The sequence below is a fragment of the Flavobacterium sp. I-STPP5a genome, from assembly GCF_009764685.1.
Taxonomy (GTDB): domain Bacteria; phylum Bacteroidota; class Bacteroidia; order Flavobacteriales; family Flavobacteriaceae; genus Flavobacterium.
This window is the reverse complement of the sequence record NZ_VHLM01000059.1, coordinates 57,672-101,087: the sequence shown is the minus strand read 5'-3', so window position 1 is coordinate 101,087 and position 43,416 is coordinate 57,672. Positions and strand designations below refer to the sequence as shown.

General features: G+C 31.9%; 32 protein-coding genes, 2 tRNA genes, 2 rRNA genes and 1 pseudogene (1 of these 37 cut by a window edge). 11 read left to right on the top strand and 26 right to left on the bottom strand.

All coding sequences use genetic code 11. The features are described from left to right. From FJV36_RS11975 to FJV36_RS11965, 3 genes are all read left to right on the top strand, one after another. Positions 1-124 (top strand): 23S ribosomal RNA (locus FJV36_RS11975); the annotation flags it as partial. A gap of 172 nt (positions 125-296) precedes the next feature. Further along, a 5S ribosomal RNA gene (rrf, locus tag FJV36_RS11970) occupies positions 297-406 on the top strand. 59 nt (positions 407-465) lie between these two features. Then, positions 466-538, top strand: a tRNA-Phe gene (locus FJV36_RS11965). A 93-nt stretch (positions 539-631) separates the two neighbouring features. On the opposite strand, the gene FJV36_RS11960 is transcribed toward FJV36_RS11965, so the two are convergent. Next, complete coding sequence (locus tag FJV36_RS11960) at positions 632-1,123, bottom strand: thermonuclease family protein (protein ID WP_158981154.1); 492 nt, start codon at positions 1,121-1,123, stop codon at positions 632-634. Positions 1,124-1,216: 93 nt separating this feature from the next. Between FJV36_RS11960 and FJV36_RS11955 the strand changes: the two genes are divergently transcribed. Then, a complete protein-coding gene (locus tag FJV36_RS11955) occupies positions 1,217-2,020 on the top strand; it encodes a hypothetical protein (RefSeq protein WP_158981152.1) in 804 nt (267 codons plus the stop codon). 1,180 nt (positions 2,021-3,200) lie between these two features. Here the strand turns inward: FJV36_RS11955 and FJV36_RS11950 are convergent. The 12 genes from FJV36_RS11950 to FJV36_RS11895 form a co-directional block, all read right to left on the bottom strand. Further along, on the bottom strand, positions 3,201-3,611 hold the full coding sequence (locus FJV36_RS11950) for a protein-export chaperone SecB (RefSeq protein WP_158981150.1): 411 nt from the start codon (positions 3,609-3,611) through the stop codon (positions 3,201-3,203). Positions 3,612-3,614: 3 nt separating this feature from the next. Then, complete coding sequence (locus FJV36_RS11945) at positions 3,615-3,905, bottom strand: hypothetical protein (RefSeq protein ID WP_158981148.1); 291 nt, start codon at positions 3,903-3,905, stop codon at positions 3,615-3,617. 20 nt (positions 3,906-3,925) lie between these two features. Next, positions 3,926-4,447, bottom strand: a complete 522-nt coding sequence (locus FJV36_RS11940; RefSeq protein WP_158981146.1) for a hypothetical protein — start codon at positions 4,445-4,447, stop codon at positions 3,926-3,928. A 1-nt stretch (position 4,448) separates the two neighbouring features. Continuing rightward, positions 4,449-5,642, bottom strand: a complete 1,194-nt coding sequence (locus FJV36_RS11935) for a GIY-YIG nuclease family protein (protein ID WP_158981144.1) — start codon at positions 5,640-5,642, stop codon at positions 4,449-4,451. Beyond that, positions 5,635-7,566 carry a DEAD/DEAH box helicase gene (locus tag FJV36_RS11930; protein WP_158981142.1) on the bottom strand — a complete coding sequence of 644 codons (1,932 nt, stop codon included), beginning with the start codon at positions 7,564-7,566 and terminating at the stop codon, positions 5,635-5,637. The genes FJV36_RS11935 and FJV36_RS11930 overlap by 8 nt, the downstream gene beginning before the upstream one ends. A 72-nt stretch (positions 7,567-7,638) precedes the next feature. Then, positions 7,639-9,291 (bottom strand): RNA-binding domain-containing protein, encoded by a 1,653-nt coding sequence (locus FJV36_RS11925; RefSeq protein WP_158981140.1) that lies wholly within the window; start codon positions 9,289-9,291, stop codon positions 7,639-7,641. A 6-nt stretch (positions 9,292-9,297) separates the two neighbouring features. Next, a complete protein-coding gene (locus FJV36_RS11920) occupies positions 9,298-12,066 on the bottom strand; it encodes a DNA methyltransferase (protein ID WP_158981138.1) in 2,769 nt (922 codons plus the stop codon). A gap of 69 nt (positions 12,067-12,135) precedes the next feature. Then, a complete protein-coding gene (locus tag FJV36_RS11915) occupies positions 12,136-14,397 on the bottom strand; it encodes a DUF3987 domain-containing protein (protein WP_158981136.1) in 2,262 nt (753 codons plus the stop codon). Positions 14,398-14,399: 2 nt separating this feature from the next. Then, the gene (locus FJV36_RS11910; protein WP_233264946.1) at positions 14,400-14,675 is read right to left on the bottom strand and encodes a helix-turn-helix domain-containing protein; all 276 of its coding nucleotides are present in this window, start codon (positions 14,673-14,675) and stop codon (positions 14,400-14,402) included. Positions 14,676-14,678: 3 nt separating this feature from the next. Further along, positions 14,679-14,966, bottom strand: a complete 288-nt coding sequence (locus tag FJV36_RS11905; RefSeq protein WP_158981134.1) for a helix-turn-helix domain-containing protein — start codon at positions 14,964-14,966, stop codon at positions 14,679-14,681. A gap of 104 nt (positions 14,967-15,070) precedes the next feature. Then, the gene (locus FJV36_RS11900) at positions 15,071-16,429 is read right to left on the bottom strand and encodes a hypothetical protein (protein ID WP_158981132.1); all 1,359 of its coding nucleotides are present in this window, start codon (positions 16,427-16,429) and stop codon (positions 15,071-15,073) included. A 36-nt stretch (positions 16,430-16,465) separates the two neighbouring features. Next, positions 16,466-17,719, bottom strand: coding sequence for a phage integrase SAM-like domain-containing protein (locus tag FJV36_RS11895; protein WP_158981130.1), 1,254 nt, complete (start codon positions 17,717-17,719; stop codon positions 16,466-16,468). A gap of 216 nt (positions 17,720-17,935) precedes the next feature. On the opposite strand from FJV36_RS11895, the gene FJV36_RS11890 reads away from it, so the two are divergent. Next, positions 17,936-18,021, top strand: a tRNA-Leu gene (locus FJV36_RS11890). Between the two features lie 111 nt (positions 18,022-18,132). Here the strand turns inward: FJV36_RS11890 and FJV36_RS11885 are convergent. The 4 genes and pseudogenes from FJV36_RS11885 to FJV36_RS11870 all read right to left on the bottom strand — a co-directional run bounded on the left by FJV36_RS11885 (position 18,133) and on the right by FJV36_RS11870 (position 24,197). Continuing rightward, positions 18,133-18,905 (bottom strand): annotated as a pseudogene (locus tag FJV36_RS11885) (transposase). Positions 18,906-19,552: 647 nt separating this feature from the next. Beyond that, positions 19,553-21,586 carry a protein-disulfide reductase DsbD gene (locus tag FJV36_RS11880; RefSeq protein WP_158727968.1) on the bottom strand — a complete coding sequence of 678 codons (2,034 nt, stop codon included), beginning with the start codon at positions 21,584-21,586 and terminating at the stop codon, positions 19,553-19,555. Beyond that, positions 21,586-22,896 (bottom strand): tRNA lysidine(34) synthetase TilS, encoded by a 1,311-nt coding sequence (tilS, locus tag FJV36_RS11875; RefSeq protein WP_158727969.1) that lies wholly within the window; start codon positions 22,894-22,896, stop codon positions 21,586-21,588. Before tilS ends, FJV36_RS11880 begins: the two co-directional genes overlap by 1 nt. 14 nt (positions 22,897-22,910) lie before the next feature. After that, a complete protein-coding gene (locus tag FJV36_RS11870; protein ID WP_158727970.1) occupies positions 22,911-24,197 on the bottom strand; it encodes an anthranilate synthase component I family protein in 1,287 nt (428 codons plus the stop codon). 240 nt (positions 24,198-24,437) lie between these two features. Between FJV36_RS11870 and FJV36_RS11865 the strand changes: the two genes are divergently transcribed. Beyond that, the gene (locus tag FJV36_RS11865; protein ID WP_158727971.1) at positions 24,438-25,331 is read left to right on the top strand and encodes a DUF4349 domain-containing protein; all 894 of its coding nucleotides are present in this window, start codon (positions 24,438-24,440) and stop codon (positions 25,329-25,331) included. A 57-nt stretch (positions 25,332-25,388) separates the two neighbouring features. On the opposite strand, the gene lpdA is transcribed toward FJV36_RS11865, so the two are convergent. Both lpdA and FJV36_RS11855 read right to left on the bottom strand, forming a co-directional pair. Next, positions 25,389-26,792, bottom strand: a complete 1,404-nt coding sequence (lpdA, locus tag FJV36_RS11860; RefSeq protein WP_158727972.1) for a dihydrolipoyl dehydrogenase — start codon at positions 26,790-26,792, stop codon at positions 25,389-25,391. Between the two features lie 133 nt (positions 26,793-26,925). Continuing rightward, positions 26,926-27,387: an Lrp/AsnC family transcriptional regulator gene (locus FJV36_RS11855; RefSeq protein WP_158727973.1), complete on the bottom strand. Its 462-nt coding sequence runs from the start codon at positions 27,385-27,387 to the stop codon at positions 26,926-26,928. Between the two features lie 270 nt (positions 27,388-27,657). Between FJV36_RS11855 and FJV36_RS11850 the strand changes: the two genes are divergently transcribed. The 3 genes from FJV36_RS11850 to FJV36_RS11840 all read left to right on the top strand — a co-directional run bounded on the left by FJV36_RS11850 (position 27,658) and on the right by FJV36_RS11840 (position 32,014). Continuing rightward, positions 27,658-28,884 carry an aminotransferase class V-fold PLP-dependent enzyme gene (locus FJV36_RS11850; RefSeq protein WP_158727974.1) on the top strand — a complete coding sequence of 409 codons (1,227 nt, stop codon included), beginning with the start codon at positions 27,658-27,660 and terminating at the stop codon, positions 28,882-28,884. A 577-nt stretch (positions 28,885-29,461) separates the two neighbouring features. Then, the gene (locus FJV36_RS11845) at positions 29,462-29,725 is read left to right on the top strand and encodes a hypothetical protein (protein WP_158727975.1); all 264 of its coding nucleotides are present in this window, start codon (positions 29,462-29,464) and stop codon (positions 29,723-29,725) included. A 438-nt stretch (positions 29,726-30,163) separates the two neighbouring features. Further along, a complete protein-coding gene (locus tag FJV36_RS11840; protein ID WP_158727976.1) occupies positions 30,164-32,014 on the top strand; it encodes a CocE/NonD family hydrolase in 1,851 nt (616 codons plus the stop codon). 143 nt (positions 32,015-32,157) lie between these two features. Here FJV36_RS11840 and FJV36_RS11835 read toward each other — a convergent pair whose 3' ends face one another. The 4 genes from FJV36_RS11835 to FJV36_RS11820 form a co-directional block, all read right to left on the bottom strand. Then, complete coding sequence (locus FJV36_RS11835) at positions 32,158-33,474, bottom strand: ammonium transporter (RefSeq protein WP_144893609.1); 1,317 nt, start codon at positions 33,472-33,474, stop codon at positions 32,158-32,160. A 279-nt stretch (positions 33,475-33,753) separates the two neighbouring features. Next, positions 33,754-34,131 carry a PH domain-containing protein gene (locus tag FJV36_RS11830; protein ID WP_086455037.1) on the bottom strand — a complete coding sequence of 126 codons (378 nt, stop codon included), beginning with the start codon at positions 34,129-34,131 and terminating at the stop codon, positions 33,754-33,756. A 6-nt stretch (positions 34,132-34,137) separates the two neighbouring features. Further along, complete coding sequence (locus FJV36_RS11825) at positions 34,138-35,445, bottom strand: amidohydrolase family protein (protein ID WP_158727977.1); 1,308 nt, start codon at positions 35,443-35,445, stop codon at positions 34,138-34,140. A 55-nt stretch (positions 35,446-35,500) separates the two neighbouring features. Continuing rightward, positions 35,501-38,488, bottom strand: a complete 2,988-nt coding sequence (locus FJV36_RS11820; protein ID WP_158727978.1) for an amidohydrolase family protein — start codon at positions 38,486-38,488, stop codon at positions 35,501-35,503. Positions 38,489-38,716: 228 nt separating this feature from the next. On the opposite strand from FJV36_RS11820, the gene FJV36_RS11815 reads away from it, so the two are divergent. Continuing rightward, positions 38,717-40,252 (top strand): YifB family Mg chelatase-like AAA ATPase, encoded by a 1,536-nt coding sequence (locus tag FJV36_RS11815; protein ID WP_158727979.1) that lies wholly within the window; start codon positions 38,717-38,719, stop codon positions 40,250-40,252. Between the two features lie 241 nt (positions 40,253-40,493). On the opposite strand, the gene FJV36_RS11810 is transcribed toward FJV36_RS11815, so the two are convergent. Next, positions 40,494-41,138 carry a CatB-related O-acetyltransferase gene (locus FJV36_RS11810; protein ID WP_158727980.1) on the bottom strand — a complete coding sequence of 215 codons (645 nt, stop codon included), beginning with the start codon at positions 41,136-41,138 and terminating at the stop codon, positions 40,494-40,496. Between the two features lie 138 nt (positions 41,139-41,276). Next, complete coding sequence (locus FJV36_RS11805) at positions 41,277-41,534, bottom strand: hypothetical protein (protein ID WP_158727981.1); 258 nt, start codon at positions 41,532-41,534, stop codon at positions 41,277-41,279. A gap of 460 nt (positions 41,535-41,994) precedes the next feature. Here FJV36_RS11805 and FJV36_RS11800 point away from each other — a divergent pair, with 460 nt between their 5' ends. Beyond that, complete coding sequence (locus FJV36_RS11800; protein WP_158727982.1) at positions 41,995-42,693, top strand: pseudouridine synthase; 699 nt, start codon at positions 41,995-41,997, stop codon at positions 42,691-42,693. 319 nt (positions 42,694-43,012) lie between these two features. Here the strand turns inward: FJV36_RS11800 and trpA are convergent, their stop codons facing one another. Further along, positions 43,013-43,416 carry the 3' portion of a tryptophan synthase subunit alpha gene (trpA, locus tag FJV36_RS11795; RefSeq protein WP_158727983.1) on the bottom strand. Its footprint extends 358 nt past the window's final position, so only the last 404 of its 762 coding nucleotides appear in the window; the start codon falls outside the window, past its right edge — the gene reads right to left on this strand; it ends in the stop codon at positions 43,013-43,015.

The window sequence follows — 43,416 nt, the reverse complement described above, 5'->3', positions numbered from 1 at the left end:
CGAAACCCACCACAAGATGAGATTTCTTTTAAGGGTCGTGGGAGATGACCACGTTGATAGGCTATAGATGTAAAGGCAGTAATGTCATAGTCGAGTAGTACTAATAACCCGTAAGCTTATGTACACCCTTTTCCTCCCGAGTAATCGGGAGGGAGAAACTTTCTAATACACTTTTTATATTCTTTATCTCAGTATGTTAAGATATTTGCTCGACGCAAGAGCAGTCAAAAAGCGAAAGTCACAAGTCCAAAAGGTAACTTTAGACTTTAAGACCTTCGACTTTAGACTAACAACCTTAAGGTGGTTATTGCGGCGGGGCTCACCTCTTCCCATCCCGAACAGAGTAGTTAAGCCCGCCTGCGCAGATGGTACTGCAGTTATGTGGGAGAGTATGTCGTCGCCTTTCTTTGAAAGCCCATTCTAATCGGATGGGCTTTTTTTATATCATTTACTTTTTACAAGTAAGGTACCTTAGCTCAGATGGTAGAGCAATGGACTGAAAATCCATGTGTCCCTGGTTCGATCCCTGGAGGTACCACTTTAAAAATCCGTAATACACTTGAAAATCAAGTAATTACGGATTTTTTATTTTGTTTTTGTACGGTTTTTGTACGGTATTTTAAATATAGTTTTAGAAAATATTAATTATTGAATATAAACCTTTTTTGCTTGTCTTAGCTTGTAAATTCCATTCTTGATACAATGGAAGCATTTCGCAGAAAACCTCGTTATATGGCTTCGCATAGCCTTCTTTTATCATAATTTCGTTCAAAACTCTACCATCGTTTAAAATAAGATATCCTAAATGTCTTCCATATTTATCAACTAAATTATTTTGTTCCTGTACTAATGTGCAATAATCACCCAAATTAACTTGATCTTTTAAAAAGTTAAATGATAAATAACCTAATTTGATTAATAGTGCAGCTGGAACTTGCAACTCTTTTTCATCTTTTTTTATCTTGTTACAATAATTTATTTCGGGTGCATCTATACCCAAAAATCTAACTTCAAATTCCTTTTTTGAAATAATATCTTCTAAAATAATTCCATCACCATCAACAAACTTTACAATTTTGAGAAGGTTTTTTTTAATCGTTGTTTCTTTTGCGTTAAAATGCATTATTTTACTTTATTTAATACATTGTAAATCAATACTTTACGTTGTAAATTTAAATGAAATTTTTCACAAAACATAATTATTTTTTTTAAGCTTATGGCTCAACAAAAAGGACATGTTAAATATGTCGGGACGTTAGGAGAAGTTCGTCACTTCAAAATTAAAGGTAACACTGGTTACTATGCAGGATTAAAAGGAGGACCAACAGGAGAGCAAGTAAAAACCGCTCCGGGTTTTGTTCGTACTCGTGAAAACATGTCTGAGTTTGCAGCATGTGCAATGGCAGGAAAATCTGTTAGAATTGCTTTATCAGCTTTAATGAAACAAATGACTGATAGCCAATTTACAGGTAGATTAACTGCTATTATGAAAAAAATAAATATTGAAGATGGTTCAGAAGCCAGAGGACAAAGAGCTGTCTTGGTTTCACAACAACCTCAATATTTAAGAGGATTGGATTTTAATAAGAACATTTCTTTTAATGGTATTCTTAGTGCTCCATTTACATTAACTGCAACAGTTGATAGAAACGAAAGTACTTTATCATTACCAGCTTTTAATCCAATGAGTTTTTTAAATGTTCCATCAGGAGCGACACATTTTAGAATTATCAATGCCTTAGCTGCTGTATCGGATTTTGTTTATAATCCCGCTACAAGTGCTTATGAGCCTGCCGAACCAACATTAAACGAGTTGTCAGATGTTGCCTATTCTGCTTATACTCCTGTTAATGCAGTGACTTCATTAATTGATATTACAGCAACCTTGCCAGGTTCTCCAACCTTAACGACTAATATTGCTGTTTTAGGTTGTGTTGGTATTGAGTTTTATCAAGAAGTTGGAGGAAACTACTACTTATTCAATGCAGGTAATGCAATGAAAGTTCAAGAAGTATTCTAAAAAGACCATCAGTTTGCAAGTTTGCAAAGTCTGCAATGTTGCAAAGTAAACCCTTTCGAAAGAGAGGGTTTTTTATTTTGCACTAATTTATCTATAATCCGCACTCATATAGGAGTTATAGTGCATTTAAGTACGGAATATCTACGAATTAAGAGAAAAAAGAATAAACGTTTTTTTATCCATTCCACAATCGCAAGGAAGCCCGAAACTTTCCATTCAAAAATCAACATGCGGATTGGTTAAAATTTGAGCTGTTTTTTTTGAAATAATGCCTACCGCTTAATTTCAATCGGAGTGAAAAACGTCTGGCATTATTTTAAAAAAAATTGCACCCTAAGGGGTTTGGGGAAATGGGAGATTTCCCCAACTGAACTCTACCTAGTGCGTTGGCAGTAGCGAAACAAGGGTATAGTTTTTTATTTGCTTAACGATATTTTCTGATTGTTTTTATTGACGGCTTGATGCTAGATTGGTCTTTTTAAAATCGGGTTTGTTTATTTATTGAATTGTTCTACGACATTGTATAGCATCAAGACGACTTAAAAACAATTTACTACCAATGTTCTGGCAAATAAAAAACTATACTCTTGTGGGCAAATTTGATTTTTGAGGATGCCTGACTTGTCTTTTGAAATGGGTATTTTTTATTTACTACAAATGTTGTTGTGTTACGTTATGGCATCTTCAAAAAACAATGAAAATACTTTACCGCTTTTGGGTGGGAGCGTTGGCTGAGCGGATATTTTACATAATGAAATTATAGTTCTAAAAAAAAACCATCAAAAATATTAACGCTTTTTTTTGAACTATAATGTTGCCTTCATTATGTAAAATAGCTTGGGAGTGGTTTTTAGCGTTGGGAAGCTCTTGTTTTTCGAGCGTTGGGAAAGTGCAGGGCTTTTTTTGCCTGTTTTATGTGCGATGGGGTTGGGAAAATAAAACAGGCAAAAAATGCTTTGCACAGCTGGGGAAAAAACAAGTGCTTAGAGCGTTGGGAGAAAACCACTAGAGCGTTGGCAGAGCGTTGGGTTGGGTGGGTGAAAATACTTCAGCGATAGCGTTCCTATTTTTTTAATATTTGTTTTTACTTAATTATTAACGAAATGAAGCAAACAAAGAATTGATGCTAGGAATACTTGGACTAGGAGCGATTTTTGTGCAGATGAATGAGGTAATAATTTTAGATATTATCTTTTACTGCTGGTGCTGAAGGCTTGTTAGCAAAATTAAGAGGTGGTATTATTATTGGTTTCATACCCGTTTGTATTACTAAATTAGTAATAAATGCTCTTATGTAAGGATAGACAATAGAAGGAGAACTAATGTTAATGTAATTATCATACACTTTTTGTTCAACATCGCCTATGATTTCAAAATAACCTACTGTTTGAACAATTAGATTAAAATTTTTTTCTTCATTAGAAATTGTTACAATAAACTCAGATTTGAATATGTTTTTATTTTCTTCTTCTACATGAGTTAAATGATTTACGTTAATGTTAAAATTGCCTTCAGAAAAACCTAATGGTTTATCAAAGACAACCTTTATTACATCGTAACCTTTAAAATTTAAAGAAGCTTCAGTTGCCATAATTTATGCAGCTATAGGATATTCAGGTTCTGAACTTGAAACTAAACCTGTGAATAAAGAATTTGATATTGTATTAACAGAAGAACTGTAACCTGTGTGTGATGAAATATTACAGCCAATTCTATTAGATAGCATAATTTTTTCTTCTTGAAGTTTTGCTCTTAATAACATTTCGGAATTACGCATAGCTTTTTTAGCCATTCTTTCAGAAGACCACTTATTCCAATCTTCATTTGACATATTGTCAATAATTTGATTGAATTTAGAGTTTAACTTTTCCCAATTTGCCATCATCATGTATATTTTATCTATTATTAAACACAAACAAATGTATTTAATTGTGCAAAGTTAGTTATTTTTTCTGGTTCATTTACCCTAAATTGTATTCTTTTTTTGTAGTAATAACCATCAACCTTTATTAAATCATTGTTAAATGGCAGGTCTTGAAATCTAATTACACTTATATCTTCCCAAACATTGTGATCATCAATGAAGTCATTAAATTCCTCTAATGTTGGTTTTTTGTGAAATTGTTTAATGTACATTTTAGCAAATTTTTCTACAGTATTTAAAAAATGATAATAGTCCTCTTCATTAAAAACTGTATCAATAAATTCTTCATTGGTAAAAGTAATTGTAGCTTTAAAAATTGTATATCTCCTTGTTTTATTACAATTTTTACACTTCATAATTTCTCCCCACCATTTACTAAATTCATAATCTTGCCAAAAATAATAACCATCACCTAACCACATATCATTGCCAGTACCTTGAATTGGGAATGTTAGTATTGGAAATCTATATTCTTGAGTATGAAATACTTCAAATGATCTCATCCTATCTATTTATTATTATTTTACTTTCAATATCATACCTATAATTCACAATCTCCCCGCTTATAATTAATTGAATTGATTGTTCTATTACTTCTAATGGAGCTATGAACCATTCTCTAGGTGTGTGACGAATTTTATTTTCATCAAATATATCAATGTTTAAACAAGAGCTGCCAAAGAAGTTATGAAGTAGTTGTTCTAATTTTTGTGGGTTCATATTGTAGCATTTCCAAGCACTTTCTATTTTGACTTTTGCCATTAAATAAGTTGGTTCTTTTTCTGCATTTTTTATTCTTTCCAATACATCAACCTTTGAATATCCAATTTTAAATAGGTTTTCTATTGATGCAATTTTTTCATCTTTACTTTTAGAGCTTAACACATAAATAAATCCTGCTTCTTCATCTTCATCAGTAATATTGCTAAATTTCTCTACAAAGCTTTCGTTTACTTTATCAATATTTTCAGATACTACTTGACCATTAGCATATAATATCTTTTCTACTGACCTTTTAAGCATATTTGATACTGTACCATTTTCGAAAATACATCTTGTTCTGCCATCTTCTCTAACTCTTGTGCCATCTTCTCTATAATGCTCCTTTTTTGTGATTTGAATTTCTTCTAATAAGAATAAAACACCGTTGTGAACGTAATAAGCTCCTTCACGTAAGTTACCCATTTTGAAATCAACTAATTTTCTTTTGCCACTAGCTAAATCTTTTTGAATGTCCTTGAATAAATGTTCGTATTTATCAAAGTCTTTCATTGGCTTTCTCCTAGCTACAAAGTCTGTTGAAACTCTTTCATCAGGTTTTGGTGTATGTTTGAAATTAAATAAATCTGTATCATCTTCAAATAAATCAAAGGTATCATCATTTAGAATATCATCAATTGAGTTTATCTCTTTTATTTCGAAATCAAGAAGATTGTTAGTATCTATATCCTTTAATTGTTCTTTCTTCTCTGGATTTTCTCTAATGCCTTTTAATCTAGTGTATAATTGATATTCTGATACGTTTGAAATGTTTGGTTGTGGTTCTCTTTTATTTTTTTCTACAAAATCATTGATTTCTTGAAATGAATTTAATAACCTTTCATCTGTTGTTTTTGCTCCAGAAGATTTTGGTTTGACATTTAGAATATCAAACGGATCATTATTGAAAATATCGTCAAGTATTGAATTTTTATCCATTTGCTAAACGTTTTCTTTTTTCTTCTTTTAAATAAATAATACATTCTGCCATTCTTCTTTCTAATGGGTCATTTGCATTTAGACTTGGCTCTTTATCATGTAATTTTTTAAATTCCACAATTTTGGGCCACAATATTTTGGCTTCTTCAAAATCCATTTTAATACGAGTTGCTTCAATTGTATCTTGGATAACTTTCAACACTTTAGTAGTAACTGATTTTGATAATATTTCATAAGCTTTTTGGAATGGATTAACCGCATCAATTAAGTCAATATGTATATCATCAATATTAATGAATTTATCTGCTAAACGAATAAATCTTTGGTCGCCAACTTCTTTAATTTCTCCACTTTTAACTACACTATCAACAACCACATATTGTCTGATTTCTTCAACTTCATCTTCTGTTAATTCAGGATATTTTATTTTAATGATTTTTGGAATTAAAACTCTGTTGATTACTTCTGCATCAATAGTACCTGACATTGTTTTTAACATGTTATCATCTTGCAGTATTGTAGCTTTTAAGTCATTCAAATCAGCTTCTATAATATCTTTAACCCTCTTTGAACTTGGTTCTTTAAATCCTCTTACTTTGATTGTTCCCGGCTCTGCATCATCATCATTATCAAGCTTTGTTTTAAATTTGAAATTAGGTGCTAACACTTGCTCCATTAATAATGATGCTGTAATTGCCTTTAGCATATCATTAGTGGCTTTCTTAACATCGTCTTGGATTGCTTCGGGTTGTGCAATTAAATTTGTAAATTGAGCATGTGTTTTATTATTACTATCTCTAGTACATCTACCTATAATTTGAATAATTTCGGTTAATGATCCTCTATACCCAACAGTTAAGGCATGTTCACAATAAGGCCAATCAAAACCCTCTTTTGCCATACCTAATGCTATTATCAAATCCATATCGTCAACAGAAGAAATGTTTCGTAAATAGTTAACTATTTTATCTCTTTCTCTTGGTGTATCTTCAACTAAATCAGCAATTTTAATAATCTTTTTATCTGTATGTCTTTCAACATAAATAACTCCTGTTTCACTATCTTGTCTTAAAACACGACCAATAGCATCAATAATAAAATCTACTTCATTATGCTTGTCTTTTGTACTTTCTCCTGAGTTTACATTTGGAATATGAACAATAGTTTTTAAATCAGTATCTAACACATCAAGTATAGCTTCTGTATATTTTCCTGTGTAAAAATGATAGCCAATACCCAATGATTTTAAATAGTTATAACCGTTTAATTGTTCGTAATAGTTATATGTTACTTTAGTAAACTTTGCTTCGTTCTCTGGTGTTAAAATAGGCACACTATCACCTCTGAAATATGAACCTGTCATTGCTATAATATGAGCTGTTGACTTATTCATTATTACTTTTAATAGTTCTCCTAATCTGTTGTTTACATCGGCAGAAACGTGGTGAAATTCATCAATAGCTAATAAAGTATCATTTAATTTTGTTTCATCTAAAGTATCACAAGCAAAACGTAATGTTGCATGTGTGCAAATCAAAATCTTTTCATCGCTATTAATAAAGTTATGAAAGGCTTGTACTTTGCTACTGCTACCATCATCGCCAGGTGTACAAAGATTATAATTGTCGTTTGGCTCCCAATTTGCAAAGAAACCATCTTTCATTAAATCAGTTTGAGAAAATGAACTACCAATTGAACGCTCTGGAACAGCTACTATTACCTTTTTAATGCCTTGATTTATCATTTTATCTAAAGCCAAAAACATTAATGCACGAGATTTACCCGATGCTGGAGGTGCTTTTAATAATAAATATTTTGCATCACGAGCTTCAAAGGCACGAGATTGCATTTCACGCATTCCCATTGTGTTGGTACTTGTGCTTTTTCCTGTTTGGTGGTATGATACGTTTACTAAATTTGGCATATTAGTTATTTTTTGTAAGAGTTTATATTTCGTCTAAAACTATGTCTAAATAGACGTCTAGCAACGTCTAAATTATTCATTGTTTAGACGCCAAAAAGTTTTATCTAAAAAGATTACACCTTCACGTTTCATTGATTGTAATAGATTTTTAACTTTATCTTTCTTTTGTTTAGGAGATAAAAGATTTGGTAATTTATCGTCTAAAAGGTTTTCGAAATCTGAACGTTGCCCGCCTTTAAATTTAACGATATAATCTTTTATCATTTTTTTGCAATAATCATCTTCTATACCTTTTAATTTAATATACTCTGTTTCCATGCCTGTTGCAGACGCAATTGAAGATGATATATGATAATGGGGTTTTCTACCTTCAATTAACCCTTTTTTCTTTAATAACTTAGATGCTTCATCATTAATAGGGATGTCTTTCTGAACTTTATCTAATAGAATTACTTCGGTTAAACTTAAATCATCTTTCTTTTCGATTAATAATTTCGAATAATTTTCGTCGATAGTATGACCGTATATTTCAAGAATTACGCTATCTCTTGTTGATTTTGTATAATCGGGTAATGGGAAATATCTTTTGCGTTGACTTTTGTACATTTTATGAATACCATATCCTAAACTATCTATCATGTTAAGATTAACCATTGCATCAGCTAACCATTTGTTACGATATTTATTAGGTGTTTTTTCACCTGCTGTGTAGTCTTCTGCTGTACCTTCAAAAAAACTACCTTCGTTACTAAATATTAGTTTGTTTATTTTTTCTGTTAAAATTATACGTGAATGTCTGCTGTAATCTTGGTGAGCAATACAATTGTTTAATGCTTCTAAAATAACTTCGGTATCGTATTTAATTACTTCGGCTGCTACTAATTGATTATCAGGGAAGAATTTATAATTTACGTTTCTAATTTTAGCCAAAACATTATTTACTTCTGTGTATAATGGCATATTAAAATGTTGGTATGCTTTTTCTTCAGTATCTAATTTCCATGTTATTTGAGCCACAGCAGGAGAAAGATAGTGTGCTGTTTCGGGTTTACCTAGTAATATTAGTGCTGTATTTGTTATTTTACCATCTACAGTAATTTTTAATTTATCTAAAAATGTTTTTGAGGACCAATTATCAATATCGTTGTAGAAAGGCTCATTTGTATTTTTTTCTTTATATTTTTCTTTTGCTATTTTAATTGCGTTTTCATCTAAATCATCAATACTTGCCTTATCAACAATTTGAGCTGACCAATCTGTTTGTGAGTTATAAATGGCTCTTAAATAATGAGGATATTTTTTTAAATCGGTTAAACTACTATCAAAACGAATGTAAGGATAGAACTTGAAATTAGTAGGTTCGCCAATTGCTGCAGGTATTCTGAATATTTCAACATGCTGTGCATTATAATCACAAGTGAAATGATCAAACTTAATAGATGGACTTAAATAACGTTTTATCCATAATTCTAATTCTTCGTTGCCTTCTTTACGATTTTTAAACTTGTAATTCGTACCTTCTACCTCGTGAGTGTCATCATTTATACCAAAAACTAAATAGGCAAAAGATTTATTTGCAATGCAAGCTGCATTTGATAAACCAGAAATATATTGTCCTAGCTTTTCATTTGTAGTTACATTACCTGTTTTGAACTCTACCCATTCATTCTCTTTGGGTAAGGCTCTTAACTCATCTATTAAAGAAATTAAATCTTGATTTGTCATCTTAAATTACTTTATCTTTTTACTTTTTTTGGCTTTCTTTTCTTCTTGAAATAACGTGTCTTTTGTTTTTTCCTCTGCAATCATTTGTTCGTATAATTTGAAAAGGTATTCTAAGCGTTCTTCGTCTGTTTCGAAAGGTTTACTGCGATAACAACGTTCTACTGCTAAATCATTTAATCTGTGAGCTTCACGCAAACCTTTTGGCATTTTCTCTGGGTCGTATAATTGAGCTAATGTTTTTTCGGAATGATTTTCTCGTTCTTCTAATATTCTAAATGCACATTGTGTTAACTCTTGTTTTTGAGCTTCTGATATTTTTGGAAATGGGAATGTATTATAACAAACTGCTGATGTATATCTAATACGATTTTCTAATTTACCTGCAACAGTTTTAACCCAATTATTATGAATTCTTGAAGTAATAACACTAAAAATGTACATCTCTGGGTCATGAATAATACTTGCAGAATTTGAAATTATTACATCATTATTAAGGTAGCCAATCGGAATGTATTCTCTGCGTTCAGATGAAACAGTTGGAATAATAATTAGGCGTTCTTTGGGTTGATTAATCCAAGCAAACTTATATGGAGTGTTTATACAATTTTGACCTCTTGTTCCACCATTAATCCTTGCATTTCTTACGTTTTCAATTCTCTCATTTATAGGAGGAATTGTTTTTGCAAATTCATAGTCACCATCCTCAATCCATAAACACCATCTATTTACATCATTAATGAATTCTTCTGAACCAAATAATCTTCGAATTAAAAAATTTGCATTTGGATATAAATTTAATAATTCATTTTTTTCATTATCGCTTAAAATAAGATTACCACCATCTAAAGCACCACTACCATCAGAAATTTTAGGTAGTTCGGATAAAGCATGTTTACTTTTATTTACAACAATGTTAGGATAGTCAATTAAGTATGCATTAATATTACTAGCTTTCTTTTTAATGAAATTATCATAAATGAATTTATCAGCTAGGGAAATCTTTCTAATACCAATTATTGTACAAGCAACACCTGCATTTGATTTAGCATTGTTAGACCACTGAAAAGATGCATAACAAAAAAATATTTCAATTTTTAAATTAAATATGCTAGGCCATAAAGTTGAAACTTGTGTTCCTTGACAAATTGAATTTGTTGTTACAAATGCAGCTTTTATATAATTGCCATTTATAAAAGTTGCTGCTTTATAAAACCAACATGAAATATAATCAAGTGATTTAAAATCTGGAACTTTAGAAAGTATCAATTCCATATCCTTTTTTTGCTCTAAATTTTGCATTTTAAAACCAACGTAAGGAGGATTTCCTAAAATATAAATTTCATCATTTTCTTTTTTAGGACATACTTTTTCCCAATCTACTCTAGTTGCATTGCCGTGAACGATATTACCACCTGCTTGTAATGGTAATGTTGGTGTGCTTTCTCCTAATACTTCTTTGAACTTTTGGTTCATTTGGTGCTGTGCTAACCACAAAGATAGAATTGCAATTTCGTGAGCAAAATCGTCTAGCTCTATACCAAAGAATTGTGCTAACTCTATGCGTGAAAATAATGTTGGTTGGTATTGTGCTGCTAATGTTAATTGTGCTTTTGGAATTAGTTCTAATTGATAAGGTTCAAAACCTGTTGCTGCTTTTTGTAATTCTTGTAATTGAAGTAAAATTTTAATTTCAAGAAAACGTAATTCTTTATAAGCAATAATTAGAAAGTTACCACTACCACATGCTGGATCAAATATTTTAATTTTGCTTAAACGTTCTAATAGTTTAATTAGTTTTTTTGGTTCGTATTTTCCGCTTTCAAATTCTTCGTTTAATTCATTTAAAAACAAAGGTTCTATAACTTTCATAATGTTAGGAACGCTGGTATAGTGCATCCCTAAACCACCACGATGCTCAGGCGTAATAACTGCCTGTATCATTGAACCAAAAATATCGGGATTAATAGCTGACCAATCTAAATCACCTGCATCAATAATAGCTTGACGAGAACGACGTGTAAAAGTTGGTGTTTTATGTTTGTGTTGAAATAAACCACCATTTACATAAGGAAATTCACTTAGATATGCCGGAAGTTCTTTTCTGTTTCTATCATGTGTATTAAGAACATCAAAAAGTTTATCAAGATAATCGCTTAAATCACTACCATCTGTTTGCGTATGTGAACTTATTGCATTTGTAAACTGACCTTTCTTAAAAATATTGGTATCTTCTGCAAAAAAGCAAAATAATAATCTTGATAAAAACACATTTAAACCATGAATGAACTCAGGAGAATTATCAGGATTGTCTTTTTTGATTTCGTCAAATAGCTTTGCCATTTTTTCGGCTGCTTTGACATCGGCAGGATTTTCATTTTTATGGGTGGCTTTTTCCATACCTGCCCATGGTAAAAAGAAATCGAAATGATTAGGTAAAACTTCTAATTCAATATCAAGTGTATCGCTTGTTTTTGTATCAACCGCCAACAACGTCTTAAAATCAGTAACGATTATAAAACGCTGTTCTTGTTTAGTTTCTTCTTTGCATTTGGTTATAGCAACGTGTAAATCTTCATTTTCAACTGGCTTGAATAATACCTTTTTTTTCCAAGATACTTCGCCTTGCACTTTAGAAAGATTTAAGTTACCATTTTGAAGCCTTGTTATTGATGCTTTAGGTAAACCATAAGCCAACAACAAATCGAAAACGAACGTGTCTTTACTAAAATTTTTAATCAGGTTTTGAAGATTATTTTCAATTTGTGCTATATTCATCTTATTGAATTTCTTTGTAAAAACTCAAAAATAAGACATTATAATTATTAATAAAACAAATTGTAATAATTAGTTGAATTTTCTGTAAAAACCATACTCGGGCTGTTCTAAATATTTACCCAAACACGATTTAAGAAAGTTACCCACTGAACGCTCTCCAATATCAAATTTTTTACCAATTTCAATTGCTTCTTTTCTCTGGAATTTGTTCGGTAATGCATCAAAGAATTTCTTTTTATTTTCTCCTGATTTGAATGGACCTTGTTCTCCTTGTTTTGGTAGATTAGTAAACATTATTACGCTGTGTTGAATGTAAGTTTTAGTTAACGTTAATGCGGTTTCAAAATCAATATCAGAACAATATATTTCTTTGTGATAATCATTTGTTGCAAACTTTCTTATAGCTGTGAAAATCATACAAAAACGATATAATATCAACCCTAAACGCTTAACTATACTCAAAGCATCTTCGCTAACAAACGTGTTTATTTGTTCTAAAAACGAACTGAAAATAGGGTTAAATCTATCCCATTGTTCATCAGTTAAATGTAAAATTAATTCGTCTCTTTCGTAAAACTCTACCAACTTTAAAACTAGTTTTGATTGTGTTGTGAAATAGTCTGTTAAGTTTACAGGATTTCCTTTTGGTGATGGGTCTAACCAAACAGCATCTGTTTTAAATACATAGAATATAAATCTACTAAACAAACCATCTTCGGCAGAAGAAATAATATTAAATACTTGCTTTGGTGTTCCTGATAAAGCTACTGCTAATTGTGGATTTTCAACTTCTAAATATTCGCCATCTGTTTTGATACTTTTTGATATTCTTTCGTGATGAAATGATTTTCTCAACATATCCGAATACGAACCCCACTCGTTTTTGAATGTTTGTCCTAATGTATCTGCTTCGGTTTCACAAATAATTCCTCTACCATCGTTCCAATCTAAATGCTGCATTATTTTTGCATTACTCGTGTTTGCCGGAATATAAACAACTTTAAATTTTGGAGGCATAGGCATTTCTTGTCCAGGCTCTAGTTTGCCTTTTCCTTTTAGCATTTTATAAGCTGATAATTTTTCATCATAAATTTTTTTATCTTCTGATGATAGTGCTAATGTTTTATCATGGTATTTATCGGCTAATGCTTTTGCAAATTTTAATGCACCTTTACCCGAAGCAGCAGGAGCTAAAATAAATGAAAACAAACTTGGATAAACAATACTTCCACTATATAAACCTGACACATTAGGTAAACAACCTGAAAGAATTGCCAATGCACCTGTAAGATATACATCTCTTTCTCTTTCTTGCGTAAATACTTTGCAGCTTTCAAACAAAATAGGTGGTAAGTTATCGTAAACAGATTGTGGAATTGTTGGAGTTGCTTTTAGACAATCTTCATAATCATCAAAATTATTGTCAGTATTTATAACACTATCTGTTTTGGAACTTTGCATGTTTGCAAACTTTGCAAACTTTGCAAAGTCTGCACTTTGGTTTTTATATGTACTGTTTACCGTTGCTTTTATCTCTCTTTCTTCTAAATCAAAATTATTAATGCAATAGTTCAATGTATCATCTTCATAAATACCAAACTTATTAGCGTTGCAAGAGAATAAGAAAATAAAGTTGTTTCTGTTTCCGTTGTAATATTGTTCTTTTTGTTCCGTAAACTTTAAGCATTTATCTAATAATTCATCCGTTGTGAGGTCGTGTTTGACTTCTCTTATTGGTTCTGATTTCAATGGTTTAACTTCTTCCTTTAGTTCAAAAATTACTGCATTTTCATTTAAAAATAAATCTGTATCACAAGAAACAAAACACAATCGGGTAATGTCTTTACATTTTGCATCAAAATCATAACCTGATAACTCTTTATAAAAATTTGCGATTTGATTGTAAACTGTTGTGTGTTGTGCTGCATTTGAATTGACTTTAATGAATACTTTTAAACCTTCGTTACTTGGACTTATAAATGATGCGAACGTGTATCTACAGCCATTTACAAGCGTTACAAGATTGTTTATTTCAGTTAATGGTATATCATCAAAATCTAAACATACTACTTGTGAATAGGTTACTATATTTGCTTTTGTTCTGCTTTCTCCAAATGTTCCAGAAGTTGTAAAACCTAATAAATTACTTTTGATTTCTTCGGCTGTTTTTTCATCTCCTTTATGCAAAGCATATCGGATAGAATTAATTTCACTTTGATATTTATCGGATTTTATTTCTTGTAATACTTCTAAAAGATTTTTCTCGCCTAAGTTGTATTTGAACTCTTTATAAACACTAACCATCAGTTTACTATTTGCTATCTGTTCCATTGTTACTTAGTATTATAGTTGTCGTTTAGTAATTTTTGGATATCTGAAAGTCTGTAATAAATTTTATTACCTACTTGAGAAAACTCGATAATTTTCTTGTTTCTCCATTCCTGTGCTGTTCTTTTACTGATATTCATTAGTTTCATAAATTCACCGTTATCAAAAAAAACATCTTCGGGATCTAATTTGCCACCCAATTTCATTTGTGCAACTAATAAGGCAACACTATCGTCTAACCTTTTTAATACTTTTTCGGCATCGTCATAAAAATTATTCATGGCTTACTTTTTTAATAGGGTTAAACATTCCATTATTTCACTCTTTTTGTAGTAACGTCTTGCACCTATGCCATAGGCTTTAACTTTACCATTGTTTGTCCATGCCCATAAAGTGCTGCTATCAATTTTTAGAAATTGGCAGGTTTCTTCTCTGGTCATTAATTCTTCTGAATTGTCTTTTGTTTGAATTTCCTTTTGAAGTTCAATAATTCCGTTTCTAACGGATGTACCTATTAGCTGTTGAAGCTGCTCAACAGTTAGGGTTTGAAGTAAAATTGCATTGTTTTGCATATCGAATATTTTTTAAAATTATTCGACAAACATTCAAAGTGGGAAAAGTGGGAAAAAGTGAACACTTAAAAGTGTTTACGGTGTAATAGGTGTATAGTTGAAAATCAGACTTTTGTGGTGAAATATTTATATAAATTACAGTAAAAAAAGTCGTCTTTATTTAATTCTACATCCTTAAAAAGTAGAACATTCTCTTTAAGAAAAGCTAAATATTCATAAGTCAAACCTTCATTTGTTATTGTAGTATAGATTTCTTTTAAAGCCCAACCAACTTTCTTTTTATTAATTCTACCTAGATTAATTTTATTTACTTTAAATGAAACTCTGTCATTTTGGAAATATTTATTAAGCATATCAACTAGTAAACCGTACTGAGTTGTATTTACATTAGACAGTACATCTTCCAATTTTTCTAGAATTATATCATTTATAAAACTATCGTTCAAATTTATAGTTGTTGTAAGTGATTCGGTTTTTTCAATAATGTTTACTTCTTCTTTTTTAAAATTATTATTACCTAAAAGTTTTTCTTCTAAAAAGCTCATCTTTTTATTGTTAGAATAACAATATTGCTCAAAACTTATCATTGAAACAACATAGCTAGCTTTTTTATAAACTTCTACATCAGACTTTGAAAATTCGTAAACATCACCTGTTCCATTCTCAAAATCATACATTAAATTCTGAAGGAAAGTTTTTTCACTTTGTATAAAATCTGTTTCGGAAGTATCATCGTAATTTTCAAGAAATAGATTTAATCTTTTTAAATAATTGTTTTTATAATTTTCGAAAGAGCATCCGAAAAAAAAGATATTGTCTTTATTTAATTGCTTTGTCAATTTTATAAATTCATTCTTTATTTCTGTTTTTTTGGTTTCTTCCCAATGTGTAAATTCTTCATCAACTTCAAAAAACAAAAAATCTTCATCACCTGAAAGGTGTGAAGTTCTTGATTGATACTCTTCTATAAAGTCATTTTTAATTTTAACATAATCATTACCTTCAAAAAATAATGGATCATTAATAAGGTTAGGATAAAATTTGTTCAATGTTTCACTAGGTATAACTTCAATAATTTTAATACTGTTGATTTTCTTACCCAAATTATTTTGTTTATCTCTTAAGAAGCTTATTATTTTTTCAAAAGTCGCCTTATATTTTAAACTTAACTCAATATCCCAGCCGTCATTTTCATCTTTAAATGTTACTAAACTATCATATATTTTTGGTATTAGCACCTCACAATGACCACCATTGACAGAATAGATATACTTGCCATCGTGATATGACTTTATTAGATTAGCATTACTGTAGCAAAGATTATAGAAATCAATTTCTAATTCAATAAATTGCTTTTCTTCAAAGTCTTCATGCTTAGATAAATATTCTAACAATAAAGAATTATAGTCCTCTTTATACTCTTTGAGTGTAAAAGAAATTTTTCTGTTTATATCTGGAACCATATAAAAAATTAAAGCGTGAATTTATAAAAAATAAATTTAAAAATAATTGGTTAATTCCATTGCAATATCTTTATTGCTTTTGCCTATATAAGTTAAAAACATTTGCTCTGTACTGTGACCGGTTACATAAATTAAATATGTAGTTGGAATAGTTCCATAAAAATTAGTTGCAAATGAACGGCGACCAATATGTGAAGATACTAATTTCCATTTCTCGTAATTGCCTGATTCTTTTCTATAGATTTTACTTTCTGGAGTGATTTCAACTTTTAAGCTGCCAGGTACAATATCATTTATTTTTGCTATTCGACATACTTCTTTTATGTATAGGTTGTATTTTTGATCAACAATAGGTTCAGGAAATTTGCCATTTCTTTTCTTTAAAATCTCTAAGACTTTTGGATGAAGCGGAACAGTCATTAATTTACCTGTTTTAACCTGTTTAAATTCTAATAAATGTTTACCTTTTTCAATACGAATATTTTTTTCTGTTAATCTCATAAAGTCGGAAATTCTTTGACCAATGTAACAACTAATGATTAACCAGTCTTTTGCATCTTCGTAATGAATATTGTATGATTTTACTTTTGCTTTTTCAATCTTTTCTAAGTCTTCAAAAGTTAAATAAATATTATCAACAGCTACTTGTTTGCTCTTTATATTACTCAATTGATTACTTGTTTCTAAACCATTTGATTTAGCATGGTTGCATATTGTTTTTATAAACTTGAAAGCTATGCCAATTGTATTAGGAGCATAGTTGTTTTCTAAACAATAGTTTTCAAAACTAACTTTGAAATCTGCATTTATATCTGTTATTGATAGTCTTTTTTTTGTGTGGTCGATATAACGCAAAATAAGCTGTTTTATGACGTTTACTTTTTTAATGGTATTCTTAGTTATGTCATTCTTTTTAAGCTCTAAATACTTGTCTAAATAAGCGATAAAGTCGGTAGGAAGTTGTTCTGGTTCAGCTGATGGATTGTAAAAATTGTGAATTTGGTTTTCTAACCATTTTTTATCAACGAAATTAATATCTGTATTATCAAAAGCTTTTAATATAAATTCTTCGATTTTACCTATTTTTTCATTTACTTCATTACGCTGAGCAATTGCTTCACTATCTTTTAGTCTTTTATTGCTGTGTTGTTTCGACCAGTATTCTTTAGTTACTTTTATTTTAGTTGAAGCACCAAAAACAAAATCTTTGTTGTTGTGTCTAAAAAGTAATCTCAAAGTTAATGGGGCTTCTTCTTTTGTGGAGCGGAATAAAAAGTTAATTGTTGCCATCGTTTTTTATATTTTTAATTATACTCAAATATACAAAATTTGTACGATAGTTGTACGGTAAAGTCAAAATATATTCAAACACATTCAAAGCTATACAATATCAAATAACTTTGTAAAGCCTTGTAATTGTTGGGTTTTGTAAATAAATTGCAAAAAAATAAGGTGTTTTAAAAAATAGGGATTTTGGTAATATTGGTACTGGAGGTACCACAACCAGCTCGGATGGTGAAATTGGTAGACACGCTGGACTTAAAATCCAGTGAACAGCAATGTTCGTGCGGGTTCAAGTCCCGCTCTGAGTACATAGAGAAACCCTTCAACACTGTCGTGTTGGAGGGTTTTGTCGGTAATACAAGTCTTTATGGTTCAAGACCTAAATCGGATCAATCCCAAAACCTGTGGGGAATGAAAAATTAAGCATAAATAGTTGTTAGTCTAAAAAGGAAAAATGTAACATTTTTAACGCCTCTAAATTGAGTTCTAAAAGCTTTTATTTTAGCATTGAACGACTCTGCAGATGCGTTTGTGCTTCTGTTATCAAAATAGTTCAGTATGGTTTGGTAATGATTTATTATAGATCTTGAGATTGTATTGAAAGACTTAAATCCAGATTGGCTTACTTTTTCATGCCATTTAGCTAATCTTGAGAGTCCAATGATTTTATCTGTTGTTTTCTCAAATATATTTCTCAACTCTTGGGCTAAATTATATGCTTTTTCGATATCGGGATATAGTTCAAATAATAGCGTGGCACGTTCTATTTGGTTTTCGGACCATTTAGATCTGTTTTTATAGAGTAAATAGCGGCTGCGAGCTAGTAGTTGTTTAAGTGTGTCGCCATTAGATAATACTTTAGGTTCAAACTTTTTGGTGCCTTTTTTAGCTTTTTCTATAGCCTCATTTTCTTGATCGATTGCTTGCCAACGGTATTTGATTCTGATTTCTTGTAAAGCCTCCAGGTCTATTTTTTGAACATGGAATCTGTCGGTTACTTGTATTGCTTTTTGGAAGTATTTTTTGCTATTAATTTCATGGAATTAATCATATCTAATGTTATTTCTTTAACTGATGACCTCTTGTTATAAGCAATTTGACAGCTATGTTCTTTTACTTCTTCTGCCTTAGTTCCTGCAATCATAGATACGATAGTTCCTTTTCTTCCTTTACCGGCTTTGTTGGTTAAGATGGTATAGAGTTCCCCATTGGAGAATGAAGTTTCGTCAATCGATAAATGTTTGCCTAAGTTTTGTGGAAAAATTAGCCATTGCTTGGCGTGAGGCAGTTGATCCCAGGTTTTAAAATCACTGAGAAAATCTTTGTATTGATGTTGTAGATTTAGGCCACTAACTCCATAGAAAGAAGCAATTGCATTACAATCGTTTGGTCTGGAATCTATTGATTGCTTTTGAAAAAGACGCGAACTCCTGTGTTACCCGAGTTCCGTCTGCTACTAAATTACAATCTATAAAGACTACTTGTCCAGTATCTTCGTTGAGCCATCTTCGGCGTGTGATAGTAATGCTTGGTGTCCACGAATTGGAAAAGCTTGAACGGTTATCTCTTCAACGAACCTTTTAGAACTTAATTTGTTCTGTAGTTACTCTTTAGGGATTGAATTAATTGCTTTTAAAAAAGATATGAAGTCAATTCAAAATAATCCAAGATAATTTTGGGAGTAAAAATTTGATAAGTTCGCGAAAGGAATCTTGGATTTGAATAATATCTAGAAATACAAATGTCTTCCTTGTGATATTTCCCCACAAATTTTAGGCTGTAGTTTCATAATTTTAACATATAAAGAATTCATGAAGTTTATTTGATAAAAAAAAAGGCCTATTCGGCCTTTTTAAATGAATCTATTCCGTCTCTCAACCAATCTTTGTAAGCATTGATATCTGAGTTGTAACTTTCTGGTTTATCTGATAGCATATTCCCATCAGTATCCATGACAATGTAATATGGCTGTGCATTTGCTTTAAACTTGGTAATTTGAAAATCACTCCATTTATTTCCTATGCTTACCACGTCTTTTCCAGTTTCTTTAGATACGTATTGCTCTTCTTTTGGGAGTTCCCTTTTATCATCAACATATAAAGAAATAAGCACAACCTCGTTTTGTAATATTTTTAAAATCATTGGATCAGACCAAACATAATCTTCCATTTTTCTACAATTTACACACGCATAACCTGTAAAATCTAATAAAATAGGCTTGTTAACTAATTTTGCGTAAGCTACCCCCTTGTCATAATCTTCAAAAGCTATTAAATCATGTGGCCCTAAATGAGCTCCATCTGGTAAAACTTGAGCTGTTGTTGCTGAGCCTCCTTTTGAATTTCCTACTCCGTATGGACTTTCGCTGTAGGTCATAGGTGGCGGAAAACCTGAAATTATTTTTAATGGCGCTCCCCAAATCCCTGGAATTAGATACACCGTAAAAGCTAAAACTACTAATCCTAAAGACAATCTTCCTACCGAAATATGATTCAATGGACTATCGTGTGGTAATGTAATTTTTCCAAAAAGATATAAAGCTAATGTTCCAAAAATAGCAATCCAAATGGCTAAAAACACTTCTCTTTCCAAGAAATGGAGCTGTAATACCAAGTCAGCATTAGATAAAAACTTAAAGGCTAATGCCAGTTCTAAGAAACCTAATACTACTTTAACCGTATTCAACCAACCACCTGATTTAGGCAATGAATTCAACCAACCTGGGAACATAGCAAACAACATAAATGGTAATGCAAGTGCTAATGAAAAACCAAACATTCCTACAATAGGTGCAATACCACCTTTTGATGCTGCTTCTACTAATAAAGTTCCTACAATAGGTCCTGTACATGAAAAAGAAACTATGGCTAGAGCCAATGCCATAAATAAAATACCTATAATACCACCTCTATCTGCTTGACTGTCTACTTTATTCGCCCAAGAATTTGGCAACATGATTTCAAATGCGCCCAAAAATGACGAGGCAAAAACAACTAATAAAATAAAGAAAATGATATTGAACCATACATTTGTAGATAAAGCATTTAGGGCATCAGCTCCAAATATTGCCGTTACCAAAAATCCTAAAACAACATAAATAAAAATAATCGCAATACCGTAAATAATAGCATTTCGAATTCCTTTTGCTTTAGTTTTACTTTGTTTGGTAAAAAAACTAACCGTCATAGGGATCATTGGGAAAACACATGGTGTTAATAATGCTGCAAATCCAGATAAGAATGCAATAAAAAAGATAGATAATAATCCTCTTTTTTCCTCTGGTTTGTCAACTTTAGGAGTCTCTACTTTGATAGTTTTTTCTGTATTCAAGTCAGTTTTAACGGTATCAACAACCTCTTTTGACAGGGTTGAATCCCCGGTCGCAACATTTATCAGTGGTGCTACTTCTGTGGTTGCATTTTCTTTTTGAGGAATTTTTATAGTGAAATTCTTTTCAACATTGATGCAGACATCTTTACATACTTGATAATTAAAATCAACTTTAACCTCAGTAAGCTTAGTATTTGTAAGTTCAATTTCTTGTTGAATTTGAGCCTTTTTCTCAAAAAAAGTTTCGTTTACCTCAAATATATCATTGAAGGCAGTTCTTGTTTTGCTTTCTTTGGCTTTGCCAATAAGTTTAAAATTTCCTTTTTGGTTTTTAAAAATAATTTCAAGAGGAAGTGGTCCCCCATCTGGCGTGAATTGGGAATACAAATGCCACTCGTTATCAATTACAGCATTAAAAATCAAGAGGTATCTGGTATCTGACTTTTTTTCAATTTTAGTAGTCCATTTTGCTGGATCTAAAATTTGAGCATTACCATTGGCAAAAGCCAAAAATGCTATAAGTAAAAGGATTATTTTTTTCATTAGCGTAGTTCTATTTTTAAAATATTTTTAGTTGTTTCGGTTACTTTAAACCGTTCGTCTGGTCTTAATCCAACAAGCCAAACTATTGTTTTATCGGAATATAGCAACCAAGTTTGTTCTTTTTCATTTAAAGATAATTTTTCATCTTTAAAAAATTTACTTACTTTTTTTGACTTCCCTTGCATACCAAAAGGATGAAAAACAGCTCCCTCACTCCATTTTTGCAATCGCAATGGGTAGTGCAATAAATCTGCGTCTACAAATATAGAAGTATTTGTGACGATACTAATGTCGGCTACTTTGCAAAAAGTCAGATTTAAGGGAATATTAACTTCTCTTTGATTTTCAGAAATAAAATATTCCTCATTGGTATTTACGAAATTTATCGGACTAAGGATTAAAGAATCTCTATCTTTTAATAATCGGTATTGAGGAGCGAGAACAAACTTGCCTGATTGACTTTCAATAAGTGCATAAATATCATCCCAGGATGTAAACTCAAATTCTTTGAGCCACTGGTACAAATAGGATTTATAATTAGGTAATTGTTTTAATTTTTTAATATCAAGATATATAATTTCATCCTCTTGCTTTGCCACCTGCTGATAAATCATAATAGCGGCATCCTCCATCATAACTTGAGCTTCCTGAAGATAGGTTTGCGTTTTAAGAAATGATGACAAAAAATTAGAATTAATATCTTTTAACAAAGGTACAAACTGATGCCGGATTTTATTACGAAGGTATTTATCTGTAGCATTGCTGCTGTCTTCTCTCCATTTGATATTGTTCTCTTGGGCATAACGTGTAATTTCATCTTGGCTAAATGCCAAAAGTGGTCTTACTACACGCTCATTTTGCTGAGGAATTCCGGTCAAACCCTCAATTCCAGTTCCTCTACTTAAATTGATTATAAAAGTTTCAAGAGCGTCATCAGCATGGTGTGCAGTAAGAATATAATCGTATTGCTCTTGTTCTAAAATTTCGTAAAACCAGCTGTAACGCAATTCTCTAGCGGCAACTTGTGTGGATATTTTATAATCTTCGGCAAATGCCTTGGTGTCAAATTGGGTAAAAAAGAAAGGAATATTATTATTTGATGCATACTCTTGAACAAAATTTTGATCCTCAAAACTTTCTAAACCTCGAAGCTGAAAATTACAATGAACAATAGCCATGTTAAAACCCATTTGCTGAAACAAATGAACCATAACCATGCTGTCTATACCGCCACTGGTTGCTAAAATCACCTTTTTACCTTGTAAAAAAGATAGGTTTTGCTGAATATGTTTCTGTACTTGTTGTATCATTTTATTTAACTTAACTAACGCAAAACCTCAAGCATAGCATGGGCCTTTAACAAACACTCTTCATACTCTTTTTCTGGAACCGATAAAGAAGTAATGGCACTTCCCACAGAAAAAGAAACGTATTTTGAAGCACTGTTGTACAGAATACTTCGGATAACTACATTAAAATCAAAATCACCGTTAGGTGTAAAATACCCGACTGCTCCACTGTAAACGCCTCTTTTGGTTTCTTCAAGTTCGTCAATAATATTCATTACAGAAATTTTTGGTGCCCCTGTCATACTCCCCATGGGGAAAGTTGATTTTAAAACATCGGTTACTGTATACTGAGAATCTAATTTTGAAGTAATGGTAGTAATCATTTGATGCACTTGTAAAAAAGAGTAAATCTTACAGAGTTCCGTTACTTGAACACTGCCTTTTTGAGCTGTTCGTGCCAAATCATTTCGAACCAAATCGGTGATCATTATATTTTCTGCACGTTCCTTTGGGTCTGATGCTAATTTATTTTTAGATTCTTCATCTTCAGTTGTATCCAAAAAACGTTTAGATGTACCTTTTATGGGCTGAGAAACTATTAATTCTCCTTCTTTTTTTAAATACCGTTCCGGTGATGCCGAAAGTATGTAATGTTTATGATTCTTAAAATAAACAGCAAAAGGTGGTTTTGAGATGGAATTTAATTTTAAAAATTTTTGCAATGGATCAATTGCTGTATTTTCTGAAAAAAATTCCATACAAAAATTAGCTTCATATATATCTCCTCGGTGAATGTGATCTTTTACTTTAATCACTTTTTTTAAATAATTTTCTCTTGAAATCCGCTGTTGCATATGAACTGTTTCAACAATTGTATTGATAGGACATTCTGTAGACAAGATAGTTGCATAATCATAGTCTATTTCATCATCACAAAAATTCAAATATTGAATTTTAAGTGTGTTTCCGTTGAGTATAAATACTTTTTTGGGCTGAAAAAAAAACAAATCTGGAAAATCTAAAAAGTCATTGTTTTTTGACGAAACCTTTTCAATATCGTTTTTTAAATCATAAGACAAGTAACCAAACAACCAATCCTTAGTGCTTTCTTGATATTGTTTTAAATCATCGAATGCATTGTAATAATCTGTTTTTAAAGAGGTAAAAGCGTCAACTGCAAGTACGCAATCAAAAGAGGAGTATTCTTGTGGATACGAATTACTATCTAAAAAAATAATTTCACGAAACTGTTGCGCCCATGTTACAAGTTGTTGCTTGATTTGTAATGGATTTTCGACATTTTTTATGATGGATGTTCTCAAGGAATTGAAATGTTTTTTATAGCTCAAAACTACAACATTTTTATGTTAAATAGGTAATCATGACTGATTCTAAAAGCAAGAATATACAAAGCTTTTAAACGTAATTCCTTGCCCATTTACACAAAGTTTATTTTGATGGCATGAAATTTGAATTGTAGCATTTTACTTAAAATCTAAAAAGCCAGCAAACAAGAAAACACCTATTAACAAATAAATTATTAACCTGTAAAACAAAAAATTATGCTTAAAAAACACCATGTCCTATTCCCTTTACTGCTAATCATTTTAGCTATTTCTTGTAAAAAAGCCGATTCTTTAGATGAAACTGATTCTAAAATAACAACTTCTTCAATAGATAGTAGTAATACTGTTTCTTCAGCTGCAGCAGTACAATCAAAAAATAGTGATAGAAAATTTGTACGAACTGCCGATATTAAATTTAAGGTAAAAAATGTTCCCAACTCAACTTACATTATTGAAAATGCCACCAACAAATTTGGAGGTTTTGTAACTTATACCAATTTACAAAGCACAATTTCTGAAAAAAAAGAAGTTAAAATTGGCCAAGACAGTACTTTAGAAATCACGAAATATACTGTTGAGAATAACATAACCATTCGGGTTCCCAATACCAAAATGGATACGATAATCAAAAGCATTGCGAAACAAATTGATTTTCTAGAGTATCGTATAATTAAGGCCGACGATGTTTCATTACAACTGCTTTCGAATCAATTAAAAGAAAAAAGAGACGCTAATCAAGAAAAGCGCCTTGTAAAAGCGATTGATAGCAAAGGCAAAAAACTAAACGAAGTGGTGCAGGCAGAAAACGACCTAAATCAAAAAAGCGAACAAAAAGATAACAGCAAACTCGAAAATATCTCATTAGCTGACCAAGTAAATTTTAGCACTTTAACGTTACAAATTTACCAACGGGAAACCATCAAAAAAGAGATGATTGCTAATGAAAAGGAATTTCGTCAAGGTTTTGGTTCGAAAATAATTGATGGACTCGAAAATGGCTGGTATCTTATTGAAGGAATAATTGCGGTAATCGTTCAATTATGGTCGATCATTTTAATTGGCATAATAGGCTATTTCACATACAAAAAATACTTTCGCAAAGTCAATTAAATAAAAAAACCCGTTCAAAAATTAGATTGAACGGGTTTTTGTTAAAATATAGTCTACTTATACGTGTAATGCTCTATTATCCGTTGCAGCTAAAGCAGCTTCTTTTATCGCTTCTGCAAAAGTTGGATGTGCATGAGACATTCTTGAAATATCTTCAGCAGACGCTCTAAATTCCATGGCAGTAACTGCTTCGGCAATTAAATCGGCACAACGAGCACCTATCATGTGAACTCCAAGTACTTCATCTGTTTTTGCGTCAGCTAGGATTTTTACAAAACCATCTAAATCACCGCCAGCGCGCGCACGACCTAAAGCTTTAAATGGAAAACTACCTGATTTAAAATCAACACCAGCAGCTTTCAATTGCTCTTCTGTTTGACCCACAGCAGCAACTTCTGGCCAAGTGTAAACAACACCTGGAATCAAATTATAATTGATGTGTGGTTTTTGTCCTGCTATAATCTCAGCAACCATGGTACCTTCCTCTTCCGCTTTGTGTGCTAACATCGCTCCGCGAACTACGTCTCCAATTGCATAGATATTAGGAATATTTGTTTGTAAATGATCATTTACTTCAACCATTCCTCTTTCAGAAATTTTAACACCTGCTTTATCTGCGTTCAATCCATCGGTATACGGACGACGCCCTACTGAAACTAATGAATAATCTCCTTCTAATGTTATTGTTTCTCCCTTAGCATTTTCGGCTTGAACAACAACTCCTTCACCATTTCTTTCTACTGATTTCACTTTGTGCGAAACATAGAATTTCATTCCTTGTTTTTTCAATACTTTTGTCAATTCTTTAGACAAAGATGCATCCATTCCTGGGATAATTCGGTCTAAATATTCAACCACAGAAACTTGCGCTCCTAATCTTAAATACACTTGACCTAATTCTATACCTATTACTCCACCACCAATGATTACAAGGTGTTTTGGCACTTCTTTAAGTTTTAATGCCTCAGTAGAAGTTATAATTCTTTCTTTATCAATTTTGATAAAAGGCAAGGAAGATGGTTTAGAACCGGTTGCTATGATAATATTTTTTGCTTCAATAGTTTCAGAAGTTCCATCTGCTTTTGCAACAGCAACATGTGTAGCATCAACAAAAGAACCTAAACCTTCAAAAACTGTGATTTTATTTTTATCCATTAAAAATTTAACTCCTCCCGAAGTTTGATCTACAACCGCTTGTTTGCGTGCAATCATTTTTTCAAGATTTACCTTTACATCACCAGAAAGTTCAATACCGTGATCTGCGAAATGTGCAATTTCACTGTAATGATGAGAAGAAGCTAGCAATGCCTTAGATGGAATACAGCCTACATTTAAGCAAGTTCCACCTAGAGTAGAATATTTTTCAATAATTGCTGTCTTAAATCCCAGTTGTGCACAACGAATAGCAGATACATATCCGCCTGGTCCTGAACCTATAATGACTACGTCAAATGAACTCATAGTATGTTAATTTTTGTGATGTTTATATAAAAGTGTCACAAAATTAAGAAATTAGTTTTGTTTCAGGTTGAATTCAGCAGGTTTTTTGGGATTAATTTATCGACTTTAAAAAAAACACGATATCAAAAAAAACTTATTGGACATCGATAACAGTTGTGTTTTTTACCTCGCTAATCATGAAGGTACTGTGAGTACTGCCAATGTGTTGTAGTGTGGTAAGTTTTGTAACCAAAAATTCTCTGTACGCTTCCATATCTTTTACTAATATTTTTAAAATATAGTCATAATCCCCGCTTACATGATGGCATTCAATGACTTCTTTAAGTTGAATAACCTCACTTTCAAACTTTGCAATGAACTCTTTAGTGTGCTGAATTAATTTAAGATGACAAAAAACCACAAAACCTTTTTCGACTTTCGAACGATTTATTAAGACAACATATTTATCGATAACACCTTCCCTCTCTAATTTTTTAATACGCTCATATACCGCTGTTACAGATAAATTTAACTTTAAGGAAAGTTCCTTGGTTGTTTTTTTACTGTCTGATTGTAATAAATACAAGAGTTTCTTATCTATAACATCTAAAATCATATTCTTGAAATTTATAAATGAAAAAAAATCTATACAAATCCTGTTTTTGATGCTAATTTAGAAAATCTAATCGCAAATTATATTATAGATAGGTTTAAAATCCAAAATTATCGAACAATATTGATTATTAATCTAGAACATTGTTAATTTGAGATAGAATTAATCTTAGAACCGTAATCCCCTAGCCCTGATAGAAGCGGCATCCTTTTATGCGCCTCAGCGAATAAAAGATATAGCGAATAGCAGGAATAGCTTCAAAAAAAAATACTTATGAAAAATTTCAATCCCGCAGATAACATTCAAGATTTACAGTATTTTGGTGAATTTGGAGGTGTGAATCCATCCATTTCTGATTCTTCCACCTATACTTTCCTTTCTGCAAAAACCATGTTCGATACGTTTGAAGGAAATATGGAAGGTTGCTACTTGTATTCTCGTCATTCCTCACCAAGTAATTTATACTTAGACAAAGCATTAGCAGCTATGGAAGGAACTGAGTCGGCAAATGTTTCGGCATCGGGAATGGGAGCTATTACACCTACGTTATTGCAACTTTGCGGAACTGGTGATCACATTGTTTCGAGCAGAACAATCTATGGTGGAACGTATGCTTTCTTGAAGAATTTCACTCCAAGATTAGGCATCAAAACCACCTTTGTTGATATTACAAAACTAGATGTTGTAGAAGCTGCTATAACTCCAGATACTAAAGTTTTATATTGTGAAACAGTGAGTAACCCGTTACTTGAAGTAGCGGATATAAAAGGACTTTCTTTGATTGCTAAAAAATACCACTTGACACTAGTCGTTGATAATACTTTTTCGCCATTATCTGTTTCTCCAGCAAAATTAGGCGCTGATATTGTAATTCATAGTTTAACAAAATACATAAACGGCAGTAGTGATACTGTGGGCGGTGTAACGTGTGCATCGCAAGAATTTATCAATAGCTTAAAAAATGTAAATAGTGGAGCTAGTATGTTATTAGGACCTACAATGGATAGTTTGCGTTCAGCTAGCGTAATGAAAAACTTGAGAACGCTTCACATAAGAATGAAACAACACAGCTACAACGCAATGTATCTAGCCGAACGTTTTGAAAAAGAAGGTTTAAAAACGGTTTATCCTGGTTTAAAAAGTCACCCTAGTCATGCATTATATTCGTCTATGATTAATCATGAGTATGGATTTGGAGGTATGATGACGCTTGACGTAGGTACTTTAGAAAAAGCAAATGCCTTGATGGAATTAATGCAAGAAAAAAACTTAGGTTACCTAGCTGTGAGTCTAGGATTTTATAAAACTTTATTTAGCGCACCGGGAACATCAACTTCAAGCGAAATTCCAATGGAAGAGCAAATAGAAATGGGATTAACTGATGGCTTAATTCGATTTTCAATAGGTTTGGATAATGATATTGAAAGAACGTTTCAAATAATGAAGCAATGCATGATAGAATTGAACGTACTGACATCAGAATCCATTTTAGCAGAATAGTATTTTTAGTGTATAATTTAAAAAAGCAGCAAAATACTTTGCTGCTTTTTTTGTGTTGCAATAATTCTGCAAAGCAAATTAAGTTTTTACATGTGTTGTATTTTAAGACCTTTAATTATTTTTTATAAATATCAATCTCTCGACTATTGCTTTAAATTGAAACACTAGTTGCGAAAAGAATAAGAGTGTCTGGCAAATAAATGTTCAAAAGTTTAAAATTGACCTTGTTAAGGTTACATCATAGTACTTAGGTGGTCTAAGAAATTTTTTTTTTGTTTCTGATTATTTGTTAGTTAGAAACGATATGTAAAAAAATATTGCTCAAAATTATGCTGATCTTTTTTTAATAATTGATAATACTATTTAGAATTAATTATTCGTTATCCAATTTTTTTTGTCTTTGGGATTAAAACCAAATATTACTAAATACAATTTTATTTTAAGGTGGTTTTTATTAGAACTGTATTTTTTGTAGTTTAAATCTATTATATTTACGATGTACTATTAAAATATTTAGCTTTAAAAAACTGCGTTTAGTAAAAATTTGAAACGAAACAAATACAAAATAATTTGACAAATGGAAAAAATACTATTAAAAGAATTGAATGATCAAGAATTGCTTCAAGAGCAAAAGAAGTTGAAAACGAATAAAATGTACAATGCCATACTGATTGGTTCGCTTTTAGGCATTTTTACATATAGTGCTGTAAAAAATGGATTCTCTTTTTTTACTTTTTTTCCTTTATTTTTTGTCCTTATCTTAGGAAATAGCGGAAAAAAAATAAGAGAATTTGAAAAGGAACTTAACAACGAAATTATGTATAGAAATATAAAATTGTAAGAGCAACTCATAGTTGCAGTAGATAAATTCAAAACACATAGAGTTAAGGTTTAATTCTAACTGCATTGAAACAATCACTTTTTACAATGGAAAAGAGTGTGCATGACATACTGATATTGCAAAGATATTCAGTTGAAAGTTTGTTAAACAACATTATATGTTTTGCAAGAAAAAGATACATTAGGAAATAGAATAGATATCATTGACTTTTTTTTTATAAGAAAACAGACTTCAGAAATGTAATTAACTAAAGCGGTAAGTAAATAGAATTATCACTACGTAAAAGCCTAACAGAGAATTCAATTGCCTTAGTCTTATTGAAACTCTTAATAATAAGTTGGTTGCACTCATGCGTTGAAATTGTAATTTAAGTGGGTATAAATTATTTTTATTTCTACATATTTTTTATCTTTAAACCCTATTAAATTTAAAAAATTCATGAAAAAACTACTAAGTATTGCATTATTGATATTTGCTGTCTTATTATCCTCGGCTCAGGATTCTAAACCAAATTATGTAGCAGAAAATTACACTAAAAAAGAAGTGCATATCAAGATGCGAGATGGGGCCGAGCTATTTACCTCAATTTATACTCCAAAGGATACTTCAAAAAAGTATCCAATTATCATGCAAAGAACACCTTATAACTCGGGACCTTATGGGGCTGATAAAATGAAAAGGTCTATTTCACCAAGTGAAACGATGATGAAAGAAGGGTATATTGTAGTTTACCAAGATGTTCGTGGTAGGTTTATGAGTGATGGTTTGTATGATAACATGCGTGGCTTTGTACCTAACAAAAAATCAAAGACTGATATTGATGAAGCATCTGATACGTATGATACAATAGACTGGTTGGTGAAAAATGTAGCGAATAATAACGGAAACGTAGGAACATGGGGAATATCTTATCCAGGTTTTTATGCAACGTATTCTTTGTTAAGCAATCACCCCGCTTTAAAAGCAGTTTCGCCACAAGCGTGTATAGCTGATTTCTTTTTTGATGATTTTCATCACAATGGGGCTTATCTTTTAAGTTACTGGAAAGTGACACCTTTATTTGGACCACAAAAAAAGGCACGTACTACAGAGCCATGGTATACTTTTACCAATGCGGGAACCAATGATGATTATCAATTTTTTCTTGATGCTGGCCCACTTTCAAATTTAGATAAGTATTATGGAGTCGATAATGAATTTTGGCAACAGCTAAAAGATCATTCTAGTTATGATGATTTTTGGCAAAAGCGAGGTATTCTTCAGCACTTGAACAATATTAAACCTGCAGTTATGACTGTTGGTGGTTGGTTTGATGCAGAAGATTTATACGGTCCATTAAATACATACAGTACGATTGAAAAGAGTAGTAAAAATTACAATACCATCGTAATGGGGCCGTGGAGTCACGGAGATTGGGCTCGTAATTCTGCAAAACAAGTTATTGGGAATATTAATTTTGGCGATAGCATTTCAGGTTTTTACCAAAAAAATATTGAAGCTAATTTTTTCCGTCATTTCCTGAAAAATAATGGAAAAGGTGAAAACACACTTCCTGAGGCTTATGTTTTTGATTCGGGTAAAAAAGAATGGAAAACGTATGATGCTTGGCCTCCAAAGAATACGGAAAAGAAAGCTTTTTTCATGCAAGAGAACAAGTTGTCACAAATGGCAAAAAGGAATTTTGCCTTTGAAGAGTTTGTAAGTGACCCAAAGAAGCCAGTTCCTTATTCTGAAGATGTTAAACAACAAGGTCTTACGCCTAGAAAATACATGACAGATGACCAGCGTTTTGCAGCAAGACGTCCTGATGTTCTTGTTTTTGAAACCGAAATTTTAACAGATGACACCACACTTGCTGGCGATATATTAGCGCAATTACAAGTGGCTACAACAGGTACAGATGCGGACTGGGTAGTAAAAGTTATTGATGTTTTTCCTAATGAGGAGCCAGAGACTAAAGAGATAGCTCCTCATTTAAAAATGAGCAATTATCATATGATGGTAAGAAGCGAAGTAATGAGAGGGCGTTTTAGAAATAGTTTTAGTAAACCAGAACCGTTTGTGGCTAATGAAAAAACAGCAGTAAATGTTAAGTTGCAAGATGTGTTTCATACCTTTAAGAAAGGGCATAAAATTCAAGTACAAGTTCAAAGCACTTGGTTTCCATTGATAGATCTAAATCCTCAAACTTTTGTAGAAAATATTTTTTATGCAAAACCAGAAGATTTTCAAAAGCAGACTCATAAAGTGTTTAATGATTCTAAAATAGAATTTACTATTCTTAAATAAAGAGTTGTTAAGATTTATATCTTTTATGAATCAATCCCTTTGAAAAAAAATACCTCAAAAAGTAATAACTTTTTGAGGTATTTTTTTTTGAAAATAAGTTTCAAGATGATTATTTACTACTTATTCTAGTAAATAATGTTTGATTATAAAAATTCCCCATGTTGAGAAATGTCAAGTCCTAATTCTTCTTTTTCCTCGCTTACACGTAAAGGTGTTATTTTGTTAACAATAAAAAATAAAACATACGATGCAGTAAAAGCAAAAATAGAAACCACAACTAAAGCTTTTAATTGGTTTAAAAACAAAGTGGTTTCTCCAAAAATTAAACCTTGATTGTCTCCTACAATTGAATTAATTGATTTTGAAGCAAATACACCAGTAAGAAGCATACCTACCATACCGCCCACACCGTGACAAGCAAAAACATCTAATGCATCATCAATTTTTCCTTTATGAAATGCTCGCACTACAAGATTACTTATGATACTAGCAATTGCACCTATAAACATAGCGTGTGGAATACTCACAAAACCAGCAGCTGGTGTAATAGCCACTAAGCCTACAACTACGCCAATACAAGCTCCCATTGCTGATAATTTGTGTCCTAGAATCTTATCTAGAAATACCCAAGCCATACCTGCAGCAGCTGCCGCAACTGTAGTAGTTCCTAATGCTTGTACTGCAAGGCCATTTGATCCTAGTGCTGAGCCTGCGTTAAAACCAAACCAGCCAAACCACAATAAACCAGTTCCAAGTAAAACATACGTAATTCTTGCTGGATTTACTTTTTGAACTTTTCTTTTACCAAGGAAAATAGCTCCTGCAAGTGCTGCCCATCCTGCACTCATGTGAACTACTGTGCCTCCAGCAAAATCAAGTACTCCCATTTTGAAAAACAAACCATCAGGATGCCAAGTCATGTGCGCAAGCGGAGTGTAAATAAATAATATAAACAAAACCATAAAAAGTAAATAAGCCCAAAAACGGATACGCTCAGCAAATGCTCCAGTTATCAAGGCAGGCGTAATGATGGCAAACTTAGCTTGAAATAAGGCGAATAACATAAACGGAATGGTAGGTGCAAGACTCCATGCGGTATTTGTTCCTACACCTTGAAAAAACAAGTTAGGGATTGGATTTCCAATAATACCACCAATTGTAGGGCCAAATGAAAGTCCGAAAGCAATGATAACCCATAAAACGGTAACAATTATCATGGCCATAAAACTTTGAAGCATTGTACTAATTACATTTTTTTTTCCAACCATACCGCCATAGAAAAAACCTAATCCAGGAGTCATGATAAGCACTAGAGCTGTTGCAACAATAATCCAAGCGGTATCGCCAGTATCAAATTTTACAGCCTCGGTTGGAGCAGGTGCGTCGATTAAGAAATAATTTGAAAAAAGGGTAAATAACAAGATCGCAATTAATAGCACACTCAAAACAATTTTTCTCATAGTTTTTTGATTTAAATTTCAATAAAAGTATAAAAATGTTGTTTATGCCCCATTAAAAATAACAGTCTGAGTCAAACTTTTAAATATATATTAATATGACCCCTATTTTTTTAAGGGTTAATTATAATTTAATCTTAAAATTTATAATTTAACAAGCCCAATTTGAACTTTTTAAAAATTTTGTTATCAATCTTGATTATTTACATGAATTTATGGCATAAAAAAAGACACTAAATTGAAAATATCAATCAGTGCCTTTTAAATGTGTTGTGCAAACTATTATTTCAACGTGTGTCTACTTAAAATTTGATACACTTCATTAATGTTGTTACCGCCTTTTCCAAATTGTTTGCTAATGGGTGCATCATCATTATTAAGCCAAATTTTAAGTTCAGCATCCATATCTAATAATCCTGCACTTTCTTTGGAGAATTTTTTGATGCTAGAGTAGGGAATGGTTAAGTAATCTACTTTAGTTCCTACTAATTGCTTTTCAATCAAGATCAATCTCTTATTGGTGAAAATGAACATATCTCGAATGAGTTTGTATGCTTTTTCAATTACCTCACCTTCAATCAAGATTGGTTCAAATTCTGTAGCAATATTTTGAATATTTACCTCAGATGCATTTCCTAGAATAGCATTAAATAATCCCATAATAATTTATTTTTGATTGTATTTTGTTTTGTAACGATCGTTTAATTTAGTTTGATGTGTTTCTAAGCTAATCATTCTACCTTGTATGAAAGCATTTGTAAGCTTGTTTGTTCTCATATCTAGAGCATCACCATCAGATAAAAATAAGGTTGCATCTTTTCCTTCTTCAAGAGTACCGCATTGTGCATCAATACCTAATATTTTAGCCGTATTTGATGTGATAAGTTGTAAAGCTTGTTCTTTATCTAAGCCATAAGCAGCACAAGTTCCAGCTAAAAACGGAAGGTTTCTTGTGTTCATTCTTTCATGTGACCCACTGTTTTCAAGACCTACAAGAACTCCTTTGTCAGTTAGTAGTTTTGCGTTTTTATATGGTAAATCAATATCATGATCGTCATTTTCTGGCATTTCATGAACTCTTTTTAATAGAATACCAATGTTGTTTTCTCGTAATAAATCGGCAGTTTTATAAGCTTCATATCCACCAACAATAACCATTTTTTTGATTCCGCTTTGTTTAGCAAACTGTACTGCGTCTATAATTTGTTTTTCTTCATTAGCATGGATAAATAAAGTTTGAGTACCATCAAAAAGACCTTTTGTAGATTCTAAAACAATGTTTCTTTCTTTTGAGGATTCGCCTAAATAGGCTTTGGCGTTAGCAAGATAAGATCGTAGTTCTTGAACTTCTTTTGCATATTCTTTGTTAGCTTCAATATTTCCTGGTTCTGCCCACCAGCCGCTTCTTCTAAAAGTGGATGGAAAGTTAACGTGTATTCCATCATTTTCTTTAACCAATGCATCTTTCCAGTGCCAAGCATCCAGCTGAACAATTGAGGATGTACCTGATATTACTCCGCCTCTTGGAGTAATTTGTGCCATTAAAATTCCGTTTGGTCTTACTGTTTCAATAACTTTTGAATCAGCTGTATAGGCAATGATACTTCTTACGTGCGGTTTCATAGCACCTATTTCATCTTCGTCATCAGATGATTTAACGGCGTCAATTTCAACCAAACCTAAAGTAGAATTTGGAGCAATAAATCCAGGATAAACATGTTTTCCAGCAGCATTTATGGTAACATCATAAGCACCAGCTGCAAGACGTATCACGGTAGCATCTGCAATGAGAGTGATTTTTCCGTTTTCAAAACCTAAAGCACTGTTTTCAATCACTTTTCCATTTCCTAAATGCGCAGTTGCATTCATGATCAAAACAGATTTGGATTGTTTATTTGCGGGTGTTTGTTGCGCTTGAGCTAGTATTGGCAAACCGAGTGCCAAAACTAAGAGGTATATTTTTGTATAATTCATTTTATATTTTTTTTAAGTTACTTGACTAAGCTTAAAGTATGAAATTGAGAAAGTGTTACTCCTCAAGAGTATCGCACTCATATTCTTTTCTTTCTTTCTTTTTAGGCTCTTGTGTGATCATTCCTTTGTTTTTTTCTTGTAACAATTGACCAATCAGTTCACTTCTTTCTTTTGTGATTTCTACTCTTTTTTCAAGATCTTTTTTTGCATCAAAGTAAACAACTCCTTCAATTAAAGTTTGCTCTGCTTTTGCATAAATAGATAATGGATTGTCACTCCATAATACAATATCAGCATCTTTACCTGTTTTTATACTACCCACTTTATCATCAATGTGCAATAATTTTGCTGGATTCAATGTTACAAATTTCCACGCATCCTCTTCAGATATATTTCCGTATTTCACTGCCTTAGCTGCTTCTTGATTTAATCTTCTTGACATTTCAGCATCATCAGAGTTGTAGGCAACTACAAGTCCGGCATTGTGCATAATAGGACCATTAAAAGGAATGGCATCATTTACTTCAAATTTGTAAGCCCACCAATCAGAGAAAGTAGAAGCTCCCACACCGTGCTCTTTCATTTTATCAGCAACTTTGTAGCCTTCTAAGATGTGAGTGTATGTATTTACCCTAAAGTTGAATTTTTCGGCAACATTCATTAACATTAATATTTCTGATTGTACATAAGAGTGACAAGAAATAAAACGTTCTTTATTTAAAATTTCAGCAAGAGTTTGAAGTTCAACATCTACTCTAGGAGCTTTTCCTTTTTTATTACTTGCGTTAAATGCTTTCCAGCTCAAATCATATTCTTTGGCTCTTTGAAAATAATCAATAAAAACTTGTTCAACACCCATTCTTGTTTGTGGAAAACGAGTAGGATTTGTATTTCCCCAGTTTGATTGTTTTACGTTTTCTCCTAGTGCAAATTTTATAAATCCTGGTTGGTTTTTGTATAACATTTCATCAGCTGCAGCTCCCCATTTCCATTTTACAATGGCAGATCTACCACCAATAGGGTTTGCTGAACCGTGTAACAATTGTGATGTTGTTACACCACCAGCGAGTTCTCTGTAAATATTTACGTCTTCAGAGTTTACTACGTCTTGAATGGTTACTTCGGCACTAGAGTTGTGTCCGCCTTCATTCACACCATTAGAAATAGCAATGTGAGAGTGCTCATCTATAATTCCGCTTGTAAGGTGTTTTCCTTTGGCATCAATTACTGTAGCAGAGGCATCCGAAATGTTTTTACCTACTGCTGCAATTTTTCCGTTTTTCACCAAAACATCTGTTTCGGTTAGGATTCCTTCTTTTTCGTTTGTCCAAACTGTTGCATTTTTATACAAGATAGTTTGCGCTGCAGGTTTGCTAAGATTTCCAAAAGCTGTATTTGGGAATGTTCTAGGAATTACAAAATTGTTTTTTTCAACTTTAGTAGAATCGATGGTTTTTACAAATGGAGCTGTTTTTACTGCAGACCATTTTACTTCTTTTCCGTCAAATAAAACTGCTTTTCCAGAAAGGGTTTGGGTGTCGTCAATAAACCCAATCAATCTTGTAAAACTAGTTTTGGTTGAATCCAAAGGTTTGATCACGGTAGATAACCAATTGTTGCTCATAGAAAGTTTTGAGTTTACTTTTTTGGCATCTACAGTAGTAATTTCTGATTTTGGTGCGCTAACTTCACCATTAATTTTCCATTTGAATTTTTCATTATTGATGGTAAGGTCGTAATTTCCTCTAATATCTTTGATAGTTAAATCGTTTATTACGAACTTGTTACCTTGAACCCAGTTTTCGTATAAAATTGTTTTTTCATCAAATATTGCTCCAGATGCAATTACGAAATTAGCTAAACTTCCGTTTTTTAACGATCCAACTTCATTGCTTTTTCCTAAAATAGCTGCAGGAATTGTAGTCAGTGCTTCTAGAGCTTTGGTACTGTCAAAACCAAATTTTATGGCTTTTAAAAGATTTGTTCTAAAATCTTCAATTTTCTTTAATTTATCAGTAGTAAGTGCAAATACCACTCCATTGTCTGATAAAACTTTTAAGTTTGTAGGAGCTTGATTCCAAAAACGTAAATCTTTTAACTCCATTTGATTGGCTTGATTCGGATCTGAAACATCATATGCTTCTGGGAAATTTACGGGAATTATAAATTTAGAATTAGTATTTTTTATTTCTTCAATTCTTTCAAATTCGTTTCCGTTTCCTTTTAAAACATAGTTTAAGCCAAATTCTTTAGCAATTTTGGCGGCACGTAAACTGTTTAATTTGTCCTCTGAAGCAAATATTTGAACTAATTTTTCATTATTTGCAAGTGCCTCAAGCGAAAGATCTTTAGTAGCAGAGTTCCCCTTTTTATACCAGTCTAAATCATGATACATTTGTCTTAATAACGCCATCATTCCCATTAAAGACCCAGGATAGGATTGATTTGTGGTAACGCTCCTTGTAAAAGCAAAGTGATTGGTTAACTTGTCTGCCAGCAATTGGTTTTGCTTTTCAAAATTATTCAATGCTATTAGGGTACCTGTACCTCTTGCAATACCATTATGTACGTGAGTTCCTACTACTCCAAAACCAGCTTTTAGCAATTCTTCTGCTTTGGTTTGGTCGTATTTAAAGTTTTCGTAAGCATTTGCTTCGGCTAGGATGCTTTCATTCCAGTAATAGCCTATTCTTTTAGTGTCGTATGTAGGCATACGTGGACCAGCAACACTTTTTGGTTTTTCTATACCAAAATTAGTGTAGATGTCTATAAAGGAAGGATAAATTGTTTTTCCCTCAAGATCTATCGTAGTACAGTTTTTTGGAATGGTAACCGAGGTTCCTGCACTTACTACTTTTCCATTTTGGATAAGTAATGTACCTTTTTCAATAATTTGAGTTGGAGTTACATAAATTTTAGCATTGGTAAATGCAGTAAAATTGTTACTCTTATTTTGTATACTTTCGTTATTAGGAAAGTACTCCTGCGCATACGTTTTAGATAGCACCACGCTAAATAAAAGTAGAAATAGAATTTTTTTCATAGTTTAGTTTCTAATTAGTTCTTAAAAGTAAAAAATTGTGTACAGAGTGCAGGCTGTTTACATGAATTTAACATTTGTTTTTTATTATGTTGATTTACTAAGTATTATAAATTAGAATATGTTTCTATTTTATGAAATTATATAAAATATGCTATTTTTTTATATTGTTTTTGCAGATGTTAAAATATAAGAAAAGTTTTTACTAATTTTATTTTAAAATAATAATATATGTTAGTAAAGGTTTTTGGGAGTGCTGTTTTTGGCGTTGAAGCTACAACAATTACAGTTGAGGTTAATATGGATAAGGGTATAGGCTACCATCTTGTAGGTTTACCAGATAACGCTATAAAAGAGAGTAGTTACCGTATTGCTGCCGCGCTCAAAAACAATACCTATGCTATGCCCGGAAAAAAAATCACCATTAACATGGCGCCTGCAGATTTACGTAAGGAAGGTTCAGCCTATGATTTGACATTGGCTATTGGTATTTTAGTGGCTTCAGGCCAAATCAAAGCAGATGCTCTAGAACAATATATTATAATGGGTGAATTGTCTCTTGATGGAAGTTTGCAACCCATAAGAGGAGCCTTGCCAATAGCAATTAAAGCTAAAGAAGAAGGTTTCAAAGGTTTTTTTCTACCTAAACAAAATGTAAAAGAGGCAGCCATTGTAGCTGGACTTGAAGTCTATGGTGTTGAAAACGTTCAAGAAGTGATTGATTTCCTTGAAGGTAAAGGAAATCTAGAACCTACCACGATTGATACACGAGCCGAATTTTATAAAACCTTAGACTTTCCTGAATTTGATTTTAGTGATGTTAAAGGACAAGAAAGTATTAAACGTTGTATGGAAATTGCTGCTGCAGGTGGACACAACATTATATTAATAGGTCCACCTGGCGCAGGAAAAACAATGCTTGCCAAAAGATTACCAAGTATTTTGCCGCCCATGACGTTGCGCGAAGCACTTGAAACTACGAAAATTCATAGTGTTGCAGGTAAACTTAAAGAAGTGGGTTTAATGAATCAAAGACCATTTAGGAGTCCGCATCACACTATTTCTAATGTGGCGTTAGTAGGTGGGGGAAGTTATCCGCAGCCTGGAGAAATTTCTATGGCGCACAACGGAGTTCTATTTCTAGATGAGCTACCAGAATTTAAAAGAGATGTTCTTGAAGTAATGCGTCAACCACTTGAAGATAGAGAAGTTACTATTTCTAGAGCTAAGTTTACGGTAACGTACCCCTCATCGTTCATGCTTGTTGCCAGTATGAACCCTAGTCCGAGTGGTTTTTTTAATGATCCAGATGCTCCACAAACGTCCTCACCACATGAAATGCATCGGTATTTAAGTAAAATTTCTGGGCCATTGCTAGACAGAATAGACATTCATATTGAAGTAACTCCTGTTCCTTTTGATAAACTTTCAGATGATCAAAAAGCTGAGAGTAGTGTTGCTATTAGAGAGCGCGTGACTGCAGCTCGAGAAATACAATCTGTACGTTTTGATCACATGGACCACATTCATTACAATGCCCAAATGAATACTAAACAAATCAGGGAGTATTGTGCTCTTGATGAGGTGTCAAAACAATTATTAAAAACAGCTATGGAACGATTGAATTTATCTGCAAGAGCTTACGACCGAATTTTAAAGGTAGCGCGAACTATAGCTGATCTTGAAGCAGTCCCAGCAGTACAGTCAAATCATATTGCCGAAGCCATTCAATATCGAAGTCTAGACCGCGATGGTTGGTTGGGATAATTTTTTTGATGTTTTTTTTTAATTATATTCTACTCTAAAAAAAACATAAATAATAGTCTTACTTTTTTCAAGACATTAATTTATGATAAATTAAATTCGTATATTTTTTTTAAATCTAAAATTATATTACGTTACTATATCAACAATAGCTATGAAAAACGGAACTAAGACTATTAAAAAAAGCAATGAAATAGTCTTTTTTATTTTGACCTTTGAGTCATTGTCATGAACATATTAGAGTTTACAGCTCAAGGTTATTTGCCGAATTTATAAACGAGTCAATTTTATCATCAGTAAGATTTTGAATGTTTTTAGTAATTTTTTCAATGTCCCAATTCCACCATTGTATTGCTAACAATTTTTCAATTTGTTCTTTTGTAAATCTTTTTTTTATCTCATTAGCGGGATTCCCTCCAATAATGGAGTAAGGTTCTACATTTCTAGTTACCGTCGAATTCGATGCAATTATCGCCCCGTCACCTATTTTTATTCCGGGCATTATAGTAGAGTTATACCCAATCCAGACATCGTTTCCTATCTCTGTATTTCCTTTATTAGGATACTGTTTTCCTTCCATAGCATTTTTCCAGTCCTCTCCAAATATTGCAAATGGATAAGAACTTATTGATTTTGTTAGGTGATTTGCCCCATTCATTATGAATTTCACATCAGAAGCAATCATACAAAATTTGCCTATAATTAATTGGTCTCCAATAAAATCAAAATGATATTTTACGTTTTTCTCAAAATTAGCAATGTTTTCAAAATCATCATAATAGGTGTAATCTCCAATAATTATGTTGGGGTTTGTGATTGTGTTTTTTAAAAAACAAAGTTTATTATAATTTTCTAATGGAAATTGGGTGTCTTTATTAGGTATTTTCATTTCTGAATTTTTCTAGGTGATGTTTTTATCTTCGGGAGATTCTACTTTTCTAAAACTTCATTGATTTTTATTTGAACTGTAAGGTGTACTCTAATTTATTAATTAGCATTCTGTTAAATGTTCTGGTTTTGCAATGTATTAAAAGTGATCTTTATTTTTACCAATAGCATGTTTCATTTTTTGTCCCATACTGCTCGTTGCATAACCTGAAACATTTTCTTTTTTTCGTTGCCCGTTTGATAAATATTCAATACTAATGGAGCAGTCTCTTGGAATCTCAACCCAAACAGTTTTACTTTCTCCAACTTCTAGTTTGTCAATCTTTCCACCGCCACAACCCACAATGTTTATCTTTGTCAAAGTTGTTTGTGTTGTGTTTGTAAAATTGATTCTCATGGTGTTAAGCAAAATAATTGTAAACCAACAATAAAGGAATAGTATTGGAATATTTATCAACATAAGGCTACAGGATGTGAGTAGTTTTTTTCTGCTGTCTTTGTCCTGTCTAGCTTTAATTAGAATGAAAATAAGAATACCAATGTTAATTAGAACTATAAAAGGGATAAAACTGTAACCAACGATAAGCACTTCATCTGATGAGGTTAGAAAATAAAGACTAAAAATACAGGTCCCGAGCAAAAATGAAATAAAAGTAGTTAGTCGTCCTAGTTTTATGTATCGGTCTGCATTCATGTGTTTTCTATTGTTATTAGTTTGTTTTAAAACACGTTTGTTTGGTTTTTCAATGTAAAAGTAGTAGATTTAAACTACAAAAAAAAATAGCTTCTTTAAAAAAATATAGAAATAAATACGTCAAAAGAGAGATTTCGATAAAGATCTCTTTTACTTTTGCCAGATGTTAGAAATTCTGTACCAAGACAAATATATTATTGCAATTAATAAGCCAAGTGGATTGTTGGTTCACAAATCATTTTATGCTCGGGATGCAAAAGTTTTTGCTATTCAAGAATTGAGAAATCAAATAGGAGGGCAACATGTTTATCCTATTCATCGGTTAGACCGCAAAACATCTGGTGTCTTGTTATTTGCTTTGGATACAGCCGTTTTAAAAATTATGAATGATCGTTTTGCCACACGCGAAGTCGAAAAAAAATATTTATCAATTTTACGTGGTTGGTCACCCGTAGAACTAACGATTGATTATGATTTAACCAATGATGATGGTGTTGTACAAAATGCAATAACCTATTTTCATCGATTGCAATCTACCGAAATTGAGTTGGAATTTAACAAACAGCCAACGTCACGATATTGTTTGGTTGAAGCGATTCCTGAAACTGGGCGTATGCATCAATTACGAAAACATTTCAAACATATTTTTCATCCCATTTTAGGAAGTCGGCCACATGGATGTAACAAACAAAATAAATTATGGTTGGAGCATTTTGAACTGAAAGGAATGATGCTTCATGCGCATCAATTAATTTTTAATCATCCCATAACAAATGAACAATTAATCTTGAATGCAAAGATTAATGAAGAGTTTAGCAGAGTAGGTACTATTCTTAATCTAGATTTGAGTACGTATGAATAACATACTAATTTGTAAAATAATGCTATAAATTACTTATTCATTTGGAAACTAAAATTTTCAACTTGAAGATAATTAGATTTCAGATTTTTGATTAATTCTTGAGACATTTATATCATATGCTATTTTTACCGATTTAAATTACTAGACCAAAGTCTTGAGACATTTTCTCAGCATTTGCGAGAAATTTATTTTTTTATAATGATACTTCGCTCTGGGCGTAGTTCAGGATTTTGTTTTCTGTCTCGTCCCGAAATATGTTTACAAAAAAACGGCGTTTCAAATTACTCTGAAACGCCATTATTTATTTTTTTTAAAGTGCTTATCGAATACTCTTCACGAAGGTTGCTATATTTTGGGTTCCGTTTTTAGTTAAATCTTGAATAAACGCGCTGCCAATAATGGCTCCTTTAGCAAATTGTGTAGCTTGATTAAAAGTTTCGGAATTGTTGATTCCAAAGCCTATAACTTGTGGGTTTTTCAAATTCATGTCGGCAATTCGTTCGAAATATGTTTCTTGTGTGGCTCCAAAACCAGATTGAGATCCTGTAACACTCGCTGAACTTACCATATAAATAAATGCATCAGAGACACTATCAATGAAATGAATGCGATCTACAGAGGTTTGTGGTGTTATTAAAAAAATATTTTTAAGACCGTATTTTTCAAATATTTCTTGGTAGGAGTCTGCATATACATCCACGGGTAAATCAGGTATTATTAATC

Bases quoted from the DNA above. Each gene is read 5' to 3' on its own strand.
- FJV36_RS11960 (WP_158981154.1), bottom strand. From the start codon at position 1,123: ATGCATTTTAACGCAAAAGAAACAACGATTAAAAAAAACCTTCTCAAA.
- FJV36_RS11955 (WP_158981152.1), top strand. From the start codon at position 1,217: ATGGCTCAACAAAAAGGACATGTTAAATATGTCGGGACGTTAGGAGAA.
- FJV36_RS11950 (WP_158981150.1), bottom strand. From the start codon at position 3,611: ATGGCAACTGAAGCTTCTTTAAATTTTAAAGGTTACGATGTAATAAAG.
- FJV36_RS11945 (WP_158981148.1), bottom strand. From the start codon at position 3,905: ATGATGGCAAATTGGGAAAAGTTAAACTCTAAATTCAATCAAATTATT.
- FJV36_RS11940 (WP_158981146.1), bottom strand. From the start codon at position 4,447: ATGAGATCATTTGAAGTATTTCATACTCAAGAATATAGATTTCCAATA.
- FJV36_RS11935 (WP_158981144.1), bottom strand. From the start codon at position 5,642: ATGGATAAAAATTCAATACTTGACGATATTTTCAATAATGATCCGTTT.
- FJV36_RS11930 (WP_158981142.1), bottom strand. From the start codon at position 7,566: ATGCCAAATTTAGTAAACGTATCATACCACCAAACAGGAAAAAGCACA.
- FJV36_RS11925 (WP_158981140.1), bottom strand. From the start codon at position 9,291: ATGACAAATCAAGATTTAATTTCTTTAATAGATGAGTTAAGAGCCTTA.
- FJV36_RS11920 (WP_158981138.1), bottom strand. From the start codon at position 12,066: ATGAATATAGCACAAATTGAAAATAATCTTCAAAACCTGATTAAAAAT.
- FJV36_RS11915 (WP_158981136.1), bottom strand. From the start codon at position 14,397: ATGGAACAGATAGCAAATAGTAAACTGATGGTTAGTGTTTATAAAGAG.
- FJV36_RS11910 (WP_233264946.1), bottom strand. From the start codon at position 14,675: ATGAATAATTTTTATGACGATGCCGAAAAAGTATTAAAAAGGTTAGAC.
- FJV36_RS11905 (WP_158981134.1), bottom strand. From the start codon at position 14,966: ATGCAAAACAATGCAATTTTACTTCAAACCCTAACTGTTGAGCAGCTT.
- FJV36_RS11900 (WP_158981132.1), bottom strand. From the start codon at position 16,429: ATGGTTCCAGATATAAACAGAAAAATTTCTTTTACACTCAAAGAGTAT.
- FJV36_RS11895 (WP_158981130.1), bottom strand. From the start codon at position 17,719: ATGGCAACAATTAACTTTTTATTCCGCTCCACAAAAGAAGAAGCCCCA.
- FJV36_RS11880 (WP_158727968.1), bottom strand. From the start codon at position 21,586: ATGAAAAAAATAATCCTTTTACTTATAGCATTTTTGGCTTTTGCCAAT.
- tilS (WP_158727969.1), bottom strand. From the start codon at position 22,896: ATGATACAACAAGTACAGAAACATATTCAGCAAAACCTATCTTTTTTA.
- FJV36_RS11865 (WP_158727971.1), top strand. From the start codon at position 24,438: ATGCTTAAAAAACACCATGTCCTATTCCCTTTACTGCTAATCATTTTA.
- lpdA (WP_158727972.1), bottom strand. From the start codon at position 26,792: ATGAGTTCATTTGACGTAGTCATTATAGGTTCAGGACCAGGCGGATAT.
- FJV36_RS11855 (WP_158727973.1), bottom strand. From the start codon at position 27,387: ATGATTTTAGATGTTATAGATAAGAAACTCTTGTATTTATTACAATCA.
- FJV36_RS11850 (WP_158727974.1), top strand. From the start codon at position 27,658: ATGAAAAATTTCAATCCCGCAGATAACATTCAAGATTTACAGTATTTT.
- FJV36_RS11845 (WP_158727975.1), top strand. From the start codon at position 29,462: ATGGAAAAAATACTATTAAAAGAATTGAATGATCAAGAATTGCTTCAA.
- FJV36_RS11840 (WP_158727976.1), top strand. From the start codon at position 30,164: ATGAAAAAACTACTAAGTATTGCATTATTGATATTTGCTGTCTTATTA.
- FJV36_RS11835 (WP_144893609.1), bottom strand. From the start codon at position 33,474: ATGAGAAAAATTGTTTTGAGTGTGCTATTAATTGCGATCTTGTTATTT.
- FJV36_RS11830 (WP_086455037.1), bottom strand. From the start codon at position 34,131: ATGGGATTATTTAATGCTATTCTAGGAAATGCATCTGAGGTAAATATT.
- FJV36_RS11825 (WP_158727977.1), bottom strand. From the start codon at position 35,445: ATGAATTATACAAAAATATACCTCTTAGTTTTGGCACTCGGTTTGCCA.
- FJV36_RS11820 (WP_158727978.1), bottom strand. From the start codon at position 38,488: ATGAAAAAAATTCTATTTCTACTTTTATTTAGCGTGGTGCTATCTAAA.
- FJV36_RS11815 (WP_158727979.1), top strand. From the start codon at position 38,717: ATGTTAGTAAAGGTTTTTGGGAGTGCTGTTTTTGGCGTTGAAGCTACA.
- FJV36_RS11810 (WP_158727980.1), bottom strand. From the start codon at position 41,138: ATGAAAATACCTAATAAAGACACCCAATTTCCATTAGAAAATTATAAT.
- FJV36_RS11805 (WP_158727981.1), bottom strand. From the start codon at position 41,534: ATGAGAATCAATTTTACAAACACAACACAAACAACTTTGACAAAGATA.
- FJV36_RS11800 (WP_158727982.1), top strand. From the start codon at position 41,995: ATGTTAGAAATTCTGTACCAAGACAAATATATTATTGCAATTAATAAG.